The organism is Luteimonas sp. A534, assembly GCF_054072805.1.
In genome coordinates, this window is sequence record NZ_JBSVRR010000004.1 from 224,962 (window position 1) to 281,142 (window position 56,181).

The 56,181-nt window shown below is 68.3% G+C and carries 52 protein-coding genes and 1 pseudogene (2 of these 53 cut by a window edge); 13 read left to right on the plus strand and 40 right to left on the minus strand.

Going from position 1 to position 56,181, the window contains the following annotated elements:
* From pheT to ACW5F0_RS11375, 22 genes are all read right to left on the minus strand, one after another.
* Positions 1-440, minus strand: the start of a protein-coding gene (pheT, locus tag ACW5F0_RS11270) for a phenylalanine--tRNA ligase subunit beta (protein WP_456965836.1). The gene continues 1,945 nt to the left of window position 1, outside the view; 440 of the gene's 2,385 nt are visible here — the first part of the coding sequence; it begins with the start codon at positions 438-440; its stop codon lies off the left edge, out of view.
* 10 nt (positions 441-450) lie between these two features.
* A complete protein-coding gene (gene pheS, locus ACW5F0_RS11275) occupies positions 451-1,461 on the minus strand; it encodes a phenylalanine--tRNA ligase subunit alpha (RefSeq protein WP_456965835.1) in 1,011 nt (336 codons plus the stop codon).
* 118 nt (positions 1,462-1,579) lie between these two features.
* Positions 1,580-1,939 (minus strand): 50S ribosomal protein L20, encoded by a 360-nt coding sequence (gene rplT, locus ACW5F0_RS11280; protein WP_456965834.1) that lies wholly within the window; start codon positions 1,937-1,939, stop codon positions 1,580-1,582.
* 13 nt (positions 1,940-1,952) lie between these two features.
* The gene (gene rpmI, locus ACW5F0_RS11285) at positions 1,953-2,150 is read right to left on the minus strand and encodes a 50S ribosomal protein L35 (RefSeq protein ID WP_055249161.1); all 198 of its coding nucleotides are present in this window, start codon (positions 2,148-2,150) and stop codon (positions 1,953-1,955) included.
* A 232-nt stretch (positions 2,151-2,382) separates the two neighbouring features.
* A complete protein-coding gene (infC, locus tag ACW5F0_RS11290; protein WP_456966015.1) occupies positions 2,383-2,904 on the minus strand; it encodes a translation initiation factor IF-3 in 522 nt (173 codons plus the stop codon).
* A gap of 93 nt (positions 2,905-2,997) precedes the next feature.
* Positions 2,998-4,902, minus strand: a complete 1,905-nt coding sequence (gene thrS, locus ACW5F0_RS11295; protein ID WP_456999761.1) for a threonine--tRNA ligase — start codon at positions 4,900-4,902, stop codon at positions 2,998-3,000.
* A gap of 271 nt (positions 4,903-5,173) precedes the next feature.
* Positions 5,174-6,298, minus strand: coding sequence for a DUF6792 domain-containing protein (locus ACW5F0_RS11300; protein ID WP_456965832.1), 1,125 nt, complete (start codon positions 6,296-6,298; stop codon positions 5,174-5,176).
* Positions 6,295-6,984 (minus strand): hypothetical protein, encoded by a 690-nt coding sequence (locus ACW5F0_RS11305; RefSeq protein WP_456965831.1) that lies wholly within the window; start codon positions 6,982-6,984, stop codon positions 6,295-6,297. The genes ACW5F0_RS11300 and ACW5F0_RS11305 overlap by 4 nt, the downstream gene beginning before the upstream one ends.
* Positions 6,985-7,030: 46 nt before the next feature.
* Positions 7,031-7,645, minus strand: coding sequence for a hypothetical protein (locus ACW5F0_RS11310; protein WP_456965830.1), 615 nt, complete (start codon positions 7,643-7,645; stop codon positions 7,031-7,033).
* Between the two features lie 56 nt (positions 7,646-7,701).
* Entirely contained in the window at positions 7,702-8,325 is a 624-nt protein-coding gene (locus ACW5F0_RS11315) for a TrbM/KikA/MpfK family conjugal transfer protein (RefSeq protein ID WP_456999762.1), read from the minus strand.
* A gap of 160 nt (positions 8,326-8,485) precedes the next feature.
* Positions 8,486-9,025 carry a DUF4189 domain-containing protein gene (locus ACW5F0_RS11320; protein WP_456965828.1) on the minus strand — a complete coding sequence of 180 codons (540 nt, stop codon included), beginning with the start codon at positions 9,023-9,025 and terminating at the stop codon, positions 8,486-8,488.
* Between the two features lie 62 nt (positions 9,026-9,087).
* Positions 9,088-10,164, minus strand: coding sequence for a type IV secretion system protein (locus tag ACW5F0_RS11325; protein WP_456965827.1), 1,077 nt, complete (start codon positions 10,162-10,164; stop codon positions 9,088-9,090).
* 32 nt (positions 10,165-10,196) lie between these two features.
* Positions 10,197-10,973 (minus strand): flagellar cap protein FliD N-terminal domain-containing protein, encoded by a 777-nt coding sequence (locus ACW5F0_RS11330; RefSeq protein WP_456965826.1) that lies wholly within the window; start codon positions 10,971-10,973, stop codon positions 10,197-10,199.
* 91 nt (positions 10,974-11,064) lie between these two features.
* On the minus strand, positions 11,065-13,530 hold the full coding sequence (locus ACW5F0_RS11335) for a VirB4 family type IV secretion/conjugal transfer ATPase (protein WP_456965825.1): 2,466 nt from the start codon (positions 13,528-13,530) through the stop codon (positions 11,065-11,067).
* 2 nt (positions 13,531-13,532) lie between these two features.
* Complete coding sequence (locus ACW5F0_RS11340) at positions 13,533-13,847, minus strand: type IV secretion system protein VirB3 (protein WP_456965824.1); 315 nt, start codon at positions 13,845-13,847, stop codon at positions 13,533-13,535.
* A 6-nt stretch (positions 13,848-13,853) separates the two neighbouring features.
* Positions 13,854-14,222 (minus strand): TrbC/VirB2 family protein, encoded by a 369-nt coding sequence (locus ACW5F0_RS11345; RefSeq protein ID WP_456965823.1) that lies wholly within the window; start codon positions 14,220-14,222, stop codon positions 13,854-13,856.
* Between the two features lie 78 nt (positions 14,223-14,300).
* Positions 14,301-15,113: a lytic transglycosylase domain-containing protein gene (locus ACW5F0_RS11350; protein ID WP_456999763.1), complete on the minus strand. Its 813-nt coding sequence runs from the start codon at positions 15,111-15,113 to the stop codon at positions 14,301-14,303.
* A 16-nt stretch (positions 15,114-15,129) separates the two neighbouring features.
* On the minus strand, positions 15,130-16,176 hold the full coding sequence (gene virB11, locus ACW5F0_RS11355) for a P-type DNA transfer ATPase VirB11 (RefSeq protein ID WP_456999764.1): 1,047 nt from the start codon (positions 16,174-16,176) through the stop codon (positions 15,130-15,132).
* A gap of 14 nt (positions 16,177-16,190) precedes the next feature.
* Complete coding sequence (locus ACW5F0_RS11360) at positions 16,191-17,363, minus strand: TrbI/VirB10 family protein (RefSeq protein WP_456965820.1); 1,173 nt, start codon at positions 17,361-17,363, stop codon at positions 16,191-16,193.
* Positions 17,360-18,130 (minus strand): TrbG/VirB9 family P-type conjugative transfer protein, encoded by a 771-nt coding sequence (locus ACW5F0_RS11365; RefSeq protein ID WP_456965819.1) that lies wholly within the window; start codon positions 18,128-18,130, stop codon positions 17,360-17,362. The genes ACW5F0_RS11360 and ACW5F0_RS11365 overlap by 4 nt, the downstream gene beginning before the upstream one ends.
* A complete protein-coding gene (locus ACW5F0_RS11370; RefSeq protein WP_456965818.1) occupies positions 18,127-19,062 on the minus strand; it encodes a virB8 family protein in 936 nt (311 codons plus the stop codon). Before ACW5F0_RS11370 ends, ACW5F0_RS11365 begins: the two co-directional genes overlap by 4 nt.
* Positions 19,063-19,074: 12 nt before the next feature.
* Positions 19,075-19,461, minus strand: coding sequence for a hypothetical protein (locus ACW5F0_RS11375; RefSeq protein ID WP_456965817.1), 387 nt, complete (start codon positions 19,459-19,461; stop codon positions 19,075-19,077).
* Positions 19,462-20,016: 555 nt separating this feature from the next.
* Between ACW5F0_RS11375 and ACW5F0_RS11380 the strand changes: the two genes are divergently transcribed.
* From ACW5F0_RS11380 to ACW5F0_RS11395, 4 genes and pseudogenes are all read left to right on the plus strand, one after another.
* A complete protein-coding gene (locus ACW5F0_RS11380) occupies positions 20,017-21,462 on the plus strand; it encodes a type IV pilus assembly protein FimV (RefSeq protein ID WP_456999765.1) in 1,446 nt (481 codons plus the stop codon).
* Complete coding sequence (locus tag ACW5F0_RS11385; RefSeq protein ID WP_456965815.1) at positions 21,459-22,064, plus strand: hypothetical protein; 606 nt, start codon at positions 21,459-21,461, stop codon at positions 22,062-22,064. Before ACW5F0_RS11380 ends, ACW5F0_RS11385 begins: the two co-directional genes overlap by 4 nt.
* A 46-nt stretch (positions 22,065-22,110) precedes the next feature.
* A pseudogene (locus tag ACW5F0_RS11390) lies at positions 22,111-23,793 on the plus strand (type IV secretory system conjugative DNA transfer family protein); the annotation flags it as partial.
* A 164-nt stretch (positions 23,794-23,957) separates the two neighbouring features.
* Positions 23,958-25,247, plus strand: a complete 1,290-nt coding sequence (locus tag ACW5F0_RS11395; protein WP_456999766.1) for an alkaline phosphatase family protein — start codon at positions 23,958-23,960, stop codon at positions 25,245-25,247.
* Between the two features lie 21 nt (positions 25,248-25,268).
* Here the strand turns inward: ACW5F0_RS11395 and ACW5F0_RS11400 are convergent, their stop codons facing one another.
* The 4 genes from ACW5F0_RS11400 to ACW5F0_RS11415 form a co-directional block, all read right to left on the minus strand.
* On the minus strand, positions 25,269-26,924 hold the full coding sequence (locus tag ACW5F0_RS11400) for a serine hydrolase (RefSeq protein WP_456999767.1): 1,656 nt from the start codon (positions 26,922-26,924) through the stop codon (positions 25,269-25,271).
* A 30-nt stretch (positions 26,925-26,954) separates the two neighbouring features.
* The gene (locus tag ACW5F0_RS11405; RefSeq protein ID WP_456965812.1) at positions 26,955-27,545 is read right to left on the minus strand and encodes a hypothetical protein; all 591 of its coding nucleotides are present in this window, start codon (positions 27,543-27,545) and stop codon (positions 26,955-26,957) included.
* Positions 27,545-28,024 (minus strand): RNA polymerase sigma factor, encoded by a 480-nt coding sequence (locus tag ACW5F0_RS11410; protein WP_456965811.1) that lies wholly within the window; start codon positions 28,022-28,024, stop codon positions 27,545-27,547. The genes ACW5F0_RS11405 and ACW5F0_RS11410 overlap by 1 nt, the downstream gene beginning before the upstream one ends.
* Positions 28,025-28,137: 113 nt before the next feature.
* Positions 28,138-30,255, minus strand: coding sequence for an N-acetylmuramoyl-L-alanine amidase (locus tag ACW5F0_RS11415; RefSeq protein WP_456999768.1), 2,118 nt, complete (start codon positions 30,253-30,255; stop codon positions 28,138-28,140).
* A 207-nt stretch (positions 30,256-30,462) separates the two neighbouring features.
* Here ACW5F0_RS11415 and ACW5F0_RS11420 point away from each other — a divergent pair, with 207 nt between their 5' ends.
* Complete coding sequence (locus tag ACW5F0_RS11420; protein ID WP_456999769.1) at positions 30,463-31,380, plus strand: hypothetical protein; 918 nt, start codon at positions 30,463-30,465, stop codon at positions 31,378-31,380.
* Between the two features lie 38 nt (positions 31,381-31,418).
* Here the strand turns inward: ACW5F0_RS11420 and ACW5F0_RS11425 are convergent, their stop codons facing one another.
* Positions 31,419-32,690, minus strand: a complete 1,272-nt coding sequence (locus tag ACW5F0_RS11425; protein WP_456965808.1) for a formimidoylglutamate deiminase — start codon at positions 32,688-32,690, stop codon at positions 31,419-31,421.
* 112 nt (positions 32,691-32,802) lie between these two features.
* Here ACW5F0_RS11425 and hutI point away from each other — a divergent pair, with 112 nt between their 5' ends.
* Together hutI and ACW5F0_RS11435 are read left to right on the plus strand one after the other, a co-directional pair.
* Positions 32,803-34,026 (plus strand): imidazolonepropionase, encoded by a 1,224-nt coding sequence (hutI, locus tag ACW5F0_RS11430; RefSeq protein ID WP_456999770.1) that lies wholly within the window; start codon positions 32,803-32,805, stop codon positions 34,024-34,026.
* Positions 34,027-34,043: 17 nt separating this feature from the next.
* Positions 34,044-35,258, plus strand: a complete 1,215-nt coding sequence (locus ACW5F0_RS11435; protein ID WP_456999771.1) for a dipeptidase — start codon at positions 34,044-34,046, stop codon at positions 35,256-35,258.
* A 72-nt stretch (positions 35,259-35,330) separates the two neighbouring features.
* On the opposite strand, the gene ACW5F0_RS11440 is transcribed toward ACW5F0_RS11435, so the two are convergent.
* Both ACW5F0_RS11440 and ACW5F0_RS11445 read right to left on the minus strand, forming a co-directional pair.
* Complete coding sequence (locus ACW5F0_RS11440) at positions 35,331-35,522, minus strand: 30S ribosomal protein THX (RefSeq protein WP_456965805.1); 192 nt, start codon at positions 35,520-35,522, stop codon at positions 35,331-35,333.
* 76 nt (positions 35,523-35,598) lie between these two features.
* Complete coding sequence (locus ACW5F0_RS11445) at positions 35,599-36,000, minus strand: MerC domain-containing protein (protein WP_456966014.1); 402 nt, start codon at positions 35,998-36,000, stop codon at positions 35,599-35,601.
* 72 nt (positions 36,001-36,072) lie between these two features.
* On the opposite strand from ACW5F0_RS11445, the gene ACW5F0_RS11450 reads away from it, so the two are divergent.
* The 3 genes from ACW5F0_RS11450 (at position 36,073) to ACW5F0_RS11460 (ending at position 40,538) form a co-directional block, all read left to right on the plus strand.
* Complete coding sequence (locus ACW5F0_RS11450) at positions 36,073-38,337, plus strand: TonB-dependent receptor domain-containing protein (RefSeq protein ID WP_456999772.1); 2,265 nt, start codon at positions 36,073-36,075, stop codon at positions 38,335-38,337.
* Positions 38,338-38,484: 147 nt separating this feature from the next.
* On the plus strand, positions 38,485-40,038 hold the full coding sequence (locus ACW5F0_RS11455) for an AlkA N-terminal domain-containing protein (RefSeq protein ID WP_456999773.1): 1,554 nt from the start codon (positions 38,485-38,487) through the stop codon (positions 40,036-40,038).
* Between the two features lie 8 nt (positions 40,039-40,046).
* The gene (locus ACW5F0_RS11460; RefSeq protein WP_456966013.1) at positions 40,047-40,538 is read left to right on the plus strand and encodes a methylated-DNA--[protein]-cysteine S-methyltransferase; all 492 of its coding nucleotides are present in this window, start codon (positions 40,047-40,049) and stop codon (positions 40,536-40,538) included.
* A 95-nt stretch (positions 40,539-40,633) separates the two neighbouring features.
* Here ACW5F0_RS11460 and ACW5F0_RS11465 read toward each other — a convergent pair whose 3' ends face one another.
* The 9 genes from ACW5F0_RS11465 to ACW5F0_RS11505 all read right to left on the minus strand — a co-directional run bounded on the left by ACW5F0_RS11465 (position 40,634) and on the right by ACW5F0_RS11505 (position 49,208).
* Positions 40,634-41,143: a transcriptional repressor gene (locus ACW5F0_RS11465; protein ID WP_456965802.1), complete on the minus strand. Its 510-nt coding sequence runs from the start codon at positions 41,141-41,143 to the stop codon at positions 40,634-40,636.
* 152 nt (positions 41,144-41,295) lie between these two features.
* Positions 41,296-42,696 (minus strand): glutamate--tRNA ligase, encoded by a 1,401-nt coding sequence (gene gltX / locus ACW5F0_RS11470; protein ID WP_456999774.1) that lies wholly within the window; start codon positions 42,694-42,696, stop codon positions 41,296-41,298.
* Between the two features lie 94 nt (positions 42,697-42,790).
* Positions 42,791-43,969: a PP2C family protein-serine/threonine phosphatase gene (locus ACW5F0_RS11475; protein ID WP_456999775.1), complete on the minus strand. Its 1,179-nt coding sequence runs from the start codon at positions 43,967-43,969 to the stop codon at positions 42,791-42,793.
* The gene (locus ACW5F0_RS11480; RefSeq protein ID WP_456999776.1) at positions 43,966-44,865 is read right to left on the minus strand and encodes a patatin-like phospholipase family protein; all 900 of its coding nucleotides are present in this window, start codon (positions 44,863-44,865) and stop codon (positions 43,966-43,968) included. Before ACW5F0_RS11480 ends, ACW5F0_RS11475 begins: the two co-directional genes overlap by 4 nt.
* On the minus strand, positions 44,858-45,718 hold the full coding sequence (locus ACW5F0_RS11485) for a patatin-like phospholipase family protein (protein ID WP_456965798.1): 861 nt from the start codon (positions 45,716-45,718) through the stop codon (positions 44,858-44,860). The genes ACW5F0_RS11480 and ACW5F0_RS11485 overlap by 8 nt, the downstream gene beginning before the upstream one ends.
* A gap of 28 nt (positions 45,719-45,746) precedes the next feature.
* Complete coding sequence (locus tag ACW5F0_RS11490) at positions 45,747-46,085, minus strand: STAS domain-containing protein (protein ID WP_456965797.1); 339 nt, start codon at positions 46,083-46,085, stop codon at positions 45,747-45,749.
* Positions 46,082-46,549: an ATP-binding protein gene (locus ACW5F0_RS11495; RefSeq protein WP_456965796.1), complete on the minus strand. Its 468-nt coding sequence runs from the start codon at positions 46,547-46,549 to the stop codon at positions 46,082-46,084. The genes ACW5F0_RS11490 and ACW5F0_RS11495 overlap by 4 nt, the downstream gene beginning before the upstream one ends.
* A complete protein-coding gene (locus ACW5F0_RS11500; protein WP_456965795.1) occupies positions 46,546-46,920 on the minus strand; it encodes a response regulator in 375 nt (124 codons plus the stop codon). The genes ACW5F0_RS11495 and ACW5F0_RS11500 overlap by 4 nt, the downstream gene beginning before the upstream one ends.
* On the minus strand, positions 46,917-49,208 hold the full coding sequence (locus ACW5F0_RS11505) for a response regulator (RefSeq protein ID WP_456999777.1): 2,292 nt from the start codon (positions 49,206-49,208) through the stop codon (positions 46,917-46,919). The genes ACW5F0_RS11500 and ACW5F0_RS11505 overlap by 4 nt, the downstream gene beginning before the upstream one ends.
* A gap of 184 nt (positions 49,209-49,392) precedes the next feature.
* On the opposite strand from ACW5F0_RS11505, the gene ACW5F0_RS11510 reads away from it, so the two are divergent.
* The 3 genes from ACW5F0_RS11510 to lpxH are packed head-to-tail and all read left to right on the plus strand — an operon-like array spanning position 49,393 to position 53,325.
* A complete protein-coding gene (locus tag ACW5F0_RS11510) occupies positions 49,393-51,993 on the plus strand; it encodes a protein kinase domain-containing protein (protein WP_456999778.1) in 2,601 nt (866 codons plus the stop codon).
* Entirely contained in the window at positions 51,990-52,562 is a 573-nt protein-coding gene (locus tag ACW5F0_RS11515; RefSeq protein WP_456965792.1) for an ECF-type sigma factor, read from the plus strand. Before ACW5F0_RS11510 ends, ACW5F0_RS11515 begins: the two co-directional genes overlap by 4 nt.
* 25 nt (positions 52,563-52,587) lie before the next feature.
* A complete protein-coding gene (lpxH, locus tag ACW5F0_RS11520; RefSeq protein WP_456965791.1) occupies positions 52,588-53,325 on the plus strand; it encodes a UDP-2,3-diacylglucosamine diphosphatase in 738 nt (245 codons plus the stop codon).
* A 36-nt stretch (positions 53,326-53,361) separates the two neighbouring features.
* Here lpxH and ACW5F0_RS11525 read toward each other — a convergent pair whose 3' ends face one another.
* Positions 53,362-55,545 (minus strand): TonB-dependent receptor plug domain-containing protein, encoded by a 2,184-nt coding sequence (locus tag ACW5F0_RS11525; RefSeq protein WP_456999779.1) that lies wholly within the window; start codon positions 55,543-55,545, stop codon positions 53,362-53,364.
* Between the two features lie 174 nt (positions 55,546-55,719).
* Positions 55,720-56,181: the end of a M23/M56 family metallopeptidase gene (locus tag ACW5F0_RS11530; protein WP_456999780.1), read on the minus strand. 1,083 nt of this gene lie beyond the right edge of the window; 462 of the gene's 1,545 nt are visible here — the last part of the coding sequence; the start codon falls outside the window, past its right edge; it ends in the stop codon at positions 55,720-55,722.

Here is a 56,181-nt window from a genome sequence, read left to right on the forward strand (position 1 = left end):
GCCAGCGGCGCGCCCACCGGCGCATCGTCCGGCAGTTCCAGCAGCCCGGAGGCGTCGGCGTCGATGCCGAGCTCCTTCGCCGAGCACAGCATGCCGTTGGACTCGACGCCGCGCAGCTTCGCGGCCTGGATGGTCAGGTCGCCCACCTGCGTGCCGATGGTCGCCAGCGGCGCCACAAGGCCCGGGCGCGCGTTGGGCGCGCCGCAGACGATCTGCAGCATGCCCGCGGCGCCGGCGTCGACCTGGCAGACCTGCAGGCGGTCGGCCTCGGGATGCTTTTCCGCCGACACGATGCGCGCGACCACGACGCCGTCGAGCGCGGCACCCAGCACCACCACCTCTTCGACCTCGAGGCCGATCGCGGTCAGGGTCGCGGCGAGCTCATCGCGCGTGGCCCCGGTGGGGACGTGCTGGCGCAGCCAGTTCTCGGAGAATTTCATCGATCGGGCCTCAGGCGAACTGGCGCAGGAAGCGCAGGTCGTTGTCGAAGAAGCTGCGCAGGTCGTCGACGCCGTAGCGCAGCATCGCGAAGCGCTCGACGCCCATGCCGAAGGCGAAGCCGGTGTAGCGCTCGGGGTCGATGCCGACGTTGGCCAGCACCTGCGGATGCACCATGCCGCAGCCCAGCACCTCCAGCCACCGGGCGCTGCCGTCGGGCTGTGCCCAGGCGATGTCGACCTCGGCCGAGGGCTCGGTGAAGGGGAAGTAGCTCGGGCGGAAGCGCATCTCGAAGTCACGCTCGAAGAACGCGCGCACGAACTCCGTGAGCGTGCCCTTGAGGTCGGCGAAGCTCGCGCGCTCCTCCACCAGCAGGCCTTCGCACTGGTGGAACATCGGCGTGTGGGTCTGGTCGGAATCGCTGCGGTAGACCTTGCCCAGCGCGATCATGCGCAGTGGCGGCGTGCCGCCGGCAGCGAGCAGGTCCTGCATGTAACGGATCTGCACGCCCGAGGTGTGGGTGCGCAGCAGGCGGCCATCGCCAAAATAGAACGTGTCGTGCATGGCCCGCGCCGGATGGTGCGGCGGGAAGTTCAGGGCCTCGAAGTTGTGCCAGTCGTCCTCGATCTCGGGGCCGTCGGCGATCTCGTAGCCCAGGCGCCCGAAGATGTCGGCGATGCGCTCGATGGTGCGGCTGACCGGGTGCAGTCCACCCGCGTCGCCATTGCGGCCGGGCAGGCTCACGTCGATGGTTTCCGAAGCCAGCCGGGCCTCCAGCGCCGCGGCATCCAGCCCCGCCTTGCGCTCGAGCAGCGCGGCTCCAAGGGCGTCGCGGGCGCGGTTGATGGCCTCGCCGGCCGCCTTGCGCTGGTCGGCGGGCAGCCCGCCAAGCGACTTCAGCTGCGCGGTCACGCTGCCGCTCTTGCCGAGCAGGGCCACGCGCAGCGCCTCGACGGCATCGGGCGTGGCGGCGGCGGCAATGTCGGCGAGCGCCTGCTCGCGGATGTGTTCGATCTGGGTCATCGGGGCACCATCGAAGGCCAAAACGAAACATGGGGAAGGACTTGCGCCCTTCCCCATGCGTGTATCGCGATGTCCGCCTGGCGGCGGTGCCCAGGGCACCGCGCACCGGCGACACGTCTTACGCTGCGAGCGCGCCCTTCGCCTTCTCGGCAAGCGCGGCAAAACCCGTCGCGTCGTGCACGGCGATGTCCGCCAGCACCTTGCGGTCAAGGGTGATGCCGGCCTTCATCAGGCCGTTCATGAAGCGGCTGTAGCTCAGGCCGTTGATGCGGGCCGCCGCGTTGATGCGGACGATCCACAGCGAGCGGAAATTACGCTTCTTCTGCTTGCGACCGATATAGGCGTACTGCAGGGCCTTGGTGACGGCCTGCTTGGCAACGCGGAACACCTTGCGGCGCGCGTTGTAGTAACCCTTGGCCTGCTTGAGGACCTTCTTGTGACGGCGGCGCGCCTGCACGCCACGCTTTACTCGTGCCATTGTTCAGTCCTCCTCAGAGATACGGCAGCATGCGATCGAGACGACCGCTGTCGCATGCAGGAATGTGGTTCGTCTGGCGGAGGTTGCGCTTCCGCTTCGTCGCCTTCTTCGTGAGGATGTGGCTGCGGTTGGCATGGCCCGCCTTGTACTTGCCGGAAGCGGTCTTCCGGAAGCGCTTGGCCGCGCCCCGATGCGTCTTGATCTTGGGCATTGCTGTGTCCTTGTCGGTACGTCTTCTACTGGCCCGGGCGGTGGCCTGCGCCACGCTTTCCGTCCTGCCCTTGCCTGTTTGATGGCCCCGGGTCCCTTGGGGAAGCCGAGGCGGGTCCAACCGGCCCACCCGCATTGCGGGCGAACCGAGCCGCGCATTATGCACGCGGATTGCTTACCGTTGCAAATCATGGGCTTCGCGGCGGGATCGCCCCCGCCCTGCCCCCCGTGGCCTACTTCTTCTTGGGCGCGATCATCATCACCATCTGCCGGCCTTCGAGGCGGGGCCTGGACTCGATGACGATGTCCTCGCCGAGGTCGGCTTCGATGCGCGCAGCCATGCCGCGACCGAGCTCCTGGTGGCTCATCTCACGGCCACGGAAGCGGATGTTGACCTTGATCTTGTCGCCTTCCTCGAGGAAGCCGCGCATCTTGCGGAGCTTGATCTGGTAGTCGCCCTCGTCGGTCACCGGACGGAACTTGACTTCCTTGATCTCGACCTGCTTGGTCTTCTTCTTGGCTTCGTTCGCCTTCTTCTGCGCCTCGAACTTGAACTTGCCGAAGTCCATGATCTTGCACACCGGCGGATCGGCATTGGGCTGGATCTCGACGAGATCCAAGGCCTCTTCCTCGGCCATGGCAATGGCCTCGTCGCGCGTGAGCACGCCGATCATTTCACCATCCGAGCCGATCACGCGCACGCGCGGCACGCGGATTTCTAGGTTCCTGCGGTTCTGCTTGTCCGGGGTACTGATATTGCAATCTCCGTGGGTGGAACGTCCTGGCAGGGTCCCGGATCCGGAACCCACGGCGCCTGCCGCATGGCAGGCAACCGGGCTACATGATACTCAGGGACCCCGCTCTGCGTGCATCCGGGCCGTGAAATCGACCAGCGGCATCGAGCCCAGGTCCTCCCCGGCACGCGTGCGCACGGCGACCGTGCCCTGTTCTTTCTCGCGGTCCCCCACCACGAGCAGGTACGGCACGCGCTGCAGCGTGTGCTCGCGGATCTTATAGCCGATCTTCTCGTTCCGCAAATCCGATTCCACCCGGAGGCCTTGATCCGCAAGGGTTTTCCGGACGTCGTCGGCCCAGTCGGCCTGGGCGTCGGTGATGTTCATGACCACCGCCTGGACCGGAGCCAGCCAGGCCGGGAAGGCGCCGGCGTGCTGTTCGATCAGGATCCCGATGAAGCGCTCCATCGAGCCCACGATGGCGCGGTGCAACATGACCGGCGTGCGCTTCTGGCTGGCCTCGTCCACGTATTCCGCGCCAAGACGGCCCGGCATCATGAAGTCGACCTGCATCGTGCCCAGCTGCCAGGTGCGGCCGATGGCGTCGCGCAGGTGGTATTCCACCTTGGGGCCGTAGAACGCGCCCTCGCCCGGCAGTTCCTGCCATTCGACGCCGGCGGCGGACAGCGCGGCGCGCAGGGCAGCCTCGGCCTTGTCCCAGGTGGCGTCGTCGCCCAGGCGCGATTCCGGGCGCAGGGCCAGCTTCACCTGGACCTCGGTGAAGCCGAAATCGGCGTAGACCTTCATCGCCTGGGCGTGGAAGGCGGTCACTTCGGACTCGATCTGGGCCTCGGTGCAGAACACGTGGCCATCGTCCTGGGTGAAGCCGCGCACCCGCAGGATGCCGTGCAGCGCGCCAGACGGCTCATTGCGGTGGCAGGCGCCGAACTCGCCGTAGCGGATCGGCAGGTCGCGGTAGCTGTGCAGGCCCTGGTTGAACACCTGCACGTGGCCCGGACAGTTCATGGGCTTCACCGCATAGGTCCGCTTCTCGGACTCGGTGAAGAACATGTTTTCCTTGTAGTTGTCCCAGTGGCCGGACTTCTGCCACATGCTGACGTCCAGGATCTGCGGGCAGCGCACCTCGCCGTAGCCGCTCGAGCGGTAGACGCCGCGCATGTACTGCTCGACCACCTGCCACAGCGCCCAGCCCTTCGGGTGCCAGAACACCAGGCCCGGCGCCTCTTCCTGGAGGTGGAACAGCTCCTGCTGCTTACCGATGCGGCGGTGGTCGCGCTTCTCGGCCTCCTCGATGCGCAGCACATAGGCCTTGAGCTGCTTCGCGTCGGCCCAGGCGGTGCCGTAGATGCGCTGCAACTGCTCGTTCTTGGCATCGCCGCGCCAGTAGGCACCCGAGGTGCGCAACAGCTTGAAGGCCTTCAGGAAGCGCGTGTTCGGCACGTGCGGGCCGCGGCACATGTCGACGTATTCCTGGTGGTGGTACAGGCCCATGGCCGTGACCTCGGGACCCATGTCATCGATCAGGCGCAGCTTGTAGTCCTCGCCGCGGGCCTTGAACGTGGCGACCACTTCGTCGCGCGGGGTCATGCGCTTGATGACGTCGTATTCGGTGTCGATCAGCTCGCGCATGCGCTGCTCGATCGCCACCATTTCGTCGGGCGTGAAGGGCTGCTCGCGCCAGATGTCGTAGTAGAAGCCGTCCTCGATCACCGGCCCGATCACCATCTTGGCGTCCGGGTACAGCTGCTTGACCGCGTGCCCGACCAGGTGGGCGCAGGAGTGGCGGATGATCTCGACGCCCTCGGGGTCCTTCGGGGTCAGGATCTGCAGGCTGGCGTCGTGGTCGATGATGTCGGAGGCATCGACCTGCCGGCCGTCGACCTTGCCGGCCACGGTGGCCTTGGCCAGGCCCGGGCCGATCGACTCGGCGACCTGCATGACGGTGACGGGGGCTTCGAACTCGCGGCGGCTGCCGTCGGGGAGGGTGATCGTGATCATGGTGATGGGGTGTCTGGTGGGTGCGGGGCCGCCTCGCGCGGACGGACCCGGAGGCATGAAAAAAGACGCCACGCGGGCGCCTTCCGGATCGGGCCGCGGGCGGGTTCAGCAGTAATCGGTGGTAGTCGCCATGTCGCACGCTCGGCCGGCGCTCTCACGCGGGCCACCTTTGCCAGGGGAGTCTCCGGCCGATTCCAGCCGCCCGCCCCGTATTGTGCCAGATCGCCCGCCCCAGACCCGGCCTGCCGCGCCGGACACGAGGCCGGGCGCGTCAGCCGCCCAGCTCCATCTGTGCCGCCTGCCGCGCCGGCATGTGATTCACCTGTGCCTGCGCATGCCGCTCGCGGTGCTCCGCCACGTCGTGGTCCCACTGCGCACGCACCACGGGATCAACCTCCCCCACGATCAGTTTGTCCAGGCGTTCGCCTGGTGCGCTCGCAGAAGCGCCCTCGCGCGCCTCGCGGGCCGCAGGTTCGCCGGCGGGCAGAGGGCCCCGGATCGCGTCCACGCCATCCCGGATCAGCCCAGCCCCGCCACGACTGCCGATGGTCACACCGCGACGGATGTCGTTCATGTCGTCGCGGTAGTTGTCGATCAAGCGCGCATGCTCCCCCGCAAGCCACTGCGTCGCAGGATTCCGGACGACTGAAACGTCAGGCCTGCCCTGCCCGTCAACGTCGAGGAAGTTGTGCATGCTGTGCGCCCCGAACGAACGCGCGGCCACCACCAGCGTCAGGTCCGGCGTCACCGCATCCAGGATGCGGTTGTCGTGGTAGCCGCCGGCACGCAGCCGCCCGATCTCTTCGGGCAGCGCGTAGACACGCACCTGGCCGTAATGCGGGCTGGCCGCGCTCACCGGGTCGGTCGCCATCACGTGGTTCAGCACATCGTGCCCGCCCTCCGGGATGCGGCGGTCCAGGCTGGCGGCCCCGTAAGCGTTGAAGGTCTCGCCGCGAAGCCCGAAGTGGTGCGCCGTGGCCTGGGCCAGGGTGCCACCGAGGGAGTGGCCGGTGACGGTCACCTCGGGCGCATGTCCATAGGTGCCCACGACATCCTCGCTGCGCGACTGGTCGACTGCCCAGCGCGTGAGCTCGACGGCATCCTTGATCTGGACGTTGTGCCGCGCCATCGCCATCCCGGCGTCGGCCAGGCCGTCGCGAAATGGTTCGCGGTCGAACTCGGTGCCGCGGTGGGCGACGACGATGGCGCCCGTATCGAGCTGCTGGTAGACCGTTCCCTGGTAGCCGGTGCGCGGATTGTCGACGTGCTTGAGCAGGTTGTACGCCACGCCGTCGAGGTCGACGGTCTCGTTTCTCCGCGCACGCAGGGCGAGGTCGCCCTCACGGTCGTACGTATGGTCCGCGAGCACGGCATGCTGGCGGGTGCCGGGCTTCATGGCGTCGGCCCCAGGACACTGAGCGTCACTTTGAACACCTCGTCGTCGCCGAGGTGGGCCATGGACGCGCGACCGGGCCGGCCGATCAGCAACGGGTCGTCCATGGTCGAACGGGGATGCCGGGGATAGGCGGCCTTCAGAAAGTAGAGTTCCACCCGGCCACCGGCGGCAGCCACATCGCCCCTCGAGTTGGCGATGAACCGCGTCTCGCCCTCCGCGCCAGTGGCCATGAGCTGCGCCTGCACGTTCACCAGTGCCCAGTGGCACACGCCGCGGCCGTGGTAGTCCTCGTCGACCATGCCATCCGCGACAACGGTACCGCGCCAGACCCCGTCGTCGCCCTTCTCCAGCGCGAAGGGGATCGTCCGCGTCGGCACGGGCGAGGTATGCCCGCCGGGGTTGGCGTCCGGCGGCGGCAGGCAGGTCCGGTTGGTGACGTTGAACTGCATGGCCCCCTGGACATATCCGAAGTCCCCGGGCAAACCTTCGATGCGGACTTCGATGCCTTGGGCGAGGCGGGGAGCGGGATTTTCCCTGTACTCGGGCTTGACGGTTTCATTCATGGCGGCACTGCAGGCAAGGGTGGACGAGAAAAGGATCGCGGCGAGAAGCAGGCTGCCGCTTCCCCGGGAAAGCCCCGCACCGCGTGCGCATGGCGGATCTTGCATTGTGGATACCTCGTTCATGGTCGAATCACTTCGTCTGGATCCAGATGCTGGCGGGTGCCGGGCCTCATGGCGTCGGCTCCGAGGCACTGAGCGTCACCTTGAACACCTCGTCGTCGCCGAGGTGGGCCACGGACGCGCGACCGGGGCGGCCGATCACAAACGGGTCATCCGTGATCGAGCGGGGATGCCGTGGATAGGTGACCTTCGGGAAATAGAGTTCCGCGCGCCCACCCGCGGCCGCCACGTCGCCCTCCATGTCCGCCATGAACAGCGTCTCTCCCTCCGCGCCAGTGGCCTTCAGCTGCACCTGCACGTTCACCAGCGCCCAGTGGCACACGCCGCGGCCGTGGTAGTCCTCGTCGACCATGCCATCCGCGACAACGGTGCCGCGCCAGACCCCGTCGTCGCCCTGCTCCAGCGCGAAGGGGATCGTCCGCGTCGGCACGGGCGAGGTATGCCCGCCGGGGTTGGCGTCCGGCGGCGGCAGGCAGGTCCGGTTGGTGACGTCGAACTGCATGGCCCCCTGGACATACCCGAAGTCCCCGGGCACACCCTCGATGCGGACTTCGATGTCCCGGGCGAGGCGGGGCGCCGGGTTTTCCCTGTACTCGGGCTTGACGGTCTTGTTCGCATCAACGCTGCAGGAAACGGTGGATGAGACGAGGAGCGCGGCGAACAACAGTCCGCCGCGTCCCAGGAAAGGCCCGGCTCCGCGCGCGCATGGCAGGGCGGGTTTCAGCGCTCCCACCAGTTGCTACCGATACCCCGCCCGCCGTTCCCGCCGTTCCGGCGCTCGGCGTCCTCGCGCTGGATGCGCGTGTTGTAGGCCGCCAGGGCGCGATCGTAGTCGCCGGCCTCGACCCAGTGGCCTCCGCGCCCCGGGTCGCCGACGTAGCGGGCCTGGCCGTCACCGAGATCGGTGTACTGGTGCCTGGTGTACTGGTTGCAGTACTCGGGCAGCTGGTTGCCGATGTACACCTGGCCGTCGTCGCCACCGCTCCAGAACGTCAGGGTGCGGTTGAGCGACGCCGCATCGCAGCGACCGGCGCCTCGCGAGATCGCCTGTACGAGGCTTGCCATCTCCGGCGTCTGGTTCGAGGCCGGGCACATCTCGAGGAAGTCGAGGCGGGCCTTCAGCGTATCCGACAGCTTTCGCTTCTGGATGTTGAAGTACCGCGAGAGCGAAGGACTGCATTCGCTGGGCCGGGTACCGGAAGACAGGCACACGACGGCCTCGCAGGCGAGGCGCGTGTCGCCGGTGAGCAGGTCGTTGCCGACCTGTGCCCGGGCCTCGCCAGTCGAGGCGAGGGCGAGGACGAGGCCCAAAGTGAGTGCAATGGCAAGCAGGGCATTCTTCATGATCGGTCAGCTCCATTTCCCGGACGGGTGTGTCCCAACTGTGCCGGCGCGCCCCAGCGCGCCAGTTCCATCTGTTGCGGTTCCTGCGCATGGCGCGCCCGTGCACGGCTTGGAGGACAGGCATCAGCGTTCCAGCCCAGCCTGCCGGTAATGATCCGGCTCACCCCCCCCGCCCCATGACCCGTACCGGAATCGTGCAATCGATGTGCACGACCTCGCAATCCGGCCCCGCGCACTCCTCCAGCACCATCTGCGATGCCAGCGCAGTCGTTTCAGCGGCCCGCGCCCCGAATCGCCGCCCCGATGCAAGCGTCGGCAGCGCAAGCGCCGCGCACTGCCCCGCATACCAGAGCACGACCTTGCATGCTTGGGCACCGGTGGCCTCGCATTTCTCCTGCGCCAGGCGTTTTGCCTCGCGCCGTGAGTACGCTCCGTTCACTGCGCCGAAAACGCCAGGCTGGCCATCGGTGGCGATATCGATCGCGATCGCCCCCCAGGTCCGCTTCCATTCGGGCTGCGGCGGCGGCGGGACATAGAAGCCGACGCCGGTGCCACAGCGTGCACTGGAGACACCCTGGCATGTCTGCGCCCAGACCGGAGCCACCAAGCCCAGCAGGACGAGACCCAACGCCAGCCGCAGCCCACGACCAGTGCGCGGCCGAGGGCCCTCCAACGAATCCATTCGGGTAAACGTGTTCATCGAACCTCCTTGATTCGGACCCGCCCCCCCGGGCCGGTCTGGCAGCGTTTCCGCTGCGATTCCTAGTACGTCGCCCGGGACTCGGCGACACGATGGCCCGCGGGGGGCGCTTCCTCCGGCACGGCACGACTGGCCTGGGCCGTCTGCCCCGTATAGCCTCCCTGGCCAGGTTGGCTGCCTGGCGCCACCCCTCCCATCTGGGTGAATGCGTTCGCACCGTAGAACTGGCCGAGCGTGCCCTGGAACAGCATCGCCGCCATCGGCGGCGCGCTCACGATCAGGGCGGTCATGATCAGTCCGAGGCCGCCCTGCTGCATCGCCATGTTGGTCATGCTTTCGGCGCTGCCGCCGAATCCGAGGGTATTGGTGATCCAGAATGCCGCGCCGACCGCCATCACGATGTCCAGCGCGAGCGTGGTCATCACGCTGAGCAGGGCCATCGAGAAAAGCGCCCCGATGCCGTAGAGCAACCACTTCTGGAACAGCGGCTTGACCGGCTCCCACAGCAGGCAAAGGATGAAGAGCGGACCCAGCCCCAGGATCAGCCCGATGGCGATCTTGTTCAGCATCAGTGCGATGGCGCCCATGATCGCGGGGCTGCCGAGCCCGACCCCGACGAACCACATCGCGCGCTCGCGCTCCTTGGACAGCACGTCGTCGCCGTCGGTGTTGACCGAATCGATGCTCTGCAGGGCGACCTGCATGATTCCAAGGGTACGGTCGATGTTTTCGTAGGGCGATGTCCCGTCGCCGTCGCCCGTCATCGTGCTGTTGACCGTCCGTGCGAGCCCGTCGGTGAGGGTTCCGTAGATATCGCCCCAGCCCACCGCCACCCCCAGCGCCACGCCGACGATGAACGTGGCGCGCAGGGAATTCACCATCAGCGCCATCATCGACTCGCGCGACTGCCCGGTGACGATCCGGTAGCCCTGGATCATGATCCAGAGCGTCAGCAGCAGGATGCCCAGACCGCCGAGGACCTGGATCACCCGCCTGCCGAGGTTGGGCAGGTACTCGTTCATCAACTCGTCGTCGATGAACGCGTTGATCTCCGAGAAAAACGTCATGTTCGAGAGATCTGCAAGCGGGAGGCTGGTCCAGTCCGAAGCGGCACCGGCCAGCTGGAGAACGCTATCCATCGAGGTCATCCATAGTGGTGGAAACGGGCCGCTCAGCGATCGCGCTGACGGGCCGCCTGCAACGCAAGCTTGAGCGTGCCATGGGAGACGATCTGGCCCACCAGCGTGTCGCCGCGGCCACTCTCACCCCTCAACACCACGGCAGCAACGCGCTGGTTCTCCTCGCGCAGGCCCAGGAGGAAGGTGTTGTAGGCCTCGAGCGTGGTGGCCTTGGCCTGCAGGTCCGCCTGGATCTGCGCCTCGATCACCTTGATGTCGTAGTCGATGACGCCGAGCCGGCCGAACTCGTCGTCGCCCAGCGAGTTCCGCTCGGCGATAAGGGCCTGGATCTCAGCATCCTTCGTGCGAATGTTCTCGAGCACCTTGCGCATCATGTTGAAGCGGCGGTTCTCCGTCTGGACGATCCGGACGCACAGCGTGTACTGCTGCTTGCGCGCATCGATGTTCGCGCCTCCGGTAGGCGCAGCGGCGCCGCATTTCTCTGCGGCGCCTTCGTTCACTCCACGCTCGGGGAACGTGGAATCGATGTCTTCGCGGAAGCTGGTCTGGCTGGAGAACGCGGCCATCTTCAGCTTCATCTGGTCGTACTGCTTCATCTGTGTCTGCAGCTGCTCCTTCTGCTTCTGGAGCTCGTCAAGCATCTGCCGGTACTGCTCGACCCACGCGAACTTGCTGATGCCCAGGTGCACACCGTCGACCACGGGAATACCCGAAGCCGAGGCGCCCTGCGTGACGAGGACCAGCGCTGCGACGAGGACGACGACGAGGCCCCGCCGGCCGCTTGCTTTCTGTGGAAGACGATCGTTCATTGCGTTCCTCCTGGTGCTTCGATATCGGAGCCCCCCGCATGGGAGACCCGGGGACTGCCGTGCTGCGCCCGCGCGGGTGCACTCCGGCCTCTCATGCCAGCGTCGTCCTGCGACGATGGCCACCCACCTGCTCCTCCGTCCGGGCACGCGAGCCCTTGCGCTCTTCATAGAAGCGCGGAAGCCACTGCTCCGGTCGCAGTTCGCTTGCCTCAACGCCCAGGCGCGCGGCCTGCTCGGCAAGGATGCGATGCATGATCTCGATGTTGTCGGTGCTGGCGGAAATGACGGCCAGCGCGTCGTCCTGCCCACCCAGGTTGAGCTGGCACACCGTCGAGGCATGTCCCTGCTTGACCAGGAAGCATCGCGACCGCTCATCGAGCCCCTTCACCACGCGGTACTCCGCGTCGGTGAGCTTCAGGCCCTCGATGTAGTCCTCGCGGCTGGCATTCGGGTTGGGCAGCAGGATCAGGGTGGCGGTCTGCTCCACGAGCGCCGCGGAGATGTCGCTGTTCAACGCATCCTCCGGGCTCTGGGTGGCGAAGATGCCGAGACCGTTCTGCTTCCGGATCGTCTTCTGCTTGTTCTTCGCGAATTCCTTGAGACCGCCACCGCCATCCAGGATTTTCCAGAACTCGTCCATCACGTAGATCAGCGGGCGTCCGTCGATCAGCGACTCCAGCCGATGCAGCAGGTAGTTGATCACCGGCACCCGGACCTCGGGATTGTCGATCACTTCGGTGTAGTCGAAGCCGATGATGCTCGCGCGGCCCAGGTCGATGGTATCCACGGGGTTGTCGAACACCCAGCCAAGGGCGTTGCCCGCGGTCCACTTGCGCAGCCTGGCGAACAGCCCGTCGTCGCCCATGTTGGGCAGGCTCTTCTGGAAGTTCGTCATCGACCGGAGCGGCATCGGCGTGTCGAGGATGTTCTCGACCGCGCGGAAGATCTCCTCGTCCTCGCGCGCGGTGTAGTGCAGCTTGCCGGCGAGCACCTTGACCAGGTCCGCCAGGAACTGGATGTTGGCCTCGGTGCGCTCGCACTGGAAGGGATTGAAGCCCGAAGGCGCGCCGTTCTCCAGGGCCAGGTAGTTCCCGCCACAGGCGCGCACGAAGATCTCCGCGCCGCGGTCCTTGTCGAAGAAGAAGATCGTCGGCACGGGATCGAGCTTCTGAACCTGGCTGAGGAGGAAATTGATCAGCGCGGTCTTGCCCGTACCCGACTTGCCGATGACCATCGTGTTGGCGATGGCCTTTTCGCCGAGCGAGTTCTCGGATGGGTGCGTGGCGTGGAAATTGAAGTAATAGGGCTGGCCGTTCGTGGTCTGGAGCACGGTGACGCACTCGCCCCAGGGGTTGTTGCCGGGCTTGCCGGTGGCGAAATTGTGCAGCGGCGACAGCCCGAGGAAATTCAGGGAGCTGACGTTGGCCAGGCGGGTCCGGTACTTCCAGTTGCCCGGGAGCTGCGAGTAGAAGGACGACGACACGGCGAGGTCCTCCTTGGCCGAGACGAAGCCGGCGTTGGACAGCTCCGCGCGCGCCGTCGCGATCTGGTGCGTGAGCTTCTCCTGCGTGTCGGCGTACAGGCTCAGGATGAAGTGGTACTCGCCAAGCACGAAGTTGCCCGATGCCAGCTCATCCATCGCCACGTCCAGCTCGACGATCTGGCTGACCGCCTTGTCGCCGGAGGAGATCATCATGCCCTTGGTACGGTCGAGCACCTTCAGCGCGTCCTGGCGCCCCATGGGGCTGAATGAGTGGGTGATGACGTACTCGAAATCCAGGTACTTCAGGCCGTTGAGGATGCCCGGCCAGGTCCCGTCGGTGTACTCCTTGATGTTCAGCACCGCACCGAAGTGGTTGGTTCCATCCGGCGCCCTGACGACGAAGTCGCCGGTTTTCGAAGAGAACAGATGGCTGCTGACCGGGAGATAGTCGTAGACGGGTGCGTCCAGCACCGGCACCGGCTCGGTGATCCGATTGAGCAGGTAGCCATAGAACTGGAGTGCTTCGGAGAACACCACGCCGTTCGGGCCCTCGTACATCCCCAGCCGGACCGGCGAGTAGTCCTTGAGCACGGCCTCGACGTTGCCCGCAAGCTCAAGCAGCTTCTCGACCGCCTGCTCCTGCTCCGAGCGGAGTCGCTCGACGCTGGTCGACTTCTCGATGAAGCGCTTGCCGGCGACGACGGGCCGGTAGATCAAGGTCAGGTAGAGCTCGTTGACCATGATCTTGCGCGACGACAGCGCCTGGAAGTACTCGTCGGAGAGCTGCTGGTTGAAGGCCTGGTCGAAGTTGCTCTCCACGTCCACGCGGCCGCGCCTGCGGATGTCGTGGACCCAGAACGCGACGTTGACGAAGTCCGGCGCGCGCAGCGTCTGCAACATCCGGTTGAATGTGTTGTGCCGGTGTTCGAGGTCCCATTCCTCCCGCCCGACGAACGGCAGCCCGGCCAGTCGCCAGACCAGCAGGAAGTCGCCCTCGCGGGTCTTGATGACTTCCGGCGCGACATGCGTCGAAAGCGGGATGAACTCGGCGATGGGGGCATCTGGCAACGACATGGTCAATCCAGGCGCGAACCGTGGATGCGGCTGCGGTAGAGGTTGGGCGAGAACACCCACATCCCGGCGTGCAGGTCGCGGTTCCTGGCTTTCACCAGGAACCGCAGCCGCAGTCCGAGCAGGCGGAAGATCATCTCGTCACGCCTGGCCATCTGCCGCATGACGACGATCACCATGGGCAGCAGGACCAGGCAGAACATGTTGATGTAGAACGTCAGCAGGATGCAGACGCCGGCTCCGATGGTGAAGGGCACGTACGGCACCCCCATGAACATCGGTGGCCGCGTGCACCCCCTGAACAGCACGTTCTTCCGCATGGGTGGTCAGGCAACGTACGGAAGCATGTTGTTGAGCAGCGAGGTCCCGACGCCCGAACCCACGGTGTCGGGAACCAGCATCTTCGCGATCTGCGCCGCGGCGCCGATCAGGAAGCCGCCCAGCAGCACCGGTGCGACATCGCTGATGCGCTTGTGGTTGAACGCGATCTGGTAGCCGGCAAAGATGATCGCGATCGTCACCACCGCGATCGACGCGAGGTTCAGCAGCGAGTTGAGGTTGTTGAGGAAGGTCGACACCCTCCCCTGCGCCTCGGCGGCGTCCTGCGCCAGTGCCAGTTCCGGCATCGCGACGCAGGTGACGAAGGCGACGGCCATGAACAGGGCCCGTCCCAGCTGCTTGGTCTGATCGGTCATTTCGGATTTCATTCCTCTACTCCTCGCTTGGTCGTGGTTGACGCGGTGGTGTCGAACGGGCTTCGCACGGCTGGCCCATCAAAAAACGAATGCTTCGTCGCGGCCGCCCCTGGCCGCCTCGGGCGCGCTCCGGCGAACGCCGTGCGCGCCGGTGCTCGTGTTGGTGTCCTGGACGCTGGTGTCCGCGCGTGGCGCCGAAGGGGCCGCGGCTCTCGCGCCCGTGAACTGCACGACGACGGGGCCTTCGGCCGATGCCGCAGGTGCAAGTGCGCGCGCAGGCGATGGCGCCGTGGCGGCGACAGGCTCCGGCCGTTCGGTCGCCTGCGGTATCGCAGACTCGGGCAGGGTCCTTCGTTCCATGAGATCCCGGGCGGGACCGTCCGTGCGCCGCGCCCAGTCCAGGGCTTCGGGCCGCTCGATGCCTTCGATGCCGATCGCGGCAGCGCCCGCCTGGACGGCGCCCGCCAGCGAGGCCATGACTTTCTGGACATAGCCGTGGCGGAAGCCGGTGACGAAATTGCCGGAGTAGTAGCAACTGAAGGCCTTGCCCCAGTCACCGCCTGCGCGGGTGTGGCAATCAGCAAGGATCCGCGAACCCGCTTCCAGGTTCGGACAGGCCTGGAAGGCACGCGCATAGTCGGAGAGCCCGTACGTGGCGAGGTTGTGCCGGTTCACCTGCGCCAGCCCGACCGAGAAGTTGTATCCCTTCCCCTCGAGCATGCGCGCGGTCGCCACCGCCTCCGGGAGCGAGCGCGGCTGGCGTACGAGCCGGCCACCCACGACCCCGATCGCGTAGGGATTGGAGGAGGATTCGATCCTGACGACGTGCTGCATCACCTCGGCGGGGACCGCCAGGTCCGCACAGCCCATCAGTTCCATCCCTGGCAACATGCCATCACCTCCCCGGTCACTGGACACCCCCGGTTCCGGCCATGGCCCGGCGCGGATCGAAATCGATCCCGGTGATATAGCGGCGCCCGGCATGGGCCTTGATGTGCACCATGATGTCGATCGTCATCATCAGCAGGCGCTTGATCACGGCGAACTCCAGCCCGGCGCCCTCGCTGGATGCCTTCACCATCAGCGCGAGCTGGTCCCATGCCTGCGAGGTGCTGCCGGCGTGGCAGCTGGTGATCGAGCCGGGATGCCCGGATGCGCAGTTGCGGATGAAGTAGAACGATTCGTCGCCGCGCAGCTCCGCCAGGATGATCCTGTCAGGCTTCATGCGCAGGCACGCTTCCATGCAGGTTTTCGCGGACACGTTGCTGATGCTCTGCCCACCCTTCGAATACAGCAGGTGCACCACGTTGGGCTGCGGAATGAACAGCTCCCTCGCATCCTCGATGGTCACCAGGCGCTCGCTGTGCGCGATGTGGTTGACCAGCGATTTCATGAACGTGGTCTTGCCGCTTCCGGTCGCACCGGCCACCACGATGTTCTTGTGGTAGGTCACGGCCTTGCGGAAAAAGCCGGCGTAATCACGCTTCTCGCGCAGCTCGAGCAGCTCGCGATCGTGGTCGTCGACGTCGCCGTCCTGTTCGAGGATCTCCGCGAAGAAGCCGTCGCGCTCGTACTGCTCCAGCGACTTGCTGAACTTGGCCGGCAGCCGGATCGTGATCGACACCTTGCCCGGGTCGCAGGCGGGCGGCATCACGAACTGGGCCCGCTGGCCGGTCGGAAACGTGAGCGAGACCATCGGGTCGGCGTCGGTGATCCGCTGGCCGGTGTTGCTCTCGTTGACCACCGCCGTGCAGAACTGCCGCGCGCGCTCGAACGTAAGCTGCGGCGCTTCGACGCGCCGCCAGCCGTCGCTGACCGTCTCCAGGTACAGCTCGCCCGGCCTGTTGACGCAGATCTCGGTGACGTCGTCGGACTGGAGGAACTCGCCGATCCCGAGCACCTGGTACTGGTACTCGAGGAAGTCGTTGGAGACCTTGACAGCGGGGGCGTCCATTCGCGATGGCTGCGTCAGAGGAGCACGGACGAGAAGTCGACGTCCTGCGCGACGTACACGTTGACGACCTCACCCTGGTTGATCGTCACCGTGGCCGGCCGGCTCATGCTCTTGTCGAGCGCGAGGTTCGCGAGGCGCTCCATGGTCCTGGCGGTGTTGCTCTCATAGGGGCTCTGCACCACCGTGCCGTTGGTGATGTCCACCTGCTGCGGACCATGCTTCGCACCCGCGTACTTGAACGCGTCGCTGAGCAGGCTGATCAGGAGCGCCGAGCTGATGCGCTGCGGCCAGTGCGCGTCATAGTGGCCGGGATGGCCGGCGCTTCCGAGGTTGTCGACGCCGGGGCTGCTCATGTTGATGTCGAGCCCGTTGGGCGTGGTGATCCTGTCCCAGACGACAGCGACACGGTTGCCGCCGATCGCATCGGAACCGTAGGTCCCGAGCACCTTCGCGCCCTTGGGCAGCAGCATCCGCCGGCCATTGATGGAGTACACCGGCTCGGTCACGATGCAGGACGTGAAGCCCGGCACGTCGGTGACAACGCGAGTCTCCAGCACGCAGCGGATGAGGGTGCCGCGCACCATCAGCGAATCCGGCCGGTACAGTGGCCTGACGCTGGCGTCGCCTCCGAAGCCGTTGCCGGTCTGGCCCTGTGCCTGGAACGCATCCGCCTGCGACGCGATGGCATCCATGCGCGACGCGTAGTCGTCCACGGAGTCGGAGCCTCCACCGGCACCGAATCCTCCGCCGTTCTGCATCCTGCGCTCCAGCAGGCTCGGACCGCTGAAGCCGGACGCGAGGTTCTGCGGCAAGGGGATCGACGGAGCAGGCGCCGGCGCCTGGGCCAGCGGGAGCGGCATGACCGGATCCGGGTAGATTTCCGGAGGCAACGGCGGCAGCGGCATGTCGTTGGGCGCGTCGGGAATCACCACCCGCTCTTCCGCTCCCTGCCTCGCGCCCTGGTCGGACGCACCGAAGCCACCCAGCAACCAGAAGGCCGCGACCATCAGCAGGGCGACGATGCCCACCAGGAATACCAGCGCCTTGCGGTTGAGCCTTTGGACGTCGGCCGAGCGCAGGACGGGGGCGCCTGCGTCGAGATCGGGAGCCCCCGATTGCCTCGCGTAGTACGGGTTGGCCGCGGCATCATGCGAACCGGCCTGGCTGTTGGGCGTGTTCTCGTTCACTTCTGCAGCCTCCTGCGCAGGCCAACGGTGTTCTTGCCGTGGCGGATCACGAGGTACGGGTACGTGCCGTGGACGATGATGGTGTTGCCCTCGACCGTCGTGTTGACCATGAAGTCGTCACCATGCTCGCGCTCGCGCCCGAACACCGCAGGGAAATTACCGGTCGGGAACTCGTCCACGTCGCCCATCCGCACGTAGGTGAAACGGCTGTCGTCGTAGACGGTCGCCGGCACCAGCCATTTCGGCGCTTTCCGTGGCGCGGAGAAATCGTAATCGAAGTTGTAGCTGCGTTCGGGATGGATCCCGGTGTGCAACTCGTTCAGTGGCTCGTCCACCACGGCCGCTGCCGCCGCGAACTCGGTGCCATTGGGATAGACGAACCTCACCTTGTACTGCACGCCTGCGCGTTTGGCCTGGTCCAGCGCGCGCCAGTCGGTCGCCACCACCTTGAGCTCGAAGATGTACGAGTTGCTACCGGTACGCACCATCATGTTGGTGTCGACGTCGACGTTCTTGGGACGCAGGTAGAACACGTTCCCGCGGCGCGTGAGTTCCCACCCGCTGCTGAAGCCGGTGCTGTAATCGAGGATCTCCTCGTGCGGGCTGAGTTCGATCTGCGTCGTGATCCCGAGCCCCGTGCGGATCTGGTAGATCGCATCGGGGCGGTACTCGTACTCCTCGATCGCCTGCGCGGCCACCGGAAGCGCGAGCAGCGCCAGCAGGATCGCAATGCAAAGGCGCGGAATCAGGTCTTTCAAACGGCTCATCGTGTGTTGGCTCCATTGGCCGGGGCAGGCTGGACGGCACCACTGGCCGGGATTGCGGAATCCACGCCGGCAGCGGGCGCGCCGGCCACGTCCGGGTCTCCTTCGACGGACAGCGGCTCGGATGCCTCGCCGGCAGGCACCATCGGCATGCTGTACCCGGGCGCCTGCTGCGGCATCGAGGGATCGGGGAACATCGGATCGGCTGGCGGGACAGCCGCGTAGTCGTTCTCGACGCGGTAGTTGTTCACGCGGAAGCCGAGGGGGTTGAGCAGGCGATCCTCGTCGCTCAGCCTCAGGTTTGCGTTGTAGCTGAACTCCACGGTCGCGATCTTGCTGTCCACCGGCTCCGAGCGTCCGCGGCTCTTGTCGTAGAGGCTTCGCTGGAAGCGCACGGTCGCACCCGTATAGGGCTGGTCCTGCCCGCCGATCAGCGTGATGCTGAGGATGCGCACGTGCATCGACCGGCTGGCCCCGTAGATCGCCGCGGGGCGCCGCGGGTTGTCCACCGCGTGCGCAGCGATGTAGGCGGGCGACACGCGTCCACCGGCCATCGACAGCACGGTGCGCCAGTTACGCTGTCCAACCAGGCCCGAATCATAGGATTCGCGTGCCAGTACGAACTGGGCGACGTTGCTCTTGCTGATGGCTTCCTGGCGCGTGATGCCGGTGTCGTCCAGGCTGCCCTGCAGGCGCGCGACGGTCGCGGTACCGGTGTACGGATCCGCCATCACCAGGTAGGGCACCTTCTCCTTCAGCGGAAGGAACACGAAGTAGCCGCCAGCCAGGATCAGCGACATCGTCACTGCGCACCAGGCGACCAGCCACGCGCGGCGCTGGCTCCTGCGGGCCATGTCGGCAACGGTCAACTCGAAGTTGACCGACCTCGAGACCGCGCTCTCGACCTGCGGCGTGGGTGTCTTGCGTCCGAACATGATGCGGCCCGGTCAGCTTTCAGATTCGACCGTGGCGCTCGCGGCGCGCACGACGATCTGGTTGTCCTGGACCGCGACGTGGACGCCCTGTGCAGCGTAGGCGTCGCTCAGCGCGCGAACGGCGGCATGCATGTCGGCGGTATGGATCCGCGCCACTGGTTCATGCAGCGTGTAGTCGTTCGGGTGCAGGTAGGACAGGCTCATCTTCCGGTCGCGCGCCCAACGGCCCAGCATGGTCTTCAGCGTGGCGTCCGCCGGATGCGCGCGATAGAGGTACATTTCCTGGAGCGGGATCGCCTGCGGGGCCTGTGCAAATCCGTTGACAGGCTTCCACCGTCCGCGCACACCGGGCGCCTCGGGCGTGGTGCACGCCGAGAGCAGCGCCAGCGAAGCAAGCATGACAAGCAAACAGCGGACGAAGACTGGTTTCACGATTCTGCTCTTCCGTTGGTGTGCGCGTACGCGTGATCCAGGGCAACCGAAGCGCCGGGAACGATTCGAAGCGGTGAGGAGCGGGAGCCGCGCAAGCGACACGGGAACGACGACCCCGCCGCGACGGACACCCGCCTGGCGGAACCTGTTCGTTCGATTGCAACCTTCGCGGCATCGCGATGTGCGAAGCAGCGCCAGTCCTTGGCCTTCATGCCCTTGGCATCCCCTGTCCCTTTGACCCCGATGCAGTGCTGTCGATGGCACGACCGGTGCGCATGTCCACGTTGGACCGCCGCGCCAGCTCCATCGAAAAGCGACTTCATCTCCCCTGTCGCTTGACCTCCATGACTGCGGTCAGCGCGATGAACCGTAGCGAGCAATGCAACATTTCGTCAAGCAGTTCGCGTCACTTTATGCTCTGCTGTAGGGAGTCGTAGACGTTGTTGGTCACGCGTTCAAACAAGAACAGTGACAGGCATCACATTGGCTCAAGACATTGGCGGATTATCTGACGGTGCAAGGATGCATTTCACTACAGGGGTTTCGTACTTCAGACGCACGTTGTTGTTGTTCGCGGTGCTGGTCTTGCCGGCACATGCGCTCGACATCGATGCGATTCGCGTCCACTCCGCGCTCGGGGAGCGCTTGCAGGCGGACATCCCCGTGCAGGCCAGCGCGGATGAACTGCGCGCACTGCAGGTGGAGCTTGCACCGGCGGTGGTGTTCGCGCGCGTGGGACTGGAAAGACCTGCGGGGGCTGTCGCGGGCCTGCGGTTCAACGTAGTCCAGATGCAGGACCGCGCGGTGATACGCGTGACGACCGATGCGCCGGTGCAGGAAGATTTCTTCAGCTTCCTGGTCCAGCTCGACTGGGCCACGGGCCGGATGATCCGCGAGTTCTCCGTGGCCCTCCATGAGCGCGCCCCCGATTCACCTGGCCTCGTCACGGCCATCTCACTCGCGGAGCCGCCAACGGGTGATGTCGTTGCTCTGGATGAACCGGTGGATACCGCAATTGATTCGACGGCGAGCACTGCGGACGTCGCAACGCCGATCGCACTGGCGCCACCGGTGCCTGTCAATGCGGGAACTCCCAATGCGACATCTGCAAGTACGGCACCGACAAGCGTGACTACGTCACGCATCGAGCCGGCAGCACGAAGGGAGGCCAGCGACGACATCCGTCGCATCACGGTTGCGCCGGGCGACACGCTGTCGGCAATCGCATCCCGCACGCGCCCTGACGGTGCGCTGCACGAACAGGCCCTCGCTGCATTGCTCGTGTCCAATCCGCACGCGTTCGTCTCCGGCAACATCAACCGACTGCGGCTTGGCGCCGAGCTTGAGATGCCCTCCGTGGCCGTCGTCGCCGGCATCCCCGTCGACGACGCGCGAACGCTGGTGGCCGTCCACGCGCGCGCGTGGCGCGATGGCCCGCTGGCGGCGGAAATGGAGGCCGCCCTCGCTGCCGTGCAGTCCGCCGCGGCCGCGGCGGCAGGCGCCACGACTGCGACTGCGACTGCGACCGCTGCGACGCCCAGCCGCCTGGAAATCACACCGCATGGCGTCACGGCGATGGACTTGCCACCACCGATTGCCCTGGCCGGCAGCGCCGCTTCCCCTGGCGCGTCCGGCCCGGTGATCGAGCTGGTCGCGAGCCAGGAGGCCGAACTGCAACACCTGCGTGCCCGGGTCGTGGAACTGGAAGCCGCAAGCGACGAAATGCGGCGGGTCGTGGTGGCGCAGGACCAGGCACTCGCGCGGGCGCAGGCGCGACTCTCGCAGCCGGACGCCACGTCGGCACGCACCGGATGGTGGTGGGCGCTGCTGGCCTTGGCGCTCCCGGCCAGCGCCCTTGCCATCCACCGCTACCGCGGCACGACGCGAGCTGCGCGCGTAGCCGCCACCGATGCCCCTCGCCCGGGCTGGCACCGCCTCGCCACCCAACCTTCCGGACAACCGACATGAATGCCACCCAGTACGACGAGATGGTGCAGTTCCTCGAAAAGGCGACCCTGCTGGCGGCGACGCTCGAGCGCCGCTGCGAGGATGCCGCGCAGCAGAGCTCGGCAAGCGCGCGTGACCTGGGACTCATGCTGCAGCGTGTGGAAGGCGAGGTGGGCAGCATCGTGTCCGCGGGCCGCGACGAACTCCTGCAGCATGCGGAGACGGCGGTCCGGCAGGCGATCGCGCGCGAGGTGGGCATGGCCACGGCAGCCATCGGTGAAAGCGCCCGGGAGTTGCAGCGCGCCGCCGACCAGCTCGGTCGCGAGCAGGCCATGGTGGGCGGCCGGATGCGGGCAATGGCATGGAAGTCGATCGTCGCGGTCGGTGCCGCCGCGTTCCTCACCATCGCCGGCTCCAGCTTCATCGTCTGGAACAACGCGCAGCGCATCCAGCACACGCAGGTGCAGGCCGATGTCCTGGAGGCGCTCAGGCACGTCACCGTCACGTCCTGCGATGGCCGCCCGTGCATGAAGCTCGCCCAGGGCCAACCGCGCTGGTCGAAGAACGCCGACTACATCCTGGTCGACGTATCCGCGCCTGCAGGCGACCAGGCGGCGCGATGAAACGCATCCGATACACACATCCGACACCTTGCCAACGGCCGATGCCATGACCAGACCAAAACTCGCGATCACACTCATCTTCGCCATCGCGGCCTTCGTGGCCGGGCTTTACGCTTCGGGCTGGCTTGCGCTGGTGCTGATGAAACTCGACACCGCCACGCTCGCGCCCAACACCTGGTGGGCGTACATGCAGATGCTCGACCACCCGCGGATGCAGCCCTTCGCCACCCGGGTCCGGCTTGCCGGCGCCGTCGGCTTTGGACTCCCGGCGCTGGCGTGGCTGGCGCTCGCCGTGGTGGTGTTCCGCTTCGGCCGCGGCAAGTACCTGCACGGCAGGGCGCGCTTCGCGAACATGGTCGACCTCGTCTCGAAGGGCTTCCTGAAGTCCGCCAGCGACGGCATCGTGGTGGGCAAGATGCACGGCAAGCTGCTGCGCCTGTCGGGGCAGCAGTTCGCGGTACTGGCGGCGCCGACGCGCTCGGGCAAGGGCGTGGGCGTGGTGATCCCGAACCTGCTGGAGTACGGCGAATCGGTGGTGGTGCTCGACATCAAGCAGGAGAACTTCAACCTGACGTCGGGCTGGCGCGCGCAGCAGGGACAGGCCGTCTACCTGTTCAATCCCTTCGCCGAGGACCGGCGCACCCATCGCTGGAACCCGCTGAGCTATGTGTCGGCTGATCCCGCGTTCCGGGTGTCCGACCTCATGAGCATCGCCGCCATGCTGTACCCCGACGGCGACGACAAGGACAAGTTCTGGACCAGCCAGGCGCGCAATGCGTTCATGGCCTTCACCCTGTACCTGTTCGAGCAGGCCGACCACGAGGGTACGGTGGGCACCATGCCGACGCTGGGACGCATCTACCGGCTGTCCTCGGATACCGGCGGACTTGAACTCAAGCCCTACCTCGAGTCCCTGTCGCGTGCGTCATTCCTCAGTGCGAACGCGCGCACCGCGTTCGCCGGGCTGCTGTCGCAGGCCGACGTCACCTTCGCGTCGATCGTCGGCACCTTCAAGGAGCCGTTGAACGCCTGGATCAACCCCGTCCTCGACGCCGCCACCAGTGACGACGATTTCCGCCTCGATGACGTCCGCAAGCGGAAGATGACGATCTACATCGGCATCCAGCCGAACAAGCTCGCCGAAAGCCGGCTGATCGTGAACCTCTTCTTCAGCCAGCTCATCAACGTCAACACCAGGGAGCTGCCACAGGCCAACCCCGAGCTGCGCCACCAGTGCCTGTTGCTGATGGACGAGTTCACCTCGCTGGGCAGGGTCGACATCATCGCCAAGTCCGTCGCCTACATGGCCGGCTACAACCTGCGCCTGTTCCCGATCATCCAGTCCATGGCACAGCTCGATGCCGTCTACGGGAAGGAGCTTTCAAGGACGATCATCACCAACCACGCACTGCAGATCCTGTACGCGCCCCGCGAGCAGCAGGATGCCAACGACTATTCTGAAATGCTCGGTTACACGACCGTGCACCGCAAGAACCGGACGCAGTCGCGTGCGCGCGGCCAGGGCCGCAACACCTCGTACAGCGATGCGCAGGAGAAGCGCGCGCTGATGCTTCCCCAGGAGTTGAAGGCCATGGGACCGAAGAAGGAAATCTTCCTGTACGAGGGCCTGTCGCACCCGGTGATGTGCGACAAGATCCGCTACTACGAGGATCGCCATTTCACCAGGCGCCTGCTGCCGAAGGTGGTGGTGCCACCGGTGTCGCTGCAGGAACACCGGCCGCAGGCGTTCACCGCACCTACCCCGCAGCCGGAGAGCGTCCCGCGGGCCATGCTTACCCCCTGAGAAGCGGCACCGGTATCCTGCGTGCTCGCCGGCGACCCCGCCGGCGCGCCGGAATACCGGTGCAACACTTCTCCGCTACCGTTGGCCGCATGACACCGCCTTCTCCGATCCCGCTCGCCCTCCTCCTCGCATCCCTCCTTGCACTCTCCGCCTGTGCCGGCCCAGCGGCCGTTGGCACCGGGCGCACGGCGTCGGCAGCCGGTTCCGCTCTACACGCGCCCACGGCCGCGGTGGTGCTGATCTCGGTCGACGGCCTGCATCCCGACCGCATCAATCCCGTGGACTCGCCCGCTATCGCCCGGCTCGCCACCGCCGGGGTGCAGGCGCGCTGGATGACGCCCTCCTACCCCTCGCTTACCTTCCCCAACCACTACACCATCGTCACCGGCCTGCGCCCGGATCGCCACGGCATCGTCCACAACTCGATGCATGACGACGACCTCGGCACCTTCCGCCTCTCCGATCGCGACGCGGTCGGCCACGGCGGCTGGTGGGGCGGCGAGCCGCTCTGGGTGACCCTGGAGAAGGCCGGCACCCCCACCGCCACCATGTTCTGGCCGGGCTCCGAGGCCGAGATCACCGGGGTACGACCGACGCGCTGGAACCTGTACGACGAGACGGTCACCGCCGCCGAGCGCGCCGCCACGGTGGCCGGCTGGCTGCTGGAAGACGATGCAACGCGTCCGCGCCTGGCCACGCTGTACTTCCACGCGGTGGACACGGCCGCGCATACCTTCGGGCCGGATTCCGACGAGGCGCGCGAAGCGCTGGTCGAGATCGATGCCGCCATCGGCAGCCTGCTCGACACGCTCGAGCGCGGCGGCCGGCTGCAGGACACCAACATCGTGCTGGTGTCCGACCACGGCATGGCCGCGGTGCCGCCGGGCAACCAGGTGTCCGTCAGCGACATGGTGACGATGGAGCAGGCGCGGCTGACCAGCATCGGCCAGGTGGTGCAGGTGCAGCCCAATCCCGGCTTCGAGTCGGAGGTGGAGGCGCGCCTGCTCGGTCGCCATGACCATTACGAGTGCTGGCGCCGGGACGAACTGCCCGCCCGCTGGCACTACGGCACCCATCCGCGCGTGCCGGCCATCGTCTGCCAGATGGACGAAGGCTGGGATGCCCTGCTGCCACGGATGCTGGAAGGACGTGCCAAGGGCGGCACGCGTGGTTCGCACGGCTATGACCCGGCGCTGCCATCGATGCGAGCGGTGTTCATTGCCTCGGGTCCCGCCTTCCGAGAAGGCGCCGTGATCGATCCCATCGACAACGTCGACGTGTATCCGCTGCTCACGCGCCTGCTTGGCATCCCGGCTGCCGACAACGACGGCGATCCGGCGGCGCTGCTGCCGGCGCTGGCGCCCGCGGCGGCCGACTGAGCGCCGCGGTCGTGGCGCGGCCTACTCGCCGCGCATACCGCTGAGGACCTGCCCACCCTGGTGCAGGTCCAGCGATGCCACGGCATCGTCATCCCCGCGCTTGAACACGAGCCTGATGCCGAAGGCGGGCGCCTCGAAGGTGTCGGCTGCGGTCGGGTCCAGCGGGAACTCGCCCTGTCCCGTGGCCTGGGCGTACAGCCTGCCGTCGCGTGCACGCACCGACAGCACGAAGCCCGGCATCAGCGCGTACTCGCCCGCGTAGGCGCCGAGCTCGGCATCCGACAGTGCGGTCGCAGGCGCGGCATCGCCGCCCACGCCCCGCCGCGTGGCCGGGATGGCGCCACCACCCTGCATCCAGGTGAAGGCGTACTTGCCGTTGGCCTGCTTTTGCGGCCGCAGCAGGGCGTCGACCACGGTCGGGAAGAAGTCGCCGGCGTCGTCATAGGACAGCGCGTGTTCGCCCTGCCCCGCGGGTTCGAAGAACAGCTGCCCATCGCGCTGGTGCAGGCTCATGGCCATCGCGCCCTGCAGCTGGTATTCGCCCGCGAGTCCGTCGAGGAGATCCTGCGGTGGCGAGGCCAGCTTGCGCGGCGCGCCCAGCGGGAACGAGGCGTCCACCAGGTGCATGCCCAGGCTGCCGAGGCCGTCGATGGAGCTCCAGGCAGTGTCGGACAGGATCACCACGCCGCGCTGGCGCGCCTTGTCCACGGCGACGAACGACGAGAAGCCGCCCGTGCCGCCTTCATGCACCAGCACCGTGCGTTCGGCCACCGGCATCAGCATCCAGTTCATCGCCATCGGTGGCTGTTCGCTGACCGGTTGCTGCACCATCGTGATGGCTGCTTCCAGCGGCGTAGTCGAGGGATCGAGGTTGCCCTCCACGTAACGCACCATGTCGTCGAGCGTGGCGCGCACGCCGCCGACGCCCGCGAGATCGGTGGCGAAGTTCCACGCCGGCGTCACCGCGGCGTTCGGCAGATGGCCAAGGGCTGCGCGCACGGCCCCGGGCTTCTGGTTGACGTAGGCGTGCTCCATGCCCAGCGGCGTGAACAGCGTCTGCCGCAGCAGTGTTTCGAAATCGGTGCCGGCCCGGTGCGCGACCGCGTAAGACAGCAGCATCGATGCGAAGTTGGAGTATTCGAAGGCCGTGCCCGGCGCCTGCGAGATCTCTGCCTGCCCCAGCGAGTCCAGGAGCGCCCGCGTGGTCATGCCGGCATAGGGATCGGCGAGGTTCGTCACGGCGATACCGGGCGGCAGCGCGGGCAGGCCGCTGGTGTGCGTGACCACGTGGCGCAGCAGGATCGGCTGGCCCTCGAAGTCGGGCACCACGCTGCCTTCGGGCAGATGGCCGGCCAACGGGTCGTCCAGCGAGGCCTTGCCCTGCACGATCAGATCCGCGAGCAGGGTGGCGGTCATCGTCTTGGAAACGGAGCCGATCTCGAACGCGCTATCCGGACCGATGCGTCCGGCGTCCGCCGGATCGGCGCAGCGGAACGCCCGTGCCACCGCGTCCTTCTCGATCACCGCCACCGCCATGCAGGCACCGGTGCGGTCGCCGGACAGGCGCTGGTCGACGACCGCGGCCAGGCTGGCGTCATCGGCGGCATGGACGGTGCCGGACACCGCCAGCACCAGGGCGGCAAGCGCCGGAAGGATGCGAGGGACGCGCTTGGTCATGGAGATCTCCTTGTCATGTAAGGCAGTCGGTCAATCAATGTCGTTGCCAAGGCGTTCGATGTGACCCTGGAGCTGTTCGGCGTGGGCGCGGAACTGCGTCCTCGCCACGCGGCGGTTGACCCATGCCAGTCCCCCGTACAGCGCCACGACGCACGCCAGGTAGGCCATCGAGCGCGTCGTGACGCCGCTCATGGCCAGCGTCAGGCCGAAGATGCCGACCGCGGGCGGCGTCAGGTACCAGAGCCAGACCCGCTCCAGGAGTCGCGCCTGCACCAGCGCCGCATCGCGCTGTCGCGTCAGGTACAGCAGCTGCGGCATGCGCGGATCGGCGGCGGGCACTGCGCGCCGGGCCCGGCGGAAGGCGAACGGAAGCCATACCGCCCAGGCGACCACGACCAGGCCGAAGGCCACCGCGATCCAGCGCCCCTGCATCCCGGCGACGACACAGCTGAACGAAAAGAATGCGGCCACCAGCACCGCCGCCACGGTCTCGATGCGATCGCGCCTCCGGACCGCCCTCGCCAACCTGTCATCGGTGCGCTGGAGTTCCTCGATCGACACGAGGGGCGCGTGCGTCACGTCTTCGCGCCAGCGGCTCCGGATGTCATCCCAGTCCATCATCAGTCCTCCAGGAAACGGCGTTCGAAAAGTTGGCGCAGGCGCGTCATGCGCACGGCGACCGCGTTGGGCGTCAGACCAAGGACTTCGGCCACCTGTTCGCGCGGCAATCCTTCGAGGTCGAGCAGGAGGATCCCGCGCTGCACGGGATCCAGCAGGGACAGGAAGTCGTCGAGCACGTCCATTGGATCCACGGCGTGGCCGGTATCGCCGCGCTCGGGCGCCACGTCCAGCGGAACGTGCTCCCGGCGGGGCTTGCGCAAATGGCTCATGGCGGTGTTCAGGGCCACGCGGTAGACCCACGTGGACACCAGGGCGCGACCGTCGAAGTCGCGGAAGCTCCGCCAGAGCTGGAGCTGCATGTCCTGCGCCAGGTCCTGCCAGTCGTCGGGACCGGCATAGCGACGCGCAAGGCGCGTGATCGCTGCATGGTTGTCGCGAAGCATGGCCGTGAACGCCGCTTCGATGTCTGTTCCCCGCATGTCGCCTTCCGTTGGACGCCTTACAAGATTAGTCGCAGTCCAATACGGAAATTTTCATGGGCGGAACCGGTCGGGCAGCCGGCATGGTTGCCGACTGCCCGACGAGGCGGTGCTCAGTCCGTCCAGACGCCCCGTTCCGGCGTCCAGTAGAACGTCCTGCGCTCGAAGCGCTGCTTGCGGCCGTTGCCGCCGTGCGACTCTTCATCCGCGACCGGGTAGCCGTGCGCCGCCTCGCGCCCGCTGGTTTCGAAGTGGGCCAGGATCGCACCGTGGATCGCATGCACGTCCGTAGCCGGAGTCCACAGGAACAGCCCGCGCTCGAAGTACTGGAATCGCCCACGCTGCCCCGAGACCGGTGACACCGCCGCATCGAGCTCGTCGATCATCGCGAAGCCCCAGCGCGTTTCCGAACCGGTCGCGGCGAAGTGATCGAGGATGCGGCCGTGGATCGCCGAGGCGCCGGTACGCGGATGCCACAGGATGATGCCCCTCGCGAACTGCTGGAAGCGGCCGCCCGCCTGCGACGCCATCTCGGCCAGCATCGGTACCCCGAGCACGCTGCGCACCCCGCCGATCGCGTAGTACTTCCTGCCGATCTCGCCGTGCGGGAGGACTTCGCAACGCGGCAGGTCGTAGCCATCGTTGTCGCGCGCCTCATCGTTCCCCCAGCGGCCCAAGTAGTACGCCGACACCCATTGCCCCGCCGGACCCACGTCGAGATCGGTCTTCATCCACCAGCGGTTGAAGGACGAGCCGTTGCGGATCTCGCGACCCCAGGTCTTGCAATACACGTAGTGCGTGCCTGCGTGCAGCGTGCCGGTCTGCGAGCCACCGGTGGGCGAGGAATAACCCGGCGCGCTGGCGAACGTGTCCACCAGGTACGTCGGCGTCGCGACGGGCGGCGGCGCGCCGTTGTTGATCAGGCCGTGGAAGTGGGCCCACGGGAAATACCGGCCGGGGTCGTAGCGGTTCTGGTTGCTGGTAAGCATCCCGTGGCCCTTGATGCGCACGCTGTCGGGAACCACCTGCCAATGGTCGTAGCCGGGGCCCTGCCAGGCGGATGCGCAATTGACAGGCTGCCGCGCGCAGATGCTCCGGGTGAGGCGTGCGGATGCGTTGATCATCGCCGCGGTCCAGTTCCCGGGGTCGACCGCGCGGCCGTCATGCTCGATGCCGATCGTGTAGTGGTTGTGGTACGCGGCGTGCCATGCCTGGTGCTGCTCGCGGACCATCTGCGTGATCTGGCCGTCGGACCTGCGGATCACGTAGTGCGCGGACACGTTGGACGCCGGGTTCTTGAACCAGGAGATGCCGCCGGCATAACTGCCTTCGATGGTGTGCATGATCACGGCGGAGCGTGCGTTGCCGGCGGTGCTGTAGTTGCTTGAGTGCGCCGGGTTCCAGATCGCCTCGCCGAAATCCAGCGCGGTGACGCGCGCGCCGGGTGTCTTCACGCCTACGCGTGCCGGCTGCGCGTTCGCGGGCCCGTCCGTGGCGCCAATGGTGTCGGTGTCGAAGTCCATCCTGAGCGCGGGTGCGCCGAGCAGTTCCAGGCGTTCGATCGGGAAGGCAAGCGCCATCTCCACAGGCTGGGCCGGGATACGTATGCCGCTTTCCGACACGCCGCGCGACAGCGTCTGCAGCACCTCGTAGGCGAAGCTCTGGCGCGCGAAGCCCTGGATATTGCCGTCACCCGGACCGTAGCCCGCGTATCGCGCAAGTGCGCCGGTCCACGCCTCGACGCCGCCGTGTGGTCGGGCGCCCGGACCGCCGCCCTGCTTTGCCGCACGGTCGAGCAGCGCTGCCGCGGCGAGGATGTTGATTTCAGGATCGACGATGACCAGGCGCTCGCTGACGCCGAGCAGCTCGCCGCCCGCGGCCACCTGGTCGTCGAAACCGGCGCCGCGATACAGACCCATCACGCCGTGGGACGCGGGCATGTGGCGGTGCCCTTCCCCCCCATGCGGCTCGGCTTCGACGTGGATCCAGTTGGTTTCCACGTAGGCGATGGCCTCGAGCAACCCGCGCGGGATGGTGGGGTAGCGCTGGTAGGCGCTTTCGAACCAGAGCGGGTAGTCCGCCCGTTCCCTGGCCAACGCGGCCTCGGCGGACAGCCACTCCTGCTCCACCGCCAGGCGACCATCCTGCGCGGCAACACCCGCGGCCACGCTTCCGGCCACTCCAAGAGCGACCAGCAGCGTGGCCGCCGTCGACAGCATCAACTTCTTCATCGGACTCTCCCGTCTGTTCGTATTGGACATGCCCCCGGCTTCACACCTGGCCACATCCGTTCCAGGCGCACCACTTGGGGGCGTCCCCATGTCGCCGGCGCCCGGCTGTCGCGCACCTAGCGGGCGCCCCAGCTTGTTGCGTCTTCAGGCGGCGGGAAGACTTCGTGCGGTCAGCGTCCAATGCCACCGACGGAGGTCGATCGCACCATGCTCCCGCCCATCAACGACGCACTGCGCGCAGTCGATCTGTTCCTTCGCCAGGTCCACCAGGCCCTGGCGCCCGCCGCGGGCCATGTGCCCGATCGCGACGTCGGATTCGACCGGTCCGTCGCCGGCAGCGAGCCGCACTGGGGTTTCGACGCTGCGATGGCCGACGTTGCCGGTGCGGTCTACCAGCGTGGCGACGCGCCGGGATGGCAGCGGGTAGGTGACGGCGAACTCGCGAGCGCCGGAATCGATCCCGGCCTGCAGTACCGCGATGGCATGGAGGCGGGCGTCTATACCGAAGGCAACGGACACTACGTCGTGGCCTACGCCGGCAACAACACCGGTGGCGTGGAGGACGTCGGCACCGTCATCGCGCAGTCGGCGGGATTCCAGACGCGGCAGTACGACAACGCGGTGGCGTTCGCGCACCAGGTCGAGAACGCTTTCGGTGGCGACAACGTCGTCTATACCGGGCATTCGCTGGGCGGCGGCCTGGCCTCGGTCGCCGCTGCTGCAACGGGCAGCACCGCAGTCACCTTCAACGGCCAGGGCGTGCACGACAACACGCTGCGCCAGCTCGGGCTGGACCCGGGTGCCGTGCGCGGGAACGCGGAGAACGGCCAGATGCGTCATTACAGCGTCGATGGCGACTGGGCGACCCTCGTGCAGCGCCAGCTTCCGATCGCCGACATGCTCCCCGACCCGCTGGGAACGCACCTCCAGCTCCGCAATCCCGAGGGCATTTCGAACCTGGCCAACGCCCACAACATCGGTCCCGTAAAGGCCGCCATCGAGCAGCGCCTGCCGTACTCCATCGAACGGGCCGACCCGCTGGAGCGGGCGCTGCAGGATGTCTACAGCGCGGTCACCGCAACCATCGCGAACGCATGGCGCGCGGTGGCGCCCCCGATCATCTGAGTACTTCCGCCGGTCCCCGCCAGCGGAACCCAGTCGCGTCAGTACGCGCTGCTTCCCGCACCCAGCAGGAGCTGCATGGCGTCGCCGTAGCGCGAGAGCACGCGGTCCCTGTCCGCGTGGCAACCACTGGCCACCACGGTGCGGCCCGCAACCCGGACCTCCGCCACGCATGGCCGGTTGCCGCTGAACAGCCAGCGGTCGGCGACGTCCCCCGCGGTCGCGCCAGCCAGCAGTGGCGCTTGTGCGTCGAGCACCACGACGTCGTCCGTGGCGTCGAAGCCGGTGGCGTTAGCCGCCGTCGCATGCACCCCGCCCAACAGCGTCTGGCCCACGCTGGGCGAGTCCGGGCGCACAGCGATATTGCGATGGCGGCTCACCAGCCGCTGTCCATACTCGAGCCAGCGCAGCTCCTCCACCGGTGACACCGAGATGTGAGAGTCCGAGCCGATGCCCCAGGCGCCGCCGGCCGCGAGGTAATCACGCAGGCGGAACAGGCCGTCGCCGAGGTTGGCCTCTGTGGTGGGGCAGATGGCGACGGTCGCGCCACTCTTGGCGATGCCCGCGACTTCCCAGTCGTTGAGGTGGGTCGCGTGCACGAGCGTCCAGCGTGCATCCACGTCCGCGTTCTGCAATAGCCATTCCACCGGGCGACGGTCGCGGATGGCGAGGCAGTCCTGCACCTCGCCCACCTGCTCGGCGATGTGGATGTGGATGCGCGCATCGGGGGGGAGCACTGCGAGCACCGCCTGCATCGCATCCGCCGGAACCGCACGCAGGCTGTGCAGGGCACAGCCGACGCGGAGCATGTCGTCGGACTGCGCGCGCAGCGTTTCGAACAGGCGCAGGTAGCCGTCGACGTCATGGCCGAAGCGCTTCTGGCGCACGCCCAGCGCGCGGCCGTCGAAGCCACCGGTCATGTACAGCACCGGCAGCAGGGTCAGGCGGATGCCGGTGTCACGCGCGGCCGCGATCAGGGCCTGCGACATCGCCGTCGGATCGGCGTAGGGCCGGCCGTCGGGCGCGTGATGCAGGTAATGGAATTCGCACACGGTGGTGTAGCCGGCTTCCAGCATCTCGACGTAGAGCTGGCTGGCGACCGCGTGCAGCGATTCCGGGTCGAAGCGCGCGGCCATGCGGTACATGGTGTCGCGCCAGGTCCAGAACGAATCCTCGGGATGGGTCTGGCGCTCGGCCAGCCCGGCCATGGCGCGCTGGAAGGCGTGCGAGTGCAGGTTGGCGATGCCGGGCAGCTGCCAGCCGCCGTCCACCTGTCGGACGAAGGGCGCGGGCGTGGCGGGGCTGGCAGGCATGGCGGAACGCTCCGGCGGAGGGTGCGATAGGCTACCGCGTCGACGCCCAGAGAGGTTTGGTCCATGCCGCGCAACGCCATTCATACCGTGTCGATGCCGGAGGCCGCTGCCCTTGGCCGCTGAGCGCTGGGACGGCCTGCTGGTCAACGCGCGCCTGGCCACGCTCGATGCCGCCAATGGCTACGGCTTGGTGGACGACGGCGCACTGGGCTGGCGCGGCGGGCGCATCGTGTTCGTGGGAACCAGCGACAGCCTGCCGGCCGCGCCTGCCGACCTGGCCGATGAGGTCATCGATGGAGGCGGCGACCTCGTCACGCCCGGCCTGGTCGACTGCCATACCCACCTGGTGTTCGCCGGCGACCGCGCCGCCGAGTTCGAACAGCGCCTGACGGGCGCCAGCTACGAGGACATCGCGCGCGCCGGCGGCGGCATCGTTTCGACCGTGCGCGCCACCCGCGCCGCGGATGCGCAGGCGCTGCTGGCCGAGTCGCTGCCACGCGCCCGCGCCCTGGTCGCCGACGGCGTGACCACGCTCGAGGTGAAGTCCGGCTACGGCCTGGACTTCGAGAACGAACGCAAGATGCTGCGCACCGCGCGCGAGCTGGGCGAGACGCTCGGCATCCCCGTGCACACGACCTTCCTCGGCGCGCATGCGCTTCCGCCGGAGTTCGCAGGCAACGCGGACGGCTACATCGACGCGGTCTGCGACTGGCTGCCGCGCCTGCATGCCGAGGGCCTGGTCGACGCCGTCGATGCGTTCTGCGAGCGCATCGGCTTCACGGCCGCGCAGACGCGGCGCGTCTTCGAAGCCGCGCGCGCGCTCGGGCTGCCGGTGAAGCTGCACGCCGACCAGCTCAGCGACGGCGAAGGTGCGGCGCTGGTGGCGGAATTCGGCGGCCTGTCCGCCGACCATGTCGAGCACACGTCCGAGGCCGGCGTCCGCGCCATGGCGGCCGCCGGCACCGTCGCCGTGCTGCTGCCCGGTGCCTTCCACGTGCTGCGCGAAACCACCTTGCCGCCCATCGATGCCTTCCGCACCCATGGCGTGGCGATGGCCGTGGCCACCGACTGCAACCCGGGCACCTCGCCGCTGCTGTCGCTGCGCCAGGCGATGCAGCTGGCCTGCACGCACTTCCGCCTGACACCCGCCGAAGCGCTGCGTGGCGCGACCGTGCATGCCGCGCGGGCGCTCGGGCTCGACGACCGCGGCGTGTTGCGGGCCGGCCTGCGCGCGGACTTCGTGCGCTGGCGGGTGCGCGAGCCCGCGGCCCTGTGTTACTGGCTCGGCGGCGACCTCGCCGCGTCCGTCCATTCCAGCGGCCATCGCGTCGCATGACCCCGGAGATGATCCGCATGACACCTGCCCTGCCGCTTGCCGCCCTCGCCTTCGCCCTGTCGCTCGCGCTGGCTGCGCCGGCGGCAGCACAGGCCACCGATGCCGCGCGCGCGCTGGCCGCCGATGCGCTGATCGTCGATACCCATATCGATGCGCCCGGCGTGCTGGTCGACACCTGGGCCGACCTCGGCGTGGCCGCGCCCGATCGCGAGTTCGACTACCCCCGCGCACGCGAAGGCGGCCTGGACGTGGCCTTCATGTCGATCTACACCTCGGCGCGTCAGGACGAATCCGGCACCGCATGGCAGGCGGCCAACATCCAGATCGACGCGATCGAGGCGCTGGCCGCGCGCCACCCCGACCGCTTCGCCATCCTCACCTCGCCTCGCGATGTCGAGCGCCTGATGGCGGGCGGGCGCGTCCTGCTGCCCTTGGGCATGGAAAACGGCGCGCCGCTCGGCGACGACCTCGCGCAGCTGGCCTTCTTCCATGACCGCGGCGTGCGCTACATCACCCTCGCGCACAGCGCCAACAACCGCCTGGCGGACTCTTCGTACACGGTCGAGAAGCGCTGGAACGGCTTGAGCCCGTTCGGCCGCGAAGTCGTGCGCGAGATGAACCGGCTCGGGATCATGGTCGACGTCTCGCACCTTTCCGATGACGCCGTGCGCCAGGCGGTCGAACTCAGCAGCGTGCCGGTGATCGCCAGCCATTCGGCGCTGCGCCACTTCACGCCCGACTTCGAGCGCAACCTCAGCGACGAACTGGCCAAGGCGATCGCGGCCAAGGGCGGCGTGGTGCAGATCCCGTTCGGTACCGCCTTCGTCAATGCGCAGGCCGCGGCCAATACGCGCGACTGGTTCCGCGAGTCGCTCCGCTTCGACCGCGAGAGCGCCGCGCGCGTGGCCGCCGGCGAACCGGCGCTGGACCGCAAAGCGTTCTCCGAGCAGTGGCAGCGCGACCATCCGCGCGTGGAGGCGCCCATCAGTGACGTGCTCGACCAGATCGACTACGCGGTGAAGCTGATCGGCGTCGACCACGTGGGCATCGGTTCGGACTTCGACGGCGTCGACGGCGAACTGCCGGAAGGACTGCGCACGGTCGCCGACTTCCCCAACCTCGTGGCCGGGCTGCAGGCGCGCGGTCATTCGGACGAAGCCATCCGCAAGATCCTTGGCGGCAACCTGATGCGGGCCTGGCTTGCAATCGAGGCGGGGGCGGAAGTCCGCTGAAGCCGGCGGCGACGCCGATAACGACGAAGCCCCGCATTGGCGGGGCTTCGCTGCGTGGAACCGGCGCGAGGCTCAGTCCTTGGCGACGGTCTTCTTGGCCACGACCTTCTTCGCCGGGGCCTTGGCCACGGTCTTGGCGCCGGCCTTCTTCGCGACTGGCGCCGCGGCCGAACCGGTCGTCTTCGCGGTGACCTGGCTGCGGGCGTTACCGTAGCTGGAGTTGTAGCGCTTGCCCTTGGCCGTCTTGCGATCGCCCTTGCCCATCGGTTGCTCCTGGTGTTCGTTGCGGTGGCGCGCCCTTGCACGCCATAGGGCGCGAATCCTATCACGGGCGCCGGTTTCAGCGCGTGGAACGGACCTCTGCGGCATGGCTCAAGCGCAGGTTCAGCAGGTGTGCGCCGGCGATCATCAGGCCGCCCACGGTCATCACCACCGCGTGCAGCAGGCCGTGGTCGTGGAGCGCGCTGAACGCGCCCAGCCACACCAGTCCCAGGCCGGGCAGCAGCAGGGCCCAGGCACGGAAGGCACGATGGCGACGGAAGCCGATCGCAAGCGTGGTGGCGCCCAGCAGCGTGGCGAACACGGTGAACGCCTGGTCGATGTCGACCTGCCCGCCCAGGGACAGGCCGAGCGTGGGCAGCACGGCCAGCACCAGCGGCAGCAGTGCGCAGTGGACGGCGCACAGGAATGACGCCGCGAAGCCGATCCGGTCTGCTCGATGGAGCTTGCACGATGTGGCCATGACGTTCGTTGGGGTGGCGTCGAAGTTGGAACAGTATAACATTCCATTCGAATTCCCCACCATCCCCTGAAGATGCCCCTGACAACGCCGCCCCACCCCCGACCCTTCCTCCGCCCCACCGCCCTCGCCGGCGCCATCCTGCTCACACTGCTGGCCGGCCCTGCCGCGGCCCAGGACCCCGCCGCCGCCCCGGCAACGGATCCGGAGAGGGGCCACGGCCATGGCGTCACCGACCTCGACGCGCTCACGGTCCGCGCCAACCCCATCGCCCGCACTGCCGAGGACCTCGCGCGTCCGGTGGCGGTACTGGCCGGCGAGCGCCTGGACGAGGCCAAGGCCAGCTCCATTGGCGAGACGGTCGCGCGCCTGCCCGGCGTGCAGTCCTCGTTCTTCGGCGCCGGCGTCGGGCGTCCGATCATCCGCGGGCTCGAAGGCGCGCGCGTGCAGGTGCTCAGCGACGGCATGGCCGCGGGCGACGTGTCCACGGTCAGCGCCGACCACGCCGTCAGCATCGAGCCGTTCCTCGCCAACCAGATCGAGGTGCTGAAGGGACCGGCCAGCCTGCTGTACGGCAACGGCGCCATCGGCGGCGCGGTCAACGTGGTCGACGGCCGCATCCCCGAGTTCGCCACGGCGCGGCCGCTCGAGGGACGCGCCGAGCTGCGCGCGGGCAGCGTCAACGACGAGCGCACCGGCATGCTCCGCCTGGACGGCACCTCGGCCTCGGGCCGCCTCGTGTTCCACATCGACGCGCTGCATCGCGAAACCGGCGACGTCGACATTCCCGGTTACGCGGAAAGCGCCGCGCTGCGGGGTGAGCACGGCCACGACGACCACGACCATGGGGAGGACGCGCACGACGAGGACGCGCACGGCTACCTGCCCAACAGCTTCGTGCGCACCGACAGTGGCGCGCTCGGGCTGTCGTGGATCGGCGACAGCGGCTTCATCGGCGTTGGCCAGAGCCTGTTCAACACCCGCTACGGCGTGCCCGGCCACGTCCATGTCGAAGACGGCGGGCATGGCCATGATGATGATGATGATGATGATGATCATGATCACGATCACGACCCTGGGCATGGCGGCGACCATGGCGTCCGCATCGTGATGGACCAGCGCCGCACCGAAGTGCGCGGCGGCCTCGACGACATCGGTCCCTTCCAGAGTCTGCGCGCGCGCCTGGCGCGTACCGACTACACCCACACCGAGTACGAGGGCGATGCAGTCGGCACCGTGTTCGAGAACGAAACCGTCGAAGGCCGCCTGGAGCTGGCCCACCACCCGCTGGCGGGCTGGGACGGCGCCTTCGGCCTGCAATGGTCCCAGCGTGACTTCAGCGCGATGGGTGCGGAAGCGTTTGTGCCGGATTCCGACTCGCGTGACGCCGGCCTGTTCTGGATCGGCGAACGCGACTTCGGCCCCGCCAACCTCGAGCTCGGCCTGCGCCACGACCGCAACCGCATCGACATCGCCGCCGACGCCGGCCCCTCGCGCGACTTCGACACCACCAGCCTCTCGCTGGCCTCGCGCTGGAACCTGACGCCCGATGTCCATCTGTCGCTCGGGCTCGATCGCGCGCAGCGCTCGCCCACGGCGGAGGAGCTGTACTCCAGCGGCACGCACGTGGCGACGCAAAGCCACGAGTTCGGTGACCCCGGCCTCGACGTCGAAACCGCCAACCGCGCCGAGATCGGCTTGCACTGGCATCGCGGCCCGCTGCGCCTGGAAGCGTCGCTGTACCACGTGCGCTACGACGACTTCATCCATCTCGCCGACACCGGCATCGTCGACGGCGGCCTGCCGCTGCGCGCCTGGCACCAGGCCGACGCGCGCTTCAGCGGCGGGGAAGTGGAAGCGGAGTGGACCTTCATCGACAACGGCAGCGGCGCGTGGACGCTGCGCGCCTTCGGCGACGTGGTGCGCGGAAAGCTTGACGGCCGCGGCACGCGCACAGTCGAAATTTCGGTGCCGCACGGCGGGCACAGCCACGATTACGTGGCCGAGCTGCCGCTCTCCGGCAACCTGCCGCGGCTCGCGCCGTCGCGCTTCGGCGGCGACCTGCGCTGGACCAGCGACCACTGGCGCGCGGGCATCGGCGCGGTGCGCCATGCGCGCCAGGACGACGTCGCCGCGTTCGAACGGCCCACGCCCGGCTACACGCTGGTGCACGCCAACCTCGCCTGGCACCTGGATACCGCCAGCGGCAACGCCGTCGAACTGTTCCTCAACGGCAACAACCTGCTCAACAAGGAGGCGCGCGTACACACCTCATTCCTGAAGGACCTTGCGCCCCTGGCTGGACGCGGGGCGACGGCCGGAGTGCGCGTGCTGTTCTAGCCTCGGGGTGCCGGCCCTCGAATACGTTGCTCGGGCTTCGGGGCAACGAGGCTGCTTTCAGGACCCCCCGGCCACCGCCCGTCGGGCCCCGGTGCTGATGTCCGAATCCGGCCAGTCACACGCTGGGCGCGGTGCTAGCCTGCGCCCATGCCCTGCCCCGTCCTGCCCACCGCCGACACCTGCGACCAGGCGCGCCGAAGCCGCGATCCGCGCTTCGACGGCCTGTTCTTCACCGGTGTGCACAGCACGCGCATCTACTGCCGCCCGGTGTGCCCGGCGCCGTACGCGAAGCGCGTGACCTACTTCGCCAACCCGGCTGCGGCGGAAGCCGCCGTGTACCGGCCGTGCCTGCGCTGCCGCCCGGAACTGTCGCCGTCCGACGGCGCCTGGCGGCGCGGTGACGCGGCGCTTGCGCGTGCGCTGAAGCTGATCGATCAGGGCGCGCTGGCGGATGCGCCGCTGGCCGCACTCGCCGAACGCGTGGGACTGGGCGAACGCCAGCTGCGGCGGGTCTTCGTCGAACGCCTCGGCGCGCCGCCGATCGGCGTCCACGGCACCCGCCGGCTCCTGTTCGCCAAGCAACTGCTGACCGAAACCGCGCTGCCGATCACCGAAGTGGCGATGGCCGCGGGCTTCGGCAGCCTGCGCCGCTTCAACGCCACCTTCCAGGACGCCTACCGGATGGCCCCCCGCGACCTGCGCCGGCAGCCGGGCGCAGCGACGCACAGCGGCGGCGACACCCTGGCGCTGCGCCTGGGCTACCGCCCGCCCTACGACTTCGCGGCCATGCTGGCCTTCCTGCGCGGGCGCGCCCTGCCGGGCGTGGAAGCCGTGGACGACACCAGTTATGCCCGCGTCATCGCCGGCGACAACGGGTCCGCCCATGGCTGGCTGCGCGTGTCGGCCTGGCCGGGCGGCGAGCACGCGCTGAAGCTGGAGCTGCACGCACCGCTGGCCTCGCGCCTGCTGGACATCGTGCAGCGCCTGCGCCGCATGTTCGACCTCGACGCCGACCCGCATGCGATCGCAGCCGCGTTGTCCGCGGACCCGCGGCTGCGGCCGTTGCTGGACAAGCGCCCCGGCCTGCGGCTGCCCAGCGGCTGGGACGGCTTCGAGATCGCGGTGCGTGCCGTGCTCGGCCAGCAGGTGAGCGTGGCCGCCGCGCGCACGCTCGCCAACCGCCTGGCGCAGCGTTTCGGCGAAGCCTTGCCGACACCGTTCCATGACGGGCTCGAACACCTGTTCCCGACGCCCGCCGCGCTGGCCGAGGCCGACCTGTCGACGATCGGCCTGACCCGTGCGCGCGCCGACACCGTCCGCACCGTGGCCCGCGCCCTGCTCGACGGCCGCGTCGACTTCCGGCCCGAGCGCACGCTGGAGGACTTCGCCGCGCGCTGGGTGGGACTGCCCGGCATCGGGCCGTGGACGGCGCAGTACATCGCGATGCGCGCATTGGGGCATCCCGACGCCTTCCCGGCCGAAGACCTGGTGCTGCAGAAGGCCCTGCCCGGCGACGGCACCCGCGTCACGGCCAAGGCCCTCACCGCGCATGCGCAGGCATGGCGGCCCTGGCGCGCCTACGCCGTGATCCATCTCTGGAAGGAGTCCCTGGCACCCGCTGCTGCCGGGGGCATGCGAACCGGCAACACGGTTTCGCGCGAACACGCACGTACTGGAAGGCGAGAGGTAACCGCACCGTGAAGAATTTCATGCACATGGACACGCCCATCGGCGTGCTGACGCTGGCCGCCGACGACATCGGCCTTTGCCGCATCGACTTCCCGCCACCGCGCCCCCCGCCGGCGGGTGACGGGTGGCTTGAAGGCAGCAACGAGGTGCTGGTCGAAACCCGGCGCCAGCTCGAGGAATATTTCGCCGGCAAGCGCCGCGATTTCGACCTGCCGCTGTCACCCCGCGGCACGGACTTCCAGCGCAACGTGTGGACCACGCTTGCCGCGATCCCCTACGGCAGGACGTGGAGCTACCGCGACCTCGCGCAGCGCATTGGAAAACCGTCGGCGATGCGCGCGGTCGGCGCGGCCAACGGGCGCAATCCGCTGCCGATCGTGCTGCCCTGCCATCGCGTGATCGGCGCGGACGGTTCGCTCACGGGATTCGGTGGCGGGCTGCCCACCAAGGCGTTCCTGCTGCGGCTGGAGGGATCGCTGCCAGACGGCAGCAGGGACCTGTTTCCGGCCTGAGCCGACGCTCGGCAGATGGCCTGGCGTCCGGCGGACCCTGGCGCACTCCCGGGTCCGCACGTTGCACGGCCCGAATGGCAACGCAGGATGCGAACTCAAGGCGGGCCGGTGGCTTCCTCTGCGGCGCAGTCAGCACACGTGCCATGCACCTCCAGCGTCTGCGCCCGCGGCCGGAAGCCGAGCGCGAGCGCGCGTTCGTCGAGCGCGGCCACGATCTTGCTGTCCTCGAGTTCGACCGCCGTGTGGCAGCTGTCGCAGATCAGGAACGGCACCGAGTGCTGCGCGGTGCTGGGATGGTGGCAGGCCACGAAGGCGTTCACCGACTGCAGCTTGTGGATGAAGCCGTTGGCCAGCAGGAAATCGAGCGCGCGGTACACCGTTGGCGGTCCGGCGGCGCCGGGGCCGTTGCCCTCGCGCACGCGGTCCAGCAGGTCGTAGGCCTTGATCGGCTGCTCGGCCTCGGCGATCAGGCCCAGCACGTGCGCACGGATCGGCGTCAGGCGCAGGCCGCGCTCGCGGCAGGCGCGCTCCACCGCGGCCACGAAGGCGGGGCCGTCATGGACGTGGTGCTTGGGATCGGTACAGGCGTGGGCATGCGCAGGCATATATGGATGATGGTGCCGAACGTGCGGCGACTCAAGCCGGCACGCCCACTGCCATCACCAGATGTGGGAGCCGCTATAGCGGCGATCGCTCCGCGGTTGGCCAACAAGAACACTGGTGCCCATCGCGGCCATGGCCGCTCCCACAGGTGGGGTCAGGCGGGAATGCGCGCGATCGCGGCGTCGATGCGCCCCAGGGCTTCATCGCGCCCGGCCAGGTAGACCGTGTGCGCGATGTCCGGGCTCACCTGGGTGCCGGTGATCGCCACCCGCAGCGGCTGCGCGACCTTGCCCATGCCCAGCCCCAGCGTTTCCGCCGTGCCCTGGAGGGCTTCTGCAATGGCCTCGACTGTCCAGCCCGGCAGCGCCTGCAGGCGATGGCGGGCTTCGGCCAGCGGCGCCTGCGCCTCGGGCTTCAGGTGCTTGGCCACGGCCTTGTCGTCGTAATCCGTGAGCGGCTGGTACCAGACCGCGGCGCGTTCAGCCATGTCCTTCAGCGTCTGCACGCGGTCGCGCAGGGCGAGCACGACGTCGGCCGGCGCGGGGCCGGCGGCGAGGTCGTAGCCGGCGTCGCGCAGGTGCCACTCGAGATGCTTCGCGACGTCCGCAGGCGCGTCGTCCTTCAGGTACTGCTGGTTCAGCCAGCCCAGCTTCGCCATGTCCAGGCGCGCGGCCTTGGCATTGACGTCCTTGAGGTCGAACAGCTGCTGCATCTCGTCGATGGAGAAGATCTCCTGGTCGCCGTGCGACCAGCCCAGGCGCACCAGGTAGTTGAGCAGCGCGTGCGGCAAATAGCCCGCATCGCGGTACTGCATGACGTCGGCCGCGCCGGTGCGCTTCGAGAGCTTCGCGCCCTGCTCGTCGAGGATCATCGGCAGGTGCGAGAACGCCGGCACCTCGGCGCCCAGCGCGAGGTAGATGTTGATCTGGCGCGGGGTGTTGTTGACGTGGTCGTCGCCGCGCACCACGTCACTGATGCCCATGTCGAGGTCGTCGACGACCACGGCGAAGTTGTAGGTCGGGTAGCCGTCGGGGCGGAAGATGACGAGATCGTCGAGTTCCGTGTTGCTGATCTCGATGCGGCCCTTGACCTTGTCCTCCCACGCGACCACGCCATCGAGCGGATTCTTCAGGCGGATGACGCGGTTGGGATCGTCGCGGTACGGCGCGCCCTGGTCGCGGTACGCGCCGTTGTAGCGCGGCTTCTCGCCGGCGGCCATGGCGGCCTCGCGCATGGCGTCGAGCTCGTCCTTCGACTCGTAGGCGTAATAGGCCTGCCCGGCCGCCACCAGCTGCTCGGCGACTTCGCGATAGCGCTCCACGCGCGAGGTCTGGTAGATCGGGCCTTCGTCGTAGTCGAGGCCGAGCCACTCCATCGCCTCGAGGATGGCGTCGATCGCGGCCTGGGTGCTGCGCTCGCGATCGGTGTCCTCGATGCGCAGGATGAAGCTGCCGCCGCGGCGGCGCGCCTCCAGCCAGCAGTACAGGGCGGTGCGGGCACCGCCGATGTGCAGGTAGCCGGTGGGGCTGGGGGCGAAGCGGGTGCGGACGGTCATGGCGTGTCGATGCAGGCGGGAGCCGCGCATTTTAGCCCGGCGGCAGGACCGGGACGGGCCGCAGCGCCGGAACCGCCCAAACGCCCTGCCGCACTCAGGATGCGCGGTGCAGGACCAGCAGCGTGATGTCATCGAACTGGGGCGCGGTCCCCATCGCTGTTTCCACGTCCTCCCGGACCGCCGCCATGGTCGCGTCCGCCCGGCCGCCGGCGGAGGCCAGCCGCGCCAGCAGGCTCTGCTCGGAGTAGGCGGCACCGTCGGCATCGGTCGCGTCGGTCACGCCGTCGGTGAAGGCGACCAGGGAATCGCCCCGGCCGATGTTGATGTGCGCCGCGGTGAAGACCGCGCCTGGCATCAACCCGACCGCGGGCCCGGTCGGCATGAGCCGCGCACGCACGCCGCCCGGCCCACTGACCATGGGCGCCTCGTGTCCGCCGTTGACATAGACCAGCTCGCCCGACAGTGGATCGAGGACCGCCAGGAACACGGTGGCGAACATGCTGTCGCGCTCGTGGACGCGTGCGATGTAGTCGTTGACGCCGGCCATCAGTTCGCAGGCCTGGGCCGCAACGTTGCCTTCGCCTTGCAGGATCCGCTCCGCCTGCGCGCGCAGCAGGCTGCGGAACAGCGCCATGAACAGCGCCGCGCCCACGCCCTTGTCGCAGACATCGGCCACGACAAGGACCATGCGTCCGTCCTGCAGCGCATAGGCATCGTAGAAATCGCCGCCGACGTGGCGCGCCGGCTGGAACCAGGCCGCGACGTCCCAGCCTGCGGCCTCCGGCAGCGCATGCGGCAGGAAGCCCGCCTGGATCGTGCGCGCGATATCCATCTCGCGCTGCAGGCTGCGCGCATGCAGCTGTTCGCGATCGCGCAGGCGCTTGCGCGCGAGGCTGGCGTCGACGCGCGCGCGCAGGATGTGCGGGTTGAAGGGCTTGGGAAGGTGGTCGTCCGCACCCAGCTCGATGCCCTTGATCACGCTGTCGGTGTCGTCCAGCGCGGAAATCAGGATCACCGGCACGTGGCACAGCTCGGCGTCGGCGCGCACGCGTTCCAGCAGCTCGTAGCCGTTCATCCCCGGCATCATGATGTCGAGCAGCATCAGGTCGAATCCGCCCGCGCGCAGCCACTGCAGGGCTTCGTGGCCGTTGGCCGCGACCTCGGTGGCATGGCCCTCGCGCTGCAGGCGCCGCACCAGCAGGTCGCGGTTGGCCTCGGTGTCGTCGACGACCAGGATGCGGGCCTGCTCGCTCACCGCGCGCAGGCTGTTCATGCTGCCGCACTCGCCGTGCCGCGCGTCGCGTCGCCCAACCCGAGCTGCCGCAGGTAGGGCACCGCCGCCAGCATGGCCTGCTCGCCCTGCTCGATGATGTACGGGATCAGGTGGCTGTCGCCGATTTCGATGGGACGGTCGAAGGTCGGCATGATCGGCACGATCTCGGCGTGGTGGACCGCGCTGTAGAAGGCGTAGGTCGAATGCAGCAGGTTGTTGATGGTGACCGAGATCGCCTGGTTGGCGATGCCGAGCAGCGAATCGATGCGCGTCATCGGCGGCCGCGCGAAGCCCATCGCCAGGATGATCTCCGCGCCCTCGCGGATGGCAAGGCTGATCGGCAGCGGGTCGGACACGCCGCCGTCGACCAGCAGCCGGCCGTCCACCGGCCACGGCCGCAGCAGCAGCGGCATCGCGACGCTGGCGCGCACCGCATCGACGATGGAACCCGAACTCAAGGCCACCTTCCCGCCAGAGTGCAGGTCGGTGGCGGCGATGTGCAGCGGGATGCGGGTATCGGCGAAGGTCTTGCCGCCGAACAGCCTGGCGATGTTGGCGCCCACCACCGCGTCATCGATCAGGCCGATGCGTTCGCTGGATCCGAAGCGCCCCGGCAGCAGGCTGCGCAGCACGGAGCGGTAGTGCACGCGCTTGAACAGGCCGGTCCACATTTCGTGGCTGTAGCGCTCGGCGTCGGCCGCCGTCCTGCCGAGCGCCATGCCGGCCATGTAGATGCTGCCGCCGCTGCAGCCGACCACCATGTCGGGATGGATGCCTTCGCGCTCGAGCACCTTCCACATGCCGGCCGCGGCGGCGCACTTGACGCCGCCGGAGCCCACCACCAGCGCGACGCGCGGGCGCTTGGGCACGGCGACGGCGGGCGATGCGTCAGGCACCCACGGCCTCCAGCGCCTGGCGGATATGCGGCAGCTGCGCTTCGGTGGCCCGCTCGCCCTGCTCGATGACGTGCGGGATCTCGGCGGTGTCGAACAGCCGGATCGGCCGGCCGAAGTCCGGCATCATCGGGATGATCTCGGCGTGGTGCGCCAGGTTGTGGAAGGCGTAGTTCGCGCGCAGCAGGTTGTTCGTATAGACGCTGTTGACCTGGAACGCGAAGCGCGTCGCAGAACGGATCCGGCTCGGATACGGACTCTCGAAACCCATCGCCAGGATCACGTCCGCGCCTTCCCGGATCGCGACATCGATCGGCAGCGGGTCGGACGCGCAGCCATCCATCAGCCAGCGGCCGTCGATCTTCGCCGGCTTCCAGACGTAGGGGATCGCGATGCTCGCGCGGATCGCATCGCGCACCCGGCCCTTTCCCAGCACCACCTTCTGCCCGTTCTCGAGGTCGGTCGCGACGATATGCAGCGGGGTGCGCGCGTCCTCGAAGCGCCGGTCGCCGAAGATCTCTTCCAGCGCCGACATCATCGGCCGGTCGTCGACCAGGCCGAAGGCACCGTCGAACTTGAACAGGCGTGGCAGGAACGCGCTGAGCATCGAGCGCACGTCCCGGCGCCGGGTCAGCGACGGCGTCCACAGTCCGCGGGTCAGGCGCTCGCAGGACGCCAGGTCGTAACCCAGCGCCATCACCGAGGCATACAGGCTGCCGCCGCTGCAGCCGACCAGCAGGTCGATGCCGATCCCCTCGCGCTGCAGCACCTTCCACATGCCCAGGGCCGCCGCGCACTGCACGCTGCCCGCCCCGATCACCACCGCCACCCGCTTGCGTCCGGCCGTCCTGGTCATAGCGTCCATCCCGTATCCCCTTCGGGCCTCAGCCCGCGTAGCTGTCCATGGCGCTGGCGACGTCGTCGTAGCACTTCATGATCGTGGTGAAGCCGCTCAGTTCGAGCACCTTCAGCACGGGAGGATTGATGCTTGCCAGGCGCAGGTCGCCGCCGCCCTGGCGGGCCTGCTTCACCGTGGCGAGCAGCGCGCGCAGCCCGGCGCTGCTGGTGTAGAGCACCCCGGCAAGGTCGGCCACCAACCGCGTCTGGCCGGCATCGACATAGCCCTGCAGGGTGCCGAGCAGGCGCTCGGCGGTCAGCCCGTCCACGCTGCCGGAAATGACGACGACCGCGGCATGCCGGCCGGTTTGAAGTTCGATGTTCATGTATGCGTGCTCCTCTCTCTTTGCCTTGGATCCGTCGTGCCTGCCGCGACGTGCTTGACCAGCAGGTACACGTTGCCGCCCTCCATCCCGGGCGCCCATCCGACTTCGTCGATGACGCTTCGCACCAGGTGCCATCCCAGCCCGCCCACCGTGCGTTCGCTGCAGTCCGCATCAAGGTCTGGCGTGGGCACCGCAGCCGGATCGAACGCCGGCGCCGCGTCCGCGATCGCCACCGTGACCCGCGCCGGCGCATGGCTGACGCGGATGTCGACCGGGCCGGAGTCGCTGCCATAGCCATGCGCGAAGATGTTGACGAAGACCTCTTCGATGGCCAGTCGCAGATCGCTCCGCGCCTCGTCGTCGATGCCGGCGCAGGCGCTGTCGAGGAACGTCTCCAACCGGGCGAGGTCCTGCAGGCGGCTGGCCCGGAACTCCATGAGTCCGGTGGTGGCCGGGCCGCTCACTGCGACACGCCGTCCCACAGCAGCGCGCCGGCCTTGCCCAGCAGCCGGTCGATGTCGACGGGCTTGGTGTCGAAGTCGTCGCAGCCGGCTTCGAGCGCGCGCATGCGGTCGTCCACCATCGCGTGCGCGGTGAGCGCGATCACCGGGATCGAGGCAGTCCGCGCGTCGTCCTTGAGGCGCCGGGTGGTCTCCCAGCCGTCCATCACCGGCAGGCCCATGTCCATCAGGATCAGGTCCGGGGATTCGCCCAGCGCCATCGCCAGCGCCACGCGTCCGTCCTCGGCAATGAGGACGTCGTGTCCGCGCCGGATCAATCGCCGCGACAGCATGTCGCGATTCATTTCGTTGTCTTCGACCAGCAGGATCTTCATGGCGCGATACCGTCGGCCAGCACGGGGGCCGCATGCGCCGGACCGCGCACCGCGCGCCGCACCTCGTCTTCCAGTTCGCGGCCGCGATAGCTGCCTTTGGCGATCACCCTGGCGACGCGGGGCGACAGGTCGTATTCCTCATCGGGCGTCAGTTCTTTCGCAGTCAGCACGATGATGGGCACGTCGGCCGCGCCCAGTTCACCGTGCAGGGCATCGAGGAACGCGAAGCCGTCCATGCCCGGCATCATCAGGTCCAGCAGCACCAGGGCCGGGGCCATGCTGCCCACGCATGCGAGTCCTTCCGCACCATTGGCGGCTTCGACCACGCGCCATCCCTGTCGCTCCATCTGCCGACGCAGCATGCTGCGCGTGGTGGCGTCGTCATCGATCACCAGGATCGGCCGCGAGATGCCCGACGGCAGGTGCCGGGACACCACCTCCACCAGGCTGTCCTGGTGGACGGGCTTCACCAGGTAGTCGTCGGCGCCGATCGCCAGGCCAAGCGCCTGCTGTTCGGTCACCGAAATCATGACCACCGGGATCGACGCGAGCTGCGGATCGGTCTTCAGCTCCGTCAGCACGCTCCAGCCATCGGCGCCGGGCATCAACACGTCGAGCAGGATGAGCTTGGGCGCCCGCTCGCGCGCCATCCGCAGACCGTCCCGGCCATTGCTCGCGAACTCCACGCGCAGGCCCTGGCGCAGCAGCATCCGGCCGATGACATCCGCGCCGGCGGCGTCATCGTCGATGACCAGCACGGTGCGCGCCTCGGCGACGGCCTGCTCCGTGGCCTGTTCCTCGGGCGTGGCGGCGGGATGCAGCTGTTCGGCGTCGCCGGATTCCGCCGGCAGGCGGATGGTGAAGGTGGTGCCGACACCCGGCGCGCTGCGCATGCCGACCTCGCCTCCCAGCATTTCGGCGAAGCGCCGCGTGAGCACCAGGCCCAGGCCGGTGCCGCCGTACTTGCGCGTGGTCGACACGTCGGCCTGCGAGAACGGCTGGAACAGGCCCCGCTGCTGTTTGGGGGAAATGCCGATGCCGGTATCCTCGACGTCGAACGTCAGCCAGTCGCCAGAGGTCCCCTTGGTGCGGCGCGCACGCAGGCGGATTTCGCCGTTTTCGGTGAACTTGGCGGAGTTCCCGATCAGGTTGAACAGCAGCTGCCGCAGCTTGGTGACGTCGGTGCGCATCGTCCCCAGCTCGCCCGCCTCGATCACGAAGCGGTTGCCCTTCTTGTCCACCAGCGGGCGCATCGTGGTGACCACGTCGTCGAGCAACGAGCGCACCTCGACGTCTTCCAGGTCGAGCTGCATCTTGCCGGCCTCGATCTTCGACAGGTCGAGCACGTCGTTGATCAGGCGCAGCAGGTGCTTGCCGGCCTTGTGGATCTTGCGCAGGTCCGGGACCAGCAGCTCCTCGCCCGACTCCTGCGCTTCCTCGACCAGCAGCTCGCTGTAGCCGATGATCGCATTCAGCGGCGTCCGCAGCTCATGGCTCATGTTCGCCAGGAACAGGCTCTTGGACTGGTTGGCCGCGTCCGCCTCTTCCTTGGCCTGGGCGAGCTGCACGCCCTTCTCCTCGATCTTGAGGTTCTGCTCCTGCAGCAGCCTGCGGCTGCGCACGAAGCGCTTGCTCTGCAAGTGGGAAAACATGCCGAACACCGCGGCGATCAGGAAGATGCCGATGATGCTGGCCACCGTCGACAGCACCGGCGATGCGAAGTCGATCTCGTATCCGGTGAGCCAGCCGCAGGCGATGATCCCCACCGCGATGCCCTGCACGCCGCGGCCGGCAAGGCGCGCGCCGCCCACGCCCATGTTGCCCAGGCTCATGCCCATCAACATCATGACGCTCGGCCACGGGCTGAAATGCATCGCCGCGACCAGGACCCCGACCATCACCGCATCGGCCAGCAGGTTGATGTGCTCGGCGCGCTTGGAATCGCGGCTGAGGCGGGCATGCAGGTAGGCCAGCTGCGGCCAGGCCACGCCCCAGGACAGCAGCAGCGCGATCACGAGCGTGCTGTCGCGTCCGCTGGCATGGAACACCGAATAGATGACCGCCGACAGCAGGGGCATGCAGGACATCCGGGAGAGGTAGTCGAGCCGGACGATCGGATGCAGGCTGGAGCGTGGGTTCGCCGCGCGTTCCCGGGGCATGCGCGCGAAGTCGGGCAGCAGGGGCGCCACGCTTCCACGTGCAGGTCTGGCCCCGATGTGCTGGCCCACGGACGGCCAATGCGGCGCCAACAGCGGCTGGCTCGTGGCGAATGCGTGCTGGGTGTCCATGCGATGCCCCTCGTCAGGTGGCGGGCGTTTTCGTGCCCGTTTCCCATGACTGCGCAGGACGGCGACGGATTTGATCATCGGAGTGGAATGACCGGTTCCGGTCGTCGTGCCCGTTTGTGGTGGAGTCCGGGCGAGGGCGCCACCGCGGCGCCTTCCTGATCCGGCACGGCAGGGGAGCCACCGGATGCAAGACCGCTATCTGCAGGCCAAGGCGCTTGCCATGGAAGCGCTGGAGCTTGCGCCGGAGGCCCGCGAGGCCTGGCTGGGGCAACGCATCGGCGACGACGCGGGCCTGCGCGCCGAAGTGGACTGGCTGATCGCTTCCGCCCACACCGGGCCCGACGATCCGCTGGCGCCGGGCTGGCCGCAGGCCGGCACCGCACCGCTGCACGAAGGCGCCCGCATCGACGCCGCGCAGGCCGGCCAGTACCGCATCCTGCGGCTGCTGGGCGAAGGCGGCATGGGCGTGGTCTACCTGGCCGAACGCGACGACGGCAACGCCCGCCAGCTGGTCGCGCTCAAGCTGCTGGCCAGCACCGGCCCGCAGGGCGAGCGGCTCGCCCTGCGCATGGTCGAGGAGCGGCGCATCCTGGCCTCGCTGCACCACCCCAACATCGCCCACCTGCTCGACGGCGGCAGCACCGGCGACGGCCAGCCCTTCATCGCCCTGGAATACGTGGAAGGCGAGCGCATCGACCGCTGGTGCCAGGCGCGCGCGCTGCCGCTGCGCGAGCGCGTGACGCTGTTCCTCAAGGTCTGCGCGGCGGTGGAACATGCGCACCAGCGGCTGGTCATCCATCGCGACCTCAAGCCCGCCAACATCCTCGTGACCCTGGAGGGCGAGCCCAAGCTGCTGGACTTCGGCATCGCCCGCCTGGTCGAAGCCAACGCCCCGGCCGATCCCACCGGCACCGCGCACCGCGCCCTCACCCTTGCCTATGCCAGCCCCGAACACGTCGCCGGCAAGCCGCTGACCACCGCGACCGATGTCTGGTCGCTGGGCATCGTGCTGTACGAGCTGCTGGCCGGCACGCGCCCGCACCAGGCCATGGAGTCCGGGCACCTGCTGCCCGATGCCATCGTCTCCGGCGACATCCGCCCGCCGAGCCACGCGCCACACACCGGCAACCATGATGCCGACCGCACCGCGCGCACGATCAGCCACGCCGTCGGCAGGATCCCCGCCGACATCGACGCGATCGTGCTCAAGGCGCTGCGGCACGCGCCCGAGCAGCGCTATCCGTCGGTGGCCGCCCTGTCCGAGGACCTGCGCCGGTTCCTGGAGTCGCGGCCGGTGTCGGCGCGACGCGGGCATGCGCTGTACCGGATGCGACGGTTTGCCTGGCGCCGGCGCTGGCCGCTGGTCGCGGCCTCGGTGCTGATGCTGATCGGTGTCGGCTTCGTGTTCGAGCGCGAACGCCAGCTGCAGCAGGTGATCGCCGAACGCGGCAAGGCGCAGGCGCTGGCCGGCTTCATGACCGAGCTGTTCGCCAATGCCGATCCGTCGCGCTCGCGCGGCGAGCAGATCACCGTGCGCGAGGTGCTCGATCGCGGTGCGATCGACCTGCGTGCCCGCACCGACCTTCCGCCCGACGTCCGCGCCGACCTGCTCCTGGCCATGGCCGAAGCCAACCATGGGCTGGCGCTGGATTCCGCTGCCGAGCCGCTGTTCCAGGAGGCGCTGGAGCTCAAGCGCCGCACCGGCACGCCGGTCGAAATCTCGCGCCTGCAGATGAAGCTGGGGCACGTCTACGCGCAGCAGGGGCGCAATGCCGATGCCATCCGCATCCATCGCGAGGCGCAGGCGGGCCTCTCGCAGGGCGATCCGGAGGAGTTCCTGGAACGTGTCCGCCACCGGGTGCGCGAGCTGCGCAACGAGGGACTCGCCAGCACCCGTCCCGGCGCCGAAATGGCGGTGGACCTGGAAGACGTGCTCGCCACGCTTGGCGAGCCGACCGACGCGTCACGGGCGATGATCCGCGCCGACGCGCTGGCGGCGCTGGCGGACGCGCGCCAGCACACCCGCGAGCTGGACCTGGCGCTTGCCGCCCACGAGGAATCCGTCGCGCTGCTTGAACGCCACTCCAGTGAGAGTCCGGTGGTGCTGCTGACCGCACGCGCGAACCACGCCGCGCTCATGCTCGACGTCGACCTTGAACGCGGCATCACGATGTTCGAACAGCTCGACGCCGACTACGTGCGGCTGATCGGCGAGAACACGCTGTCGCGCGCCGTCAACCTCAACCAACTCTCGGTCGGCTATTCGCGTGCCAAGCGCAGCGAGGATTCCGCCCGGACCAGCGGCCTGGCCGTGGAGGTGGCACGTGCCACGACGAGTGCCGACAACCGCCTGTACCTGCAGCTCGCGGTGGGCCACGCGATCGGCCTGCGCAGCCTGGGACGCCACGAAGAATCAGCCACGCTGCTGCGCGAGGTGCTGCCCGGGCTCCGCAGCCGGTCCGCACCGGGCGTGGACGCGGTCAACCTGGCCTATGCGCTGTCGGCCCTGGCACGCGTACTCGTGGACCAGGGAGCGGATCCGGCGCAGGCCCGCGACATCGCCATTGAAGCCGAAGCCGTGCTGCTGCCGCATGCCGGCGACTACCTGGTGGTCTACGACGGCGTGATCGATCCACTCGCGCGCTCGTTGACCATGCTCGGCGCGCACGACCAGGCCAGCGCGGCCATGGCGCGCTACGCCGCCTTGCTGGACGCTCGCGGCGAGCCCGCGCAATCGCCCTGGCGAGTGAGCCTTGCAGAGCTGCGAGAGAGGCTCCGGCAATGAGCCCGGAAGCACCCCAGGGCGACGTGACTCGCCTGCTGCAGGCCGCCGCCGATGGCGAACCCGCGGCCATGGACCAGGTCGTGCACGGGCTGTACCAGGCCCTGCACCAGCTCGCCGCCGCGCAGCTCGGGCACGAGCGCCACGACCCCATGCTCAGCGCCACCGTGTTGATCAACGAGGCCTGGCTGAAGCTGTTCGCAGGCGCGACCCTGCCGGCGCTCGAGAACCGCGGACACCTGCTGGGGCTGGCCGCGCACGCGATGCGCCAGGTGCTGATCGACCACGCCCGCCGCCGCCTGTCGGCCAAGCGCCCGCAGGACCGTGATCGCATGCAGCTGACCGAAGTCGCCGAAAGCCTCGGCGAAGCCGTCGAACCCGATGCCCTGGAAGACGCCCTCAACCGCCTGGCGAGCCTGGACGAACGTCAGGCGCGGATCGTCGACATGCGCTTCTTCGCCGGCCTGACAGGCGAGCAGATCGCTGCCGCCACCGGCCTCTCCACCGCCACCGTGCAGCGCGAATGGCGCATGGCCCGCGCCTGGCTGCGCCGCGAGCTCGAAGTGGACTGAAGCCGCGGCGCTTTACAATCAGCGCATGACCACGCTCTTCGTCTCCGACCTGCACCTCGACCCGGCACGCCCGGAGATTACCCGCCTGTTCGGCGAGTTCCTCGACGGCGAAGCGCGGAGCGCCGACGCGCTCTACATCCTCGGCGACCTGTTCGAAGCCTGGGTCGGCGATGACGACCCCTCGGACACCGGCGCGTTCGTGGCCGACCACCTCGCCGCCCTCGCCGCCTTCGGCGTGCCCGTGCACTTCATGCACGGCAACCGCGACTTCCTGCTGGGCGCCGCCTACGCACGCCGCGCCGGCATGCGCCTGCTCGAAGACCCCACCGTCATCGACCTGCACGGACGGCGCGCGCTGCTGATGCACGGCGACACGCTGTGCACCGACGATGCCGCCTACCAGCAGTTTCGCGCGCAGACGCGCGACCCGGCATGGCAGGCGCAGTTCCTCGCACAGCCACTGGACGCCAGGCTGGCGTTCGCACGCCAGGCGCGCGCCGCGAGCCAGGCGCGCCAGGGCGAACTGCGCGACGCCGGCACCATGGAAACGATCACCGACGTCGCGCCTGACGCCGTCGACGCCGCGTTCCGCACGCATCCGGTGGACCTGCTGATTCACGGTCATACGCACCGTCCCGCGGTGCATGCGCTGGACGTCGAGGGCCGCGCCTGCACGCGCGTGGTGCTCGGCGACTGGTACGAGCAGGGGTCGGTGCTGCGTGTGGATGCCGACGGAGTACGGCTGGCGGACCTTGGGGCCTGAGGCTCCGTCGCTACCTGTCCTTCCGCCGAGCCGGCGTCAGAACGTGACTTCAAGGCTGGCACGGATACTGGCGTGCGACGCACGCCGGCGTTCGATCTGCTGCCGGCCGCTGACATCGAAGTACTCCGTTTCACTGTCGATATCCTGCTGCAGCACGTTGCCCGCGCTCAGCCGCAACCGGGCTCTTGTCGACAGACTTGCCAGCACGTACGCGTCGAGCTCCCGACGCGCGGATTCGCTTTCCATCTGGTGGATGCCGGTGCGCACCGTGCCGCCGCTGCGGTAGCTGTAGCTGGCACCCATCGACCAGGTGGCGTTGACCCTGTAATCCGTGGCCACGGTGGAGCTGAGGCGCGGTTGCTTGGCGATGCGATTGTCCGGTCCAGGCACATCATTGATCCGCGACCAGTTGCGGATCAGGTTGAAACGGAGATCAAGACCCGGCACGCCCAAGACCTTCACAAGCGGGACCTTGGCGTCCAACTCGATGCCCCAGGCGGTGGCATTGCCACCGTTGACCGGCATCGCGACCCAGCGATCGCCGACCAGGCGCGTTTCGGTACGGGTAACGTCTTCGATCATGCGCGCGTACCCGCCCAGGCTGAACGTCGTGCCGCCCTCGCCGTGCCGTTCGTAGGCGAGGTCCACGCCGGTGGCAAGTTCCGGCTTCAGCGCCGGATTGCCCACGATGTCGGGATCGAGTTCGCGGTTGTTGGTGGAGGTGTACGGCCTCGGGGTCAACACGCGGAGTTCCGGAGCGCGATAGCTGCGGCTCAGCCCGAGGCGGATCTGGTCGTTCGGATCCGACAGCCTCCATCGTGACTGGAGCACGGGCGAGAGCACGCTGGCGCTGTGGCGGATGGGCGCGAATTCATCGCCTTCGCTGCGCGTTTCGATGTGTTCCCAACGGGCACCCAGGTACAGGGACCAGGCGGGCGTCACCGTCCATTCGTCCTGCGCGTAGACCGCGACACGGCGGATCCCGGCATCGAACGACTGGTCGCGGATGCGTTCCGGAAACCCGTCGAATGCCAGCAGGTGCTGCATGCGCGATTCGCGCCGGCGGTCCAGGCTGGCCTCCCACCCTGCCTCCAGCGCATGCGCGCCTGCGTCGGGCCAGGTGTACTTTCCGGAGGACGTGACGTTGTGCACGCGTAGCCTCCCATTGGTCGCATCGTCCAGGTTCTGCCTGCCATCGGCCGCGTATCCCTGCTCGCGGAAGCGCGACTCCTCGCGGTTGCCGCCCAGGCTCAGCTTGCTGGCCAATGCGCCGCCTCGCTCGAACCCATGCGTCCATTCGAGGTCGGTGCGCAGCTGCACTACGTCGATGCCGGTGAACTGCCTGTAGTCCGTATGGTCGAGCTCCGGTCCTGACTGCGTGCGCCAGCCGATGTCGGCGTGCCTGTGGTGGTTGCTGGCATCGAGGAAGGTCCGCCAGCTGAGGCTGTCGCCATTCTCCAGGGTGAGGTTGAAGGCGGGTGACAGCGACAGGACATCCCGGAAGCCGCCCACCCGCAGGTGCGTGCTGCGATGCAGGTCCTGCCCCCCACCGGCGTCATGGCCGGTTTCAACACCGGCTTCCTCCACCAGGAACTCGCGCCGTGACACCGTGGCGTTCAACGCGTACCCACGGTGTTCATCACGACGGGACTGGCTCCAGGTGATGGCCGGCGTGGCTTGTCCGTTGGAGTCAGCCAGTCCGATCCTGAGTTCGCGCGAGTCCGTGCGCGTGGCCTTGGCCAACACGATGTTGATCGTTCCGGCGATGGCTTCGGTGCGCATGTCCGCGGTGACCGTGCGCAGGATCTCGACCCGTTCGACCATGTCCGCCGACAGCGCACCCGGGTCGAACCCGGCCGGTGCGGCTTGCCCATCGACCAGGATCTGGGTGTAGCCCTTGCCCATGCCCCGCAGGGTGATGGCGCCCGCGCTTCCGGGCGCGCCGGTGGTGACGGTGACGCCGGGCAACCGCCTGATCGCATCGGCCAGGGTGACGTCGCCATTGCGGAGCAGCTCGTCCCTGCCAACGACCATGCGCGATGCCGTATCGTCCCGCCGCGGATCGTATTGCGCGCCCTGCACCTGCACGCCCTGGAGGTCCTTCACCGCGGTCGGCTCCGTCGCGCCGATCTGGCCGCAGGCCAGAAGCGCCGGGGCCGCAAACCCGATGCGCAGGCAACTGTGCAGCGGCGGCCAAAAGAATGCGAAGCGTGTCTTCATCTGTGGAATCCAGGTCCTGTTCGATCGCGTTTCCGGGCGCACGTCGGCGCCGATACCCGGTCGACGGGCAAGCGCCGTCCCTCCCGGGTCCGGGAAGTGCACGTAAAAAGAGGTGGAGCCGCCGGCGGCTTGCCGGCCGGGACGCCGTTGCGGGCGGCGCTGCCTGCTAGCCGCTCATCGCAGCAAAGGCTCCGGGTCGACGCGTTGTCCGTTCAGCAGCATTTCCATGTGCAGGTGTGGTCCGGTCACCTTGCCGGTGGTCCCGGCACGACCGATCTGCGTGCCCGCCGCGACGCGCTGTCCGGGCTGGACATCGAAACCGTCCAGGTGCGCGTACAGGGTTTGCCAGCCTCCGCCGTGGTCGAGCACGACCACCGTCCCGTAATTGGCTCCATCCGGGTACCGCGTAGTTGCCGCCGTGACAATGCCGCTCGCGGGCGCAAGCACGGGGGTTCCGCGTTTCGCGGCAAAATCCACACCGCGATGGGGACGCGTGCGCGCGCCGCCAGCGGCCCCGTACCCGCTGTTGATGCTCGGCTCGGCGACGGGAAAGCCGAAGCGGACGGAGGGACCGGCAGGTCCAGCGACCGCGACCGGCGCTGCCCCGGCGTCATCGTGTCGCGATGCCGCGGCCGT

Excerpts from the sequence above, each read along its gene's own strand:
- ACW5F0_RS11490 (WP_456965797.1), bottom strand. The coding sequence starts at position 46,085 with ATGAACATCGAACTTCAAACCGGCCGGCATGCCGCGGTCGTCGTCATT.
- ACW5F0_RS11335 (WP_456965825.1), bottom strand. The coding sequence starts at position 13,530 with ATGTCGTTGCCAGATGCCCCCATCGCCGAGTTCATCCCGCTTTCGACG.
- ACW5F0_RS11515 (WP_456965792.1), top strand. The coding sequence starts at position 51,990 with ATGAGCCCGGAAGCACCCCAGGGCGACGTGACTCGCCTGCTGCAGGCC.
- ACW5F0_RS11375 (WP_456965817.1), bottom strand. The coding sequence starts at position 19,461 with ATGCTTGCTTCGCTGGCGCTGCTCTCGGCGTGCACCACGCCCGAGGCG.
- ACW5F0_RS11380 (WP_456999765.1), top strand. The coding sequence starts at position 20,017 with ATGCATTTCACTACAGGGGTTTCGTACTTCAGACGCACGTTGTTGTTG.
- ACW5F0_RS11395 (WP_456999766.1), top strand. The coding sequence starts at position 23,958 with ATGACACCGCCTTCTCCGATCCCGCTCGCCCTCCTCCTCGCATCCCTC.
- ACW5F0_RS11440 (WP_456965805.1), bottom strand. The coding sequence starts at position 35,522 with ATGGGCAAGGGCGATCGCAAGACGGCCAAGGGCAAGCGCTACAACTCC.
- ACW5F0_RS11300 (WP_456965832.1), bottom strand. The coding sequence starts at position 6,298 with ATGAAGCCCGGCACCCGCCAGCATGCCGTGCTCGCGGACCATACGTAC.
- gltX (WP_456999774.1), bottom strand. The coding sequence starts at position 42,696 with ATGACCGTCCGCACCCGCTTCGCCCCCAGCCCCACCGGCTACCTGCAC.
- rplT (WP_456965834.1), bottom strand. The coding sequence starts at position 1,939 with ATGGCACGAGTAAAGCGTGGCGTGCAGGCGCGCCGCCGTCACAAGAAG.
- lpxH (WP_456965791.1), top strand. The coding sequence starts at position 52,588 with ATGACCACGCTCTTCGTCTCCGACCTGCACCTCGACCCGGCACGCCCG.
- ACW5F0_RS11460 (WP_456966013.1), top strand. The coding sequence starts at position 40,047 with ATGCACATGGACACGCCCATCGGCGTGCTGACGCTGGCCGCCGACGAC.
- ACW5F0_RS11505 (WP_456999777.1), bottom strand. The coding sequence starts at position 49,208 with ATGGACACCCAGCACGCATTCGCCACGAGCCAGCCGCTGTTGGCGCCG.
- ACW5F0_RS11500 (WP_456965795.1), bottom strand. The coding sequence starts at position 46,920 with ATGAAGATCCTGCTGGTCGAAGACAACGAAATGAATCGCGACATGCTG.
- thrS (WP_456999761.1), bottom strand. The coding sequence starts at position 4,902 with ATGATCACGATCACCCTCCCCGACGGCAGCCGCCGCGAGTTCGAAGCC.
- ACW5F0_RS11385 (WP_456965815.1), top strand. The coding sequence starts at position 21,459 with ATGAATGCCACCCAGTACGACGAGATGGTGCAGTTCCTCGAAAAGGCG.
- ACW5F0_RS11365 (WP_456965819.1), bottom strand. The coding sequence starts at position 18,130 with ATGAGCCGTTTGAAAGACCTGATTCCGCGCCTTTGCATTGCGATCCTG.
- ACW5F0_RS11510 (WP_456999778.1), top strand. The coding sequence starts at position 49,393 with ATGCAAGACCGCTATCTGCAGGCCAAGGCGCTTGCCATGGAAGCGCTG.
- virB11 (WP_456999764.1), bottom strand. The coding sequence starts at position 16,176 with ATGGACGCCCCCGCTGTCAAGGTCTCCAACGACTTCCTCGAGTACCAG.
- pheS (WP_456965835.1), bottom strand. The coding sequence starts at position 1,461 with ATGACCCAGATCGAACACATCCGCGAGCAGGCGCTCGCCGACATTGCC.
- ACW5F0_RS11320 (WP_456965828.1), bottom strand. The coding sequence starts at position 9,025 with ATGAACACGTTTACCCGAATGGATTCGTTGGAGGGCCCTCGGCCGCGC.
- ACW5F0_RS11350 (WP_456999763.1), bottom strand. The coding sequence starts at position 15,113 with ATGTTGCCAGGGATGGAACTGATGGGCTGTGCGGACCTGGCGGTCCCC.
- ACW5F0_RS11455 (WP_456999773.1), top strand. The coding sequence starts at position 38,485 with ATGCCCTGCCCCGTCCTGCCCACCGCCGACACCTGCGACCAGGCGCGC.
- ACW5F0_RS11325 (WP_456965827.1), bottom strand. The coding sequence starts at position 10,164 with ATGGATAGCGTTCTCCAGCTGGCCGGTGCCGCTTCGGACTGGACCAGC.
- ACW5F0_RS11410 (WP_456965811.1), bottom strand. The coding sequence starts at position 28,024 with ATGCGGGGAACAGACATCGAAGCGGCGTTCACGGCCATGCTTCGCGAC.
- ACW5F0_RS11305 (WP_456965831.1), bottom strand. The coding sequence starts at position 6,984 with ATGAACGAGGTATCCACAATGCAAGATCCGCCATGCGCACGCGGTGCG.
- ACW5F0_RS11370 (WP_456965818.1), bottom strand. The coding sequence starts at position 19,062 with ATGTTCGGACGCAAGACACCCACGCCGCAGGTCGAGAGCGCGGTCTCG.
- ACW5F0_RS11415 (WP_456999768.1), bottom strand. The coding sequence starts at position 30,255 with ATGAAGAAGTTGATGCTGTCGACGGCGGCCACGCTGCTGGTCGCTCTT.
- ACW5F0_RS11425 (WP_456965808.1), bottom strand. The coding sequence starts at position 32,690 with ATGCCTGCCAGCCCCGCCACGCCCGCGCCCTTCGTCCGACAGGTGGAC.
- ACW5F0_RS11450 (WP_456999772.1), top strand. The coding sequence starts at position 36,073 with ATGCCCCTGACAACGCCGCCCCACCCCCGACCCTTCCTCCGCCCCACC.
- ACW5F0_RS11340 (WP_456965824.1), bottom strand. The coding sequence starts at position 13,847 with ATGCGGAAGAACGTGCTGTTCAGGGGGTGCACGCGGCCACCGATGTTC.
- ACW5F0_RS11405 (WP_456965812.1), bottom strand. The coding sequence starts at position 27,545 with ATGATGGACTGGGATGACATCCGGAGCCGCTGGCGCGAAGACGTGACG.
- ACW5F0_RS11525 (WP_456999779.1), bottom strand. The coding sequence starts at position 55,545 with ATGAAGACACGCTTCGCATTCTTTTGGCCGCCGCTGCACAGTTGCCTG.
- ACW5F0_RS11400 (WP_456999767.1), bottom strand. The coding sequence starts at position 26,924 with ATGACCAAGCGCGTCCCTCGCATCCTTCCGGCGCTTGCCGCCCTGGTG.
- ACW5F0_RS11420 (WP_456999769.1), top strand. The coding sequence starts at position 30,463 with ATGCTCCCGCCCATCAACGACGCACTGCGCGCAGTCGATCTGTTCCTT.
- ACW5F0_RS11315 (WP_456999762.1), bottom strand. The coding sequence starts at position 8,325 with ATGAAGAATGCCCTGCTTGCCATTGCACTCACTTTGGGCCTCGTCCTC.
- ACW5F0_RS11435 (WP_456999771.1), top strand. The coding sequence starts at position 34,044 with ATGACACCTGCCCTGCCGCTTGCCGCCCTCGCCTTCGCCCTGTCGCTC.
- rpmI (WP_055249161.1), bottom strand. The coding sequence starts at position 2,150 with ATGCCCAAGATCAAGACGCATCGGGGCGCGGCCAAGCGCTTCCGGAAG.
- ACW5F0_RS11445 (WP_456966014.1), bottom strand. The coding sequence starts at position 36,000 with ATGGCCACATCGTGCAAGCTCCATCGAGCAGACCGGATCGGCTTCGCG.
- ACW5F0_RS11345 (WP_456965823.1), bottom strand. The coding sequence starts at position 14,222 with ATGACCGATCAGACCAAGCAGCTGGGACGGGCCCTGTTCATGGCCGTC.
- ACW5F0_RS11485 (WP_456965798.1), bottom strand. The coding sequence starts at position 45,718 with ATGACCAGGACGGCCGGACGCAAGCGGGTGGCGGTGGTGATCGGGGCG.
- ACW5F0_RS11330 (WP_456965826.1), bottom strand. The coding sequence starts at position 10,973 with ATGAACGATCGTCTTCCACAGAAAGCAAGCGGCCGGCGGGGCCTCGTC.
- ACW5F0_RS11475 (WP_456999775.1), bottom strand. The coding sequence starts at position 43,969 with ATGAACAGCCTGCGCGCGGTGAGCGAGCAGGCCCGCATCCTGGTCGTC.
- ACW5F0_RS11465 (WP_456965802.1), bottom strand. The coding sequence starts at position 41,143 with ATGCCTGCGCATGCCCACGCCTGTACCGATCCCAAGCACCACGTCCAT.